General features: G+C 62.1%; 45 protein-coding genes and 1 pseudogene (1 of these 46 only partly in view). 21 read left to right on the forward strand and 25 right to left on the reverse strand.

Going from position 1 to position 49108, the window contains the following annotated elements:
- The 6 genes from V9L20_RS19930 to V9L20_RS19955 all read left to right on the forward strand — a co-directional run.
- On the forward strand, window positions 1-469 hold the 3' portion of the coding sequence (locus V9L20_RS19930) for a branched-chain amino acid ABC transporter permease (protein WP_337297893.1). The gene continues 392 nt to the left of window position 1, outside the view; 469 of the gene's 861 nt are visible here — the last part of the coding sequence; the start codon falls outside the window, past its left edge; its stop codon occupies window positions 467-469.
- Complete coding sequence (locus V9L20_RS19935) at window positions 466-1431, forward strand: branched-chain amino acid ABC transporter permease (protein WP_337297894.1); 966 nt, start codon at window positions 466-468, stop codon at window positions 1429-1431. Before V9L20_RS19930 ends, V9L20_RS19935 begins: the two co-directional genes overlap by 4 nt.
- Window positions 1428-2201, forward strand: a complete 774-nt coding sequence (locus V9L20_RS19940; protein WP_337297895.1) for an ABC transporter ATP-binding protein — start codon at window positions 1428-1430, stop codon at window positions 2199-2201. Before V9L20_RS19935 ends, V9L20_RS19940 begins: the two co-directional genes overlap by 4 nt.
- Window positions 2194-2904: an ABC transporter ATP-binding protein gene (locus V9L20_RS19945; RefSeq protein ID WP_337297896.1), complete on the forward strand. Its 711-nt coding sequence runs from the start codon at window positions 2194-2196 to the stop codon at window positions 2902-2904. The genes V9L20_RS19940 and V9L20_RS19945 overlap by 8 nt, the downstream gene beginning before the upstream one ends.
- A 110-nt stretch (window positions 2905-3014) precedes the next feature.
- Window positions 3015-4766, forward strand: coding sequence for an amidohydrolase (locus V9L20_RS19950; protein WP_337297897.1), 1752 nt, complete (start codon window positions 3015-3017; stop codon window positions 4764-4766).
- A 66-nt stretch (window positions 4767-4832) separates the two neighbouring features.
- Window positions 4833-5198: a 5-carboxymethyl-2-hydroxymuconate Delta-isomerase gene (locus V9L20_RS19955; protein WP_337297898.1), complete on the forward strand. Its 366-nt coding sequence runs from the start codon at window positions 4833-4835 to the stop codon at window positions 5196-5198.
- Between the two features lie 389 nt (window positions 5199-5587).
- Here the strand turns inward: V9L20_RS19955 and V9L20_RS19960 are convergent, their stop codons facing one another.
- From V9L20_RS19960 to V9L20_RS19995, 8 genes are all read right to left on the reverse strand, one after another.
- Window positions 5588-6505 carry a nuclear transport factor 2 family protein gene (locus tag V9L20_RS19960; protein WP_337297899.1) on the reverse strand — a complete coding sequence of 306 codons (918 nt, stop codon included), beginning with the start codon at window positions 6503-6505 and terminating at the stop codon, window positions 5588-5590.
- Between the two features lie 240 nt (window positions 6506-6745).
- Window positions 6746-8416 carry a 3-(methylthio)propionyl-CoA ligase gene (locus V9L20_RS19965; protein ID WP_337297900.1) on the reverse strand — a complete coding sequence of 557 codons (1671 nt, stop codon included), beginning with the start codon at window positions 8414-8416 and terminating at the stop codon, window positions 6746-6748.
- Window positions 8417-8494: 78 nt separating this feature from the next.
- Window positions 8495-9037, reverse strand: a complete 543-nt coding sequence (locus tag V9L20_RS19970) for a 4-hydroxylaminobenzoate lyase (protein ID WP_443098609.1) — start codon at window positions 9035-9037, stop codon at window positions 8495-8497.
- 54 nt (window positions 9038-9091) lie between these two features.
- Window positions 9092-10531 carry an amidase gene (locus tag V9L20_RS19975; RefSeq protein WP_337297902.1) on the reverse strand — a complete coding sequence of 480 codons (1440 nt, stop codon included), beginning with the start codon at window positions 10529-10531 and terminating at the stop codon, window positions 9092-9094.
- A complete protein-coding gene (locus tag V9L20_RS19980) occupies window positions 10528-11250 on the reverse strand; it encodes an ABC transporter permease (protein ID WP_337297903.1) in 723 nt (240 codons plus the stop codon). The genes V9L20_RS19975 and V9L20_RS19980 overlap by 4 nt, the downstream gene beginning before the upstream one ends.
- A 104-nt stretch (window positions 11251-11354) precedes the next feature.
- Complete coding sequence (locus V9L20_RS19985) at window positions 11355-12326, reverse strand: ABC transporter substrate-binding protein (protein ID WP_337297904.1); 972 nt, start codon at window positions 12324-12326, stop codon at window positions 11355-11357.
- Between the two features lie 56 nt (window positions 12327-12382).
- Window positions 12383-13141 carry an ABC transporter permease gene (locus tag V9L20_RS19990; protein WP_337297905.1) on the reverse strand — a complete coding sequence of 253 codons (759 nt, stop codon included), beginning with the start codon at window positions 13139-13141 and terminating at the stop codon, window positions 12383-12385.
- Window positions 13134-13934, reverse strand: a complete 801-nt coding sequence (locus V9L20_RS19995) for an ABC transporter ATP-binding protein (protein ID WP_337297906.1) — start codon at window positions 13932-13934, stop codon at window positions 13134-13136. The genes V9L20_RS19990 and V9L20_RS19995 overlap by 8 nt, the downstream gene beginning before the upstream one ends.
- Window positions 13935-14086: 152 nt before the next feature.
- Between V9L20_RS19995 and V9L20_RS20000 the strand changes: the two genes are divergently transcribed.
- Window positions 14087-15142 carry a LysR family transcriptional regulator gene (locus V9L20_RS20000; protein WP_337297907.1) on the forward strand — a complete coding sequence of 352 codons (1056 nt, stop codon included), beginning with the start codon at window positions 14087-14089 and terminating at the stop codon, window positions 15140-15142.
- 7 nt (window positions 15143-15149) lie between these two features.
- Here V9L20_RS20000 and V9L20_RS20005 read toward each other — a convergent pair.
- Window positions 15150-15475, reverse strand: a pseudogene (locus tag V9L20_RS20005) (DUF3363 domain-containing protein); the annotation flags it as partial.
- A 345-nt stretch (window positions 15476-15820) separates the two neighbouring features.
- Here V9L20_RS20005 and V9L20_RS20010 point away from each other — a divergent pair.
- Window positions 15821-16249, forward strand: a complete 429-nt coding sequence (locus V9L20_RS20010) for a hypothetical protein (RefSeq protein WP_337297908.1) — start codon at window positions 15821-15823, stop codon at window positions 16247-16249.
- A gap of 172 nt (window positions 16250-16421) precedes the next feature.
- Window positions 16422-16844, forward strand: a complete 423-nt coding sequence (locus V9L20_RS20015) for a hypothetical protein (protein ID WP_337297909.1) — start codon at window positions 16422-16424, stop codon at window positions 16842-16844.
- A 452-nt stretch (window positions 16845-17296) separates the two neighbouring features.
- Here V9L20_RS20015 and V9L20_RS20020 read toward each other — a convergent pair whose 3' ends face one another.
- Entirely contained in the window at window positions 17297-21313 is a 4017-nt protein-coding gene (locus V9L20_RS20020; protein ID WP_337297910.1) for an autotransporter outer membrane beta-barrel domain-containing protein, read from the reverse strand.
- 548 nt (window positions 21314-21861) lie between these two features.
- Entirely contained in the window at window positions 21862-22257 is a 396-nt protein-coding gene (gene arr / locus V9L20_RS20025) for an NAD(+)--rifampin ADP-ribosyltransferase (RefSeq protein ID WP_337297911.1), read from the reverse strand.
- Window positions 22258-22542: 285 nt separating this feature from the next.
- Here arr and V9L20_RS20030 point away from each other — a divergent pair, with 285 nt between their 5' ends.
- The 3 genes from V9L20_RS20030 (at window position 22543) to V9L20_RS20040 (ending at window position 24799) form a co-directional block, all read left to right on the forward strand.
- On the forward strand, window positions 22543-22878 hold the full coding sequence (locus V9L20_RS20030) for an SMI1/KNR4 family protein (protein WP_337297912.1): 336 nt from the start codon (window positions 22543-22545) through the stop codon (window positions 22876-22878).
- A gap of 573 nt (window positions 22879-23451) precedes the next feature.
- Window positions 23452-24072 (forward strand): T6SS immunity protein Tdi1 domain-containing protein, encoded by a 621-nt coding sequence (locus V9L20_RS20035; protein WP_337297913.1) that lies wholly within the window; start codon window positions 23452-23454, stop codon window positions 24070-24072.
- A gap of 160 nt (window positions 24073-24232) precedes the next feature.
- Complete coding sequence (locus tag V9L20_RS20040; RefSeq protein ID WP_337297914.1) at window positions 24233-24799, forward strand: RDD family protein; 567 nt, start codon at window positions 24233-24235, stop codon at window positions 24797-24799.
- Between the two features lie 186 nt (window positions 24800-24985).
- On the opposite strand, the gene ggt is transcribed toward V9L20_RS20040, so the two are convergent.
- Window positions 24986-26617, reverse strand: a complete 1632-nt coding sequence (gene ggt, locus V9L20_RS20045; RefSeq protein WP_337297915.1) for a gamma-glutamyltransferase — start codon at window positions 26615-26617, stop codon at window positions 24986-24988.
- Between the two features lie 23 nt (window positions 26618-26640).
- Entirely contained in the window at window positions 26641-27645 is a 1005-nt protein-coding gene (locus tag V9L20_RS20050) for a Bug family tripartite tricarboxylate transporter substrate binding protein (RefSeq protein ID WP_337297916.1), read from the reverse strand.
- A gap of 102 nt (window positions 27646-27747) precedes the next feature.
- Here V9L20_RS20050 and V9L20_RS20055 point away from each other — a divergent pair, with 102 nt between their 5' ends.
- From V9L20_RS20055 to V9L20_RS20075, 5 genes are all read left to right on the forward strand, one after another.
- Window positions 27748-28716, forward strand: a complete 969-nt coding sequence (locus V9L20_RS20055; protein WP_337297917.1) for a LysR family transcriptional regulator — start codon at window positions 27748-27750, stop codon at window positions 28714-28716.
- Window positions 28717-29073: 357 nt separating this feature from the next.
- Window positions 29074-29616 (forward strand): M24 family metallopeptidase, encoded by a 543-nt coding sequence (locus tag V9L20_RS27340; RefSeq protein ID WP_443098611.1) that lies wholly within the window; start codon window positions 29074-29076, stop codon window positions 29614-29616.
- A 7-nt stretch (window positions 29617-29623) separates the two neighbouring features.
- Window positions 29624-30130, forward strand: coding sequence for a GAF domain-containing protein (locus tag V9L20_RS20065; protein WP_337297919.1), 507 nt, complete (start codon window positions 29624-29626; stop codon window positions 30128-30130).
- A complete protein-coding gene (locus tag V9L20_RS20070; RefSeq protein ID WP_337297920.1) occupies window positions 30127-31116 on the forward strand; it encodes a tripartite tricarboxylate transporter substrate binding protein in 990 nt (329 codons plus the stop codon). Before V9L20_RS20065 ends, V9L20_RS20070 begins: the two co-directional genes overlap by 4 nt.
- Before the next feature lie 42 nt (window positions 31117-31158).
- Window positions 31159-32040, forward strand: coding sequence for an alpha/beta fold hydrolase (locus V9L20_RS20075; protein WP_337297921.1), 882 nt, complete (start codon window positions 31159-31161; stop codon window positions 32038-32040).
- Window positions 32041-32499: 459 nt separating this feature from the next.
- On the opposite strand, the gene V9L20_RS20080 is transcribed toward V9L20_RS20075, so the two are convergent.
- Window positions 32500-33315 carry a hypothetical protein gene (locus tag V9L20_RS20080; protein ID WP_337297922.1) on the reverse strand — a complete coding sequence of 272 codons (816 nt, stop codon included), beginning with the start codon at window positions 33313-33315 and terminating at the stop codon, window positions 32500-32502.
- Between the two features lie 187 nt (window positions 33316-33502).
- Here V9L20_RS20080 and V9L20_RS20085 point away from each other — a divergent pair, with 187 nt between their 5' ends.
- Together V9L20_RS20085 and V9L20_RS20090 are read left to right on the forward strand one after the other, a co-directional pair.
- The gene (locus V9L20_RS20085) at window positions 33503-33868 is read left to right on the forward strand and encodes a hypothetical protein (protein WP_337297923.1); all 366 of its coding nucleotides are present in this window, start codon (window positions 33503-33505) and stop codon (window positions 33866-33868) included.
- 187 nt (window positions 33869-34055) lie between these two features.
- Window positions 34056-34649 carry a hypothetical protein gene (locus V9L20_RS20090; RefSeq protein ID WP_337297924.1) on the forward strand — a complete coding sequence of 198 codons (594 nt, stop codon included), beginning with the start codon at window positions 34056-34058 and terminating at the stop codon, window positions 34647-34649.
- 35 nt (window positions 34650-34684) lie between these two features.
- On the opposite strand, the gene V9L20_RS20095 is transcribed toward V9L20_RS20090, so the two are convergent.
- The 11 genes from V9L20_RS20095 to V9L20_RS20145 form a co-directional block, all read right to left on the reverse strand.
- Window positions 34685-35362, reverse strand: coding sequence for a tetratricopeptide repeat protein (locus V9L20_RS20095; protein ID WP_337297925.1), 678 nt, complete (start codon window positions 35360-35362; stop codon window positions 34685-34687).
- Window positions 35363-35566: 204 nt separating this feature from the next.
- Window positions 35567-36589, reverse strand: coding sequence for a serine hydrolase domain-containing protein (locus tag V9L20_RS20100; protein ID WP_337297926.1), 1023 nt, complete (start codon window positions 36587-36589; stop codon window positions 35567-35569).
- Window positions 36590-36621: 32 nt separating this feature from the next.
- On the reverse strand, window positions 36622-37770 hold the full coding sequence (locus V9L20_RS20105) for a serine hydrolase domain-containing protein (protein ID WP_337297927.1): 1149 nt from the start codon (window positions 37768-37770) through the stop codon (window positions 36622-36624).
- Between the two features lie 219 nt (window positions 37771-37989).
- Complete coding sequence (locus V9L20_RS20110; protein ID WP_258505368.1) at window positions 37990-38241, reverse strand: hypothetical protein; 252 nt, start codon at window positions 38239-38241, stop codon at window positions 37990-37992.
- A gap of 110 nt (window positions 38242-38351) precedes the next feature.
- Window positions 38352-39083 carry a hypothetical protein gene (locus V9L20_RS20115; RefSeq protein WP_337297928.1) on the reverse strand — a complete coding sequence of 244 codons (732 nt, stop codon included), beginning with the start codon at window positions 39081-39083 and terminating at the stop codon, window positions 38352-38354.
- A 208-nt stretch (window positions 39084-39291) separates the two neighbouring features.
- A complete protein-coding gene (locus V9L20_RS20120; RefSeq protein ID WP_337297929.1) occupies window positions 39292-39813 on the reverse strand; it encodes a hypothetical protein in 522 nt (173 codons plus the stop codon).
- A 4-nt stretch (window positions 39814-39817) separates the two neighbouring features.
- Complete coding sequence (locus tag V9L20_RS20125) at window positions 39818-40936, reverse strand: hypothetical protein (RefSeq protein WP_337297930.1); 1119 nt, start codon at window positions 40934-40936, stop codon at window positions 39818-39820.
- 9 nt (window positions 40937-40945) lie between these two features.
- A complete protein-coding gene (locus tag V9L20_RS20130) occupies window positions 40946-43606 on the reverse strand; it encodes a T6SS effector BTH_I2691 family protein (RefSeq protein ID WP_337297931.1) in 2661 nt (886 codons plus the stop codon).
- A gap of 13 nt (window positions 43607-43619) precedes the next feature.
- Window positions 43620-44702, reverse strand: a complete 1083-nt coding sequence (locus tag V9L20_RS20135; RefSeq protein ID WP_337297932.1) for a DUF4123 domain-containing protein — start codon at window positions 44700-44702, stop codon at window positions 43620-43622.
- A gap of 4 nt (window positions 44703-44706) precedes the next feature.
- The gene (locus V9L20_RS20140) at window positions 44707-47085 is read right to left on the reverse strand and encodes a type VI secretion system Vgr family protein (protein ID WP_337297933.1); all 2379 of its coding nucleotides are present in this window, start codon (window positions 47083-47085) and stop codon (window positions 44707-44709) included.
- A gap of 294 nt (window positions 47086-47379) precedes the next feature.
- On the reverse strand, window positions 47380-47676 hold the full coding sequence (locus tag V9L20_RS20145) for a hypothetical protein (protein WP_337297934.1): 297 nt from the start codon (window positions 47674-47676) through the stop codon (window positions 47380-47382).
- A gap of 182 nt (window positions 47677-47858) precedes the next feature.
- Here V9L20_RS20145 and V9L20_RS20150 point away from each other — a divergent pair, with 182 nt between their 5' ends.
- Window positions 47859-48242 (forward strand): nuclear transport factor 2 family protein, encoded by a 384-nt coding sequence (locus V9L20_RS20150; RefSeq protein WP_337297935.1) that lies wholly within the window; start codon window positions 47859-47861, stop codon window positions 48240-48242.
- 101 nt (window positions 48243-48343) lie between these two features.
- The gene (locus tag V9L20_RS20155; protein ID WP_337297936.1) at window positions 48344-48775 is read left to right on the forward strand and encodes a hypothetical protein; all 432 of its coding nucleotides are present in this window, start codon (window positions 48344-48346) and stop codon (window positions 48773-48775) included.
- Window positions 48776-49108 lie beyond the last annotated feature (333 nt).

Below are 49108 nucleotides of genomic sequence, written 5' to 3' on the forward strand. Positions count from 1 at the left end.
GGGGCTGAAGCTGAGCCGCTACCGGTTGTTCCTGATCGTGGCCGGCGTGCTGGTACTGGCGGTGCTGTTGCTGGCCATGGGCCGCACGCGCTACGGCGCCATGGTGCGCGCCGCGGTGGACAACCAGCGCGTGGCCGGCGGCACCGGCATCCATGTGCAGCGCCTGTTCTTCCTGACCTTCTCGCTGGGCTGCGGCCTGGCCGGCCTGGGCGGCGCGCTGAGCCTCGGCATGCTGGGCCTGGAGCCCTCGTTCCCGCTCAAGTACATGGTGTACTTTTTGATCGTGGTCTGCGTGGGCGGGGCCGGCACCATCACCGGGCCCTTCATCGCCGCGCTGCTGGTCGGCATCGTCGACGTGGCCGGCAAGTACTACCTGCCCGAGGCCGGCGCCTTCCTGATCTACGTGTTCATGATCGGCATGCTGCTGCTGCGGCCCAACGGCATCGTCCCGAAGAAGGGCCTCGCATGAAACCCATCACCTTGTCGCCGGGCCAGCTGCGTATGGCCGAGATCGCTTTCTGGCTGGCGCTGGCCTCCAGCTTCTTGCTCGCGCCCAACCACCTCACGCTGCTCTCGCAGATCCTGATCTTCGGCCTGTTCGCGGTGGCGCTGGACATGGCGCTGGGCTATGCCGGCATCCTGACGGTCGGCCACGCGGCCTTCTTCGGGGCCGGCGCCTACACGGCCGGCCTGTTGGCCAAGCACGGCTGGGGCGAGCCGTTCAGCGGCCTGCTGGCCGCGCTGGTGGTGGCCGGCGCGCTGGGCTATGCGCTGAGCTATCTCATCGTGCGCGGTGCCGACCTCACGCGGCTGATGATCACCATCGGCGTGTGCATGCTGCTGGCCGAGCTGGCCAACCGGCTCTCGGGGATCACCGGCGGCAGCGACGGCCTGCAGGGCATGGAAGTCAAGCCGGTGCTGGGCATCTTCGAGTTCGACCTGTTTGGCAAGACCGCCTTCGGCTATGCCTTCGTCATCGTGCTGGCGATGTTCCTGCTGGTGCGGCTGGTGCTGCGCTCGCCGTTCGGCCTGGCGCTGCGCGGCATCCACGACAACCGCAAGCGCATGCTCGCCATCGGCACGCCGGTGGAGTCGCGGCTGCGCATGGCCTACGGCTTCTCGGCAGCCGTGGCCGGTGTGGCCGGCGCGCTGCTGGCGCAGACCACGCAGTTCGTGGGCATCGAATCCATCGGCTTCAACCGCTCGGCCGAGATCCTGATCATCCTGGTGCTGGGTGGCACGGGCCGGCTGTACGGCGGCCTGGTCGGCGCCATCGTCTACATGCTGGTGCACGACTGGTTCGCCGACCTGAACCCCGAGTACTGGATGTTCTGGCTCGGCATCTTCCTCATCGCGGCCGTCATGCTGGGCCGCGGCGGCATCATGGGCGCGCTGTCGCGCCGCATCCGCACGCAGGAGCACATGCGATGACCGCCTTGCAAACGCGTGGCCTGGGCATCAGCTTCGGCGCCTTCCACGCCGTGGCCGACGTGAACCTCACGCTGGAACCCGGCGCACGCCAGGCGCTGATCGGCCCCAACGGCGCGGGCAAGACCACGTTGATCAACCTGCTCACGGGCATCTACAAGCCGAGTGCCGGCAGCATCCGGATGAATGGCGAAGACATCACGTCCTGGCCCGCCGACCGGCGCGCACGCCAGGGCCTGGCGCGCACCTTCCAGATCAACACGCTGTTCGCCAGCCTCACGCCGCTGCTCTCGGTGGTGCTGGCCATCCACGAGCGCGAGGGCCAGGGCGCCACCTGGTGGCGCCCGTTCAGCCGCAGCACGGCCGCGTTCGACGAAGCCCACGCGCTGCTGCAGCGCCTGCGCCTGGACGCGCTGGCCAACACGCCCGTGGCCGAACTGGCCTACGGCAAGCAGCGGCTGCTGGAGATCGCGCTGGCGCTGGCCGCGCGCCCGCGCATCCTGCTGCTGGACGAGCCGGCCGCGGGCGTGCCCGTGGACGAGAGCGGCGAGCTGTTCGACGTGATCGCCGAACTGCCCGACGACATCAGTGTGCTGTTCATCGAGCACGACATGAACCTGGTGTTCCGCTTCGCGCGGCGCATCTCGGTGCTGGTGGCTGGGCGCATCCTGACCGAGGGCACGCCCGCCGAAATCGGCCGTGACCCGCGCGTGCGCGAGGTCTATTTGGGCAAGACCCACGTCAACATCCGCAAGGAGGTCACCCATGTCTGAACTGCTGGCCTTCGACGGCGTGACGGCCGGCTACGGCAACGCCGTGGTACTGCACCGCCTGGGCTTCAGCATGCGGGCGGGCGAGAGCCTGGCCATCCTGGGGCGCAACGGCGTCGGCAAGACCACCACGCTGGAGACACTGATGGGCAACACCCGCGTGACGGGCGGCGCCATCCGCTGGCGCGGGCAAGACATCACGCGCCTGCCGGCCCACCAGCGCGTGCGCGCCGGCCTGGGCTGGGTGCCGCAGGAGCGCGAGGTGTTCCCCTCGCTGACCGTGGAGGAGAACCTCACGGTCGTGGCCCGGCCGGGCGCCTGGAACATCCAGCGTGTCTACGGCCTGTTCCCGCGGCTGCGCGAGCGCCGCGCCAACTACGGCAACCAGCTCTCGGGCGGCGAGCAGCAAATGCTGGCCATTGCCCGCGCGCTCATGACGAATCCGCTGCTGCTGCTGCTCGACGAGCCCATGGAGGGCTTGGCGCCCATCATCGTCGAGGAGCTCGCATCAGCCATTCGGCAGCTCTGCGAGAGCGAGGGGCTCGCCTCCATAGTGGTCGAGCAGCACCCCGTGCTCGCGCTGGAAATGACCCACCGAGCCATCGTGCTGGAGCGCGGAACGGTGGTGCATGCCGGGCCCAGCGCCGAGCTGGCCGCAGACCAGCCGCGACTCGACCAGTTGCTGGGCGTGGGCATGCCCGCCTGAGCACGGCAAGACCGCAGCGCCCATCGCAACACTTTCACATTCGCGACGGGATTTCGGGCCCAACAGGCTATTCAGGGCAGGACCAACTCATCAACAAAGGCACAGCCAACATGACTACGAACGCATTGCCCAAACCCAGCCGCTCGGCAGACGTCGCCAGCTCCCCTGTTCGCCAACTTGCGGTAACAGCGCTTGCGGTCGCTGCGGGACTCTTAGCCACAGGGTGCGCGCATCACACCGCCACCGAGCCTGACGTCGTCTACGTAAACGGCAAGATCGTCACGGTCGACAAAAACTTTTCCATTGCGCAGGCTGTCGCGATCAAGAATGGCGCCTTCGTTGCTGTCGGCAGCGATGAGCGCATTCGGCGACTGCTCGCCCCGCGGACCAAGGTGGTCGATCTGCAGGGACGGACCGCCGTGCCTGGTCTGATGGATGCGCATACTCACATGGACGGCGCCGGTACCGTCGAGACGACTGCTCAGGTGATCAAGGCACGCACGGTTGCCGAAGCGCAGGCCATCATCGGCGACTTCATCCGTACCAAGACCATTCCTGCAGGCCAGTGGGTGCAGTCGAGTCGGTGGCATCCGCCGTCACAGCTCAAGGAGCAGCGCTACCTGACTCGCGAGGAACTTGATGCGGTGGCGCCGGATCATCCGGTCTATGTGCAGACGGTCGGCCACTTCGCGATGGCCAACAGCAAGGCGTTAGCCGCTGCCGGCATCACTCGGGACACACCCGATCCTGTGGGCGGGAAGATCCACCGCGACGCCAGCGGCGAGCCCAACGGCGTCGTCGAGTCGGCGGCGCTCCAGCTCGTCGAGAAAGTCATCCCGTCACCGACCTTCGAACAGCGCGTAGCGCAGAACATCGCGGGCCAGCGCGTGTACAACCGATCCGGCATCACCAGCACCGTGGTCGCAGGCCTAAACGAAGACCAGATCAAGGCCTATTACGCCGTGGCCGAACGCGGCCAGTCCACCGTCCGAGCAGGCATGTTCTGGCGATTCCCGGTGGACGCCGTGCAGGCCTTCGAGGCCAAGCTGAAATCCGCACCGTTCAAGGACGGCCAGGGCGACGACTGGGCGCGGTTGGCAGGCATCAAGCTGGTGTCCGACGGCGGCATGACGCTCAAGTCGGCCTACATCCGTGGCAGCTATGCCCACGAGCCCGGGAACCACGGGATGGTGGCCGTCGACCCCGACACCTACGTGCGCATGGTGCGGGTAGCCAACAGGAATGGATGGCGGGTCCACACACACGCGGTGGGTGACGCAGCCGTGGACCTTACTTTGAAGGCATATGCATCCGCTGATACGGACAGCTCCATCGCAGGCCGGCGCTTCAGCGTTGTGCATGGCAGCCTGGTGGCAGCCGACCAGATAGAGACGGCCCGCAGCCTTGATGTGCGCATAGATGCCCAGAACGCGTTCATGTGGGACAAAGCGGGAACCGTCGAGCGCTACATGGGTCCGCTGCTCGCCCATCGTGCGGTTCCCACACGACGCCTGCTCGACGTTCTGGGAATGGAACGCACCTCGGCCGGCACGGACAACGAAGTCAACCTGCTCAACCCCTTCATCGGCATGTACCTCATGGTGACGCGCAAGGATCCGCGCGGAATCGTCTACGGCGCAGACCAGAAGATCTCCCGGGAAGAGGCACTTCGCCTGTATACGAACGCCGGTCCTTACCTGACCTTCGAGGAAAAGCGCAAGGGCTCAATCGAGGTCGGCAAGCTGGCCGACATGGTGGTCCTATCGGCGGACTATCTCAGCGTGCCCGAGGAAAAGATCAAAGACATCGTCGCGATAGAAACGATCGTCGGAGGCAGGCCCGTGTATCGCGCTGCCCCCTGACCTCCTCACTTGCCAGCACGATCCCTCTGAAGCTTGAGCAACCTTTCGAGAACTCTTCAATCCCTCATGCCACATATCGTCATTGAGTACACGCCCAACTTGAACGGCTTGCCGATGGAGGCCATGCTGGCGGCCGTGACGCGGCGGCTGGCAGACAGCGCGCAAGTCGCCGACGAAGCTGACCTGAAGGCCCGGGTGATTTGCGTCGAGTCGTTTCGTGTCGGATTGACCGAATCCGCGCGGGGATTCATTCATGTCACCTTGCGGATTCTGGCCGGCCGCGACGAGAAGGCCAAGAAGGATTTCAGCGAACGCATCGCTGAAGGAATGCTCGAGCACATGCCACCTCTTCCTCCAGGCCTGCAGGCGCATCTGAGTGTCGAAGTCGTCGACATGGACCGCGGCAGCTACCGCAAAGTCAGGCTGTCCTGACGTTCGCCCGGAAGATCAAAACTGGAGCAGGCCGCTTCCAATCGCCCGGATGAACAAGGAAAAGCGATGAAGAAGAAGTCAGTGCAACCCGAAAAACCGATCTGCCCGTGGTTCTGAAAGATCCATTTTCCGGGGGAACGTCAACGCGTCCTTGAACACAACAATGATGCGTCCATGGAACCGCGTCAACTCGAACTTCGGATCGCCCCGTCTGAAATGCTCAGGAACTTGCGCGTCTCGGGGAGCAACGCGTAGTTCTCGAGGCTGGTCGTGTCGACCCGCCACTGCACGTGGAAGTGCGGCGGGCCCACGCCTCCTGCGGGTCCCGCCGCAGTCGATGGCGTATCAGCGGCGTCCGACGCGATGAATGTCAGCAGGGGACATTCTTCTTATGGGCCGGACTGCAGACTTTTGGGAACATCACCGGGCCGGACGGCCGGCGCGCCAGCAGAAAAATCAAACGCCTGGCTGATAAGCAGGGTGTCCTCGTAGAGTTGAAGATGTGTAATCTTGCCATCGCGCACCTTCAAGTGGAGGGCAACGGGCGTTGTGAAGGACTTGTTGTTACGCTTGATGACGTGCGAGAAAGTGCCCACGATCATTACGTTCTCGCCGTCGGCAAGAATGTCACTGACGCTCGCCGAGCTTTTGCCTTCCACGTAGTAGGGCCACATCACTGCGAAGAAATCAGGGGCTTGGCTTCCGAGTTTGCGCTGGCCGGCCCACGGCAACTCGCTCGATCCCGGCACGAACCATTCGACCTTATCGGAAAACAGATCCCGAATGCCGTCCAAGTTTTGACCGTCTAAACACTCCAACAGCTTCATCGCAACCCTCTTGGGGCTTTCTGAATCCGGATTTTCAACTGGCTCAACCAGAAGGCGCTCCAGCCGAACGCTGGCGATCTGCCAACGCCCGGAAACTTTCCTATAGCTTTCGTGATAGATGCCCCAGCCTTGAAGGATTTTGAGAGGGCTACCGCTAGGAAACAAAAGCCTATCGGCAACGGCCCACGTGCCCCGAGCGTTCTGTTCGTCCGAAAGCTCGATTTCCGGCGCATGCACCTGATGCACTGAGACCAACGGCCCCATCAATTTCTGCAAGGCTTCGATGAATTCACGCGCTGACGTGAATTTCTGCGTGTCGTCAGCGCCACCCGGTGCGCCTGAAATCTCAATAACTGCATCTTCCAGAAAATTGCCCTGCAACTCGTCCCATTTCTTCTGATCAATCAGACGGCAATAGCGCGCTTTCAACTGCTTGATCTCTTCAATGTCGTTGAGTTGCTCTATGGTTCTGCTGGACATGACTTCCTTTCTGCATGTATCTGATGGACTCCCCGTCTTCCGCTCTTTCTTGGCTTGCCGCTGTGATCGCGGCATCGGCGTAGGCAATTCGACCCGCCGATCCATCAAAAGCACGAGGCTCTGCGAAACGACAGGAACGCTGCGACGCCGCGGATTTGATGCCGCTACGAGCCTTAGTTTTCGGCTGCCCCACTACTGGCCACGGGGAAACAGCGCGGCGCCGGCCGAAACGGGAAAGACTCATGCCCACTTGTTCGCGGCGGACTCCATGATCGGCAGCTCATAGTCTTTCAACTGCTCGCGCAGGCGCGTCTTGAGCATCTTGCCGGTGGCTCCCAGCGGAATCGCCTCGACGAAAATCACATCGTCCGGAATCTGCCACTTGGCAGTCCTGCCTTCGTAGAACTTCAGGACTTCCTCGCGCGTCACTTCCGCACCAAGCTTCTTCACCACGACCACGATCGGCCTCTCATCCCATTTCGGATGCTTCATTCCTATGCAAGCCGCCATGGCAATGGACGGATGCGCCATGGCGATGTTCTCGATCTCGATAGAGCTGATCCACTCGCCGCCGGACTTGATCACGTCCTTGCTGCGGTCGGTGATCTGCATGTAGCCGTCAGGGTCGATGGTGGCCACGTCGCCGGTTGGAAACCACCCCACGCCGTGCTCGTCGTTGACGAGCGGGTTGCCGCCCTCGTCTTTGAAGTACTCCTTCACCACCCACGGCCCCTTGACCAGCAAGTCGCCAAAGGCCTTGCCGTCCCAGGGCAGCTCCTTGCCGTCATCGCCGACGATTTTCATGTCCACGCCGAAGACGGCCCGGCCTTGCTTGAGACGGATCTTCATCTGCGCGTCCTTCGACAGGCGCAGATGCTTGTTCTTGAGCGCGCACAGCGTTCCTAGCGGACTCATCTCGGTCATGCCCCAGGCGTGCAGCACGTCGACGCCATAGTCGTCTTGGAAGGTGGTGATCATGGCCGGCGGGCAGGCCGAGCCACCGATGACGGTGCGGCTCAGCTTGCCGAACTTCAGCCCGCCCGGCTTCATGTGATTCAGCAGCATCTGCCACACGGTGGGCACGCCGGCGGCGAAAGTCACACCTTCGGCTTCGATGAGCTCGTAGACCGACTTGCCGTCCAACGCAGGACCCGGGAGCACGAGTTTGCAGCCCACCAACGCGGCCGAATATGGAATACCCCACGCGTTGACGTGGAACATCGGCACGACCGGCAAGACCGCGTCGCGCGCGGACAGATTCATTGCGTCCGGGAGCGCTGCGGCGTAAGCGTGCAACACGGTGGATCGGTGGCTGTACAGCGCGGCCTTCGGGTTGCCCGTGGTGCCGCTCGTGTAGCACATGCTCGATGCAGTGTTTTCGTCGAACACCGGCCACACATAGTCTGCGGACTGCGCGCCGACCCAGGCCTCGTAGCTTTGCAAGTTGGGAATTCCTGAATCCCTGGGCAGCCTGTCGGCGTCGCAAAGGGCGATCCAATGTTTGACCGCAGGGCACTTCGAGTGCACAGCCTGCACGATGGGCAGGAAGGTGGTTTCGAAACACATCACCTCGTCTTCGGCGTGATTCACGATCCAGGCAATCTGATCCGGGTGCAACCGCGGATTGACGGCGTGCAGAATGCGGCCGGAGCAACTTACACCGTAGTAAAGCTCAACGTGCCGATAACCGTTCCAAGCCAGCGTCGCCACCCGGCCGCCGGGTGGCAGGCCCGATCCGTCAAGCGCGCGGGCCAGTTGCCGTGCACGCCTCCCCACTTCCGCCCATGTATATCGATGGACATCGCCTTCCACGCGGCGAGACACCAGCTCGACATCGCTATGGTGTCGCTCAGCGAACTCGAGAAGCATCGAAATAAGCAGCCCCTGGCTCTGCATCAGTCCCAACGTCATTGTCTTGTCTCTTTTCTCGCAGGTTCCTATGGAGTTCAGCGCGCCATTGCCTGCTACATGGCTGGCAAACCGAGACGCTCAGGCCGTCGGCGGCAGAATGTCGTAGGAAATTCGGCCAGCTGGCAAAAAGAAGAGCGCGATCAGTGCGCCGCCCTTGACCTCCGGATAGTGGTGGCTGCCAGGTGGCGGGGCGGTCCACCCCTCGTGGCACCACCCGGTAGGGCCCGCGATGGCAGCTTGCGGAGTCAGCGGAACAACCATATTGAACTCGCCATAGGGGTGCGAGTGATACTGGCCGCGCAAGGAGCCTTCAGGGTTGTTCTGTGTATTCCCCGAACTGTCCATGTACACCGCCGTGATGCTGAAATAGCCCGTCGAGGCGTCGGGCTCATGAATGCGGCTGCGGCGGTACTTGGGTCCGTCCACCTCGATGTTCGCAGCCCAACCCTCAGCCACGCCCCGCTTGATCAGCGCGGCAAGTTGGTCATAGATCTGCGTGCCCGGTCCATGTTCCGAGTTCAGCCACCGCTCGGTATCCGCGTTGGCGGTCATATTTCGGATCTCATGCAGAAGCGGCACGCTGGTCGCGATAAGTTGATCTCTTGCGTCGTCCATCACCATCCATCCTGTCTCTGAGCTCTCTTGCGAACCAAATAGAAGCATGCGCTAACACGCTCAAGTGCGGCGTTCAACGTAGGGCTCCAGGGGCAGTCGATGGAACCACGGATGAGCCTTTTCGAGTTGCGCCGCAAGCGAGAAAAGCGTTTCCTCCGCACCGAACCTTCCCGTAAAAAGCGCTCCGATCGGCATGCCGTCCACGGTCCAGTAAAGTGGAACGGACATCGACGGCTGCCCGGTCATGTTGTAGAGCAACGTGTAAGCGATATAGCGCTCAATACGCTCTGCCGCTTCTGGCGAGGCATCTAAAGAGTTGAGAGAGCCCACTGGCGGCGCCCCTGCTTGCAGCGAAGGGGACAGCACAACGTCATAGCGCCGCATGAACTGCGTGGTTTGCCTATGCAGCGTGAACATGACTTCACGTGCCCATAGCACTTCATGCCCTCGCACATTCAACCCTTGTTCATAAAGCTTCCAGGTGGCGGGCTCAAAGTCATCCGGACCCGCTTCGCGTCCAAGCAGTCGCTGCAAACCTGTAATCGCGCCAGTCATCGTCGACGACAGAAGAACGTTGCGCGCGCGCCGATACTGCTCTCGATCCAGCTCCGCATCCGCGTACTCAACCTCGTGCCCCAACGCTTCGCACTTCTTCGCCGCGTCTTCAGCCGCGGACCTGCATGCGTCCGTCAACGTTCCGTCCGACATGCCTTTCATGCTGACTGCAATGCGCAGTCGGCCCGGATCACGCCCAGTAGCGGCCAATGCGTTGATGGGGAACGGCACGCCGTATAACGCGCCCGGTTCTGCTCCTGAAGCTGCATCAAGCAATGCCGCACTGTCCCGAACCGACCGCGTGATCGCATGTAGCGTGGCTATCCCGCCTCCTCCTTCGAACCTCGCAGGCCCTAGCGGTACGCGACCTCGCGTCGGCTTCAGGCCGAACAGGCCGGTCAAGGAGGCCGGGATTCGAATGGAGCCTCCTGCATCTGTAGCATTCGCGGCCGGAACGATCCCCGCAGCGATGGCCACAGCCGATCCCCCGCTGGATCCACCCGGGCTCAGCGCGAGGTTCCAGGGGTTGAGCGTCTGCCCCCACAGCCTGGTTTCGGCCGAAGGCGCGCTGCCCATCTCCGGGCTGTGGGTCTTCCCGAAAGTGACCAACCCAGCCTGCCGATACCGCGTCGCAATCGTGCTATCCGAGGACGCTACACGCTCCTTGAGGAAGCAGCTTCCATTTGTGGTCACGGTTCCCTGCATTTCAATGAAGAGATCCTTGACCAGGAATGGGACACCGGTGAGCGGGCCTTCCGGCAACCCATGCTTGATCGCCTCTCTGGCCATGTCGTAGTGCTTCAAGACAATCGCGTTGAGTTGCGGATTGACGGCATCCGCGCGCGAAATGGCGGTCTCCAGCAACTCCGCGGCAGATACCTCGCGCCTTCGCACGAGTTCGGCCAGCGACAGCGCGTCGTGCTTCATGTATTCCTCGTGCTTCAACGTGACCTCCAGAACAGAACTCGACCCTCGACGGCCACGAATATTCGATTCAATGCGTAGCCCACCACCGCCAACAGGGCCACCGCCGCGTACATGACGTCGGCACGCATCGCATACTGCATCGACATGAGGAAGTAGCCCACGCCGCTGGCACCGGAAATCATTTCCGCAATCACTGCGACGGTCAGGGCGATCGAAATCGATATCCTCATCCCAGCCATGATCGATGGCAGCGCAGCAGGCAGAAGCATGCGACGAAGCGTGACAGAACGACCGAGACGAAAGGTTCGGGCGGTGTCGAGCAAAGTGAAATCCGTACCCTTGACGCCCGCATACGCATTGACAAAGACCGGAAAGAAGCTAGCGAGCGAGATGACTGTGACTTTCAGTGCCTCTTCGACGCCGAGCAGCAGAATGAGCGGTGGCAGGATGGCGGGTCCAGGCATCGTGCGCAGCACTTCGATCGGGGGTCTGATCAGACGATCCGCCAGTGGGCTGCGTCCCAATAGAACCCCCAGTGCCACCGCAAGCACCGATCCCATCGCGAAGCCCAAGATGACACGGTAGAGCGTGGCCAGCATCGCAAACAATAACTCTCCAGAGCTCATCGCGCCAATCAATGCCTTTGCAATCTGCGTGACGGGGGGCCAGTTTTCGCTGACGATCCAACCCCACCGCGCAGAGATCTCCCAGAGCACGAGCAGTGACGCAATCAGCATGAAACCCGTCGCCCGCGTCCGCGTCCAGTCAGACCGCCCTCGCTTCGTACGCCTGGCCGTCGGTGCGGCCGCCGAATCCGGACGACTCATCGTCGACGCCGCGTTCACTTGGTTTGCGCCGGATCGATCATCGACGACAGATCGACGCTGGACTTGAGCAAGCCCGCATCCACCATCAACGCCATCGTCTTGGCATATTCCTCCGGATAGACACGTTCCGGCATCACCATCTGCGGCAGCGTAGCGACGACCTCCGGCGCCAGTTTGGTCACTGTCGATATCAGCTTCTGCGTCTCCGGGGCCTTGAAGTTCGCGTTGACATACTGCACTCCTTTGCGCAGGGCTCGGCCGAACTTGCGAGTTGCCTCTTGATTCTTCTGGAAGAAGTCTTCTGTCGCCACGAAGTGGCCGATATCGGCCGTCGGCTGCACCTCGGTGTACGGATCGGCTGCACGCACCACGTCACCCTCCTTCATAGCGAAATCGGCGAAGGGGGAGATGGTGAAGATGCCGTCTACCTGCTTGTTCCTCAATGCATCGCCCATCTGCGGGAACGGCACTTCTTTGAACATTACTTTGGAAGGATCCCCGCCTGTCTTCTTGACCCAAGACCGCGCAAACAGCCATATGACACCGTTGCGTGTGTTCACAGCGATTGACTTTCCCTCGAAGTCCTTCCCGGACTTGATGCCGTCTGCTTTGCGCGTGAGCAATCCGGTGACGGGTTTGACGTTAGGGTCATTCTTCGTGCCCGCAGCAATGACCCGGAGCTTGAAACCTTGCTGCTGCGCTAGAAGCGTCGAAACGACATTGCTGAACGTGATGTCATACGCACCTCCCATCAGGCCAGGAATCGCCGCCGCGCCACCCTGCGAAGGGGTGGCCTGAACCACAACCCCCTCCTCCTTGAAGTACCCCTTCTCCATCGCCATGAACATGGGCACCGCGTCGAGAGTTGGCAGGTAAGTGACGCGAAGGTGAGTCTGCGCCACCGCGTTTGCGCAGAACCATGCGCCGATCGCTATCCCCGCCATCATGCGAAGCCCCTGCGAGAGCGCGCGTGCATAGCATTTCATAGAACCTCCAATATTGACGATGAAGAAGGAAGATGCTTACGCTTTGTTCGTTCAAACTAGCGCGAATGCCAGGGTGTCAAGCGCTTCTCGACCCACTCGAATGCGCTATTCAGCGACAGCCCGACTACGGCTAGAACAAGGATCCAGCTATACATCTCTTTGACTTGAAAGGAGCGCTGCAAGTCCAGAACCTGGAATCCGACCCCGCTGTCTGCCTCCAGCATCTCCGCAAGTATCACAAGCACCAAGCCTAGCCCCAGGCTCACGCGCATGCCGGCAAGGATGAGGGGCAAGGCAGCTGGAAGAATGATCTTGCTGGTGAGGCTGAAGGATGAGAGCCCCAGCGTTCTTGCCGTGTCGAGAAGCACACGATCCACGCCCCGAACGCCCTGCATCGTATTGATGAGCACGGGAAAGAAGGCCGCAAGCGAAACCATCGTGATCTTCATTCCCGAGCCGGGCCCGAGGAACAAGAAAAAGATCGGAATTAGAGCGGGCTTTGGCAGCGGCCGAATCGCCTCTATCAGCGGCTCCAGAAGACAGTACGCTCTCTCGCTCCGCCCCACGAGCAACCCAACCAGAACACCCGCCACACAAGCCACCGCGTATCCGACGCACAGCAACCACAGCGTCTGCACGAGCGGCCCCCAAAATTCTCCCGTCACCAACAACGTTGCTGCGACGGGTGCGATCGCGCTTGGCGCCGGCAGCAGCACCGGATTCACCCATCGCAGCGTGCTGGCACACTGCCACATTGCAAGGATCACGGTGAATGAAATCACCGACATGAGAATCCGAACCGTCCAGCTACGCATGAACACTATCCGCCTGTCCGTGCGTGTTCAGCAGGCGACCAAGAAGCTCATGTCGAACACGTAGAAATTCAGGCTGTTCACGAGTGGAAATGGGGTCGCGGGGACGATCGAGCACAGGGGCCAGAACTAGCTCAAGCACAGCCGGGCGTTTTGACAACAGCGCGATGCGATCAGCCATGAAGACCGCCTCATCGACATCGTGGGTCACCATCACTACCGTGAGTTGCTGCTGCTTCCACAGCTCCAATACCAACGCCTGCAACTCCAATCGCGTCAACGCGTCCACGGCGCTGAACGGCTCGTCGAGCAGCAGCACTCGCGGTTCCGCCGCTAGCGCGCGAGCGATCGCAACTCGCTGTTGCATCCCTCCCGACAGTTGCCACGGGTAATGGCCCGCGAACGACGACAGTCCCACGCGTTCGAGGTAGTGTTGACAGCGCTCGCGTCTTTGCGCCTTTGTCACCTCCCTTCGCTCTTCCAGCGGCAGGGCGACGTTCTGCTCAACCGTGCGCCAAGGTAAAAGGGATTTGGTGTACTGCTGAAACAAATAGACCATTCGCTCAGGCGGCTCTTGAACCGCTCGGCCCTCGAACTTCACTTCTCCCCGGTCCGCGCTCGCCAACCCCGCAACGATCTGTAGCAACGTCGACTTGCCGCTTCCTGAGGGGCCGAGAAGCGCCAGGAACTCCGCTTCTCGAACCTCCAACGTCACGTCCTTCAGCGCGACGAACTCCTCGCCATTCGAAGCCGGGAAGCCCTTCCCAACGTTCCGGATTTCTATCAGAGCGCTCATGTGATCCTGTTTTCAGTTGGGTTCCGCTGAGCGCGATTTTTGTCTTCGCCATGAGTAAGCGGAAGCGCAAGTTTTTCACAACCGTTATGCACGTTATGCAATATGGTGCCGTCTGACGGATACTTCGCGTACACCTCTGACTCTCTCATACCGTGAAAAAGGTTCAGCAACACGTCGACCTCAACCTCCTCCGCGTATTTGATGCGGTGTTCGAGGAGAGAAACCTCTTGCGCGCAAGCAAGCGCCTGAACCTCAGTCAATCCGCCATCAGCCACGCACTGGGCCGCCTTCGTGATGCACTGGGGGATGAGTTGTTTATTCGAACTGCGCGCGGGATGGAGCCGACGGCACGCGCGCTTGCGCTTTCCGCCCCCCTTCAATCTGCACTACGCAACGTCTACGACGCGCTGGGAGGACAGCCGTTCGACTGCGCAGTGTCGGAACGCCAGTTTGTTATCGCGGCAAATGACTACGTAACTTCCGTCCTCATCACCGAACTCTCCCGAGAGCTTGCACTGTCTGCCCCAGGCATCAACATCGTCATTCGCCCTTCCACACGCCTCGACCTAGCGGAGCAGATCGATGTGGGGAAAATTGACTTGGCGCTGGGCGTCTTCGCGAGCGTTCCTGGACGCTTGCAGTCCCAGTCCGTTTGGCTTCAGCACGACGTACTCATCATGCGCAGCGGCCATCCACTGTGCAAGCAGAAGTTGGATGTCTTGTCGCTTTCGAACTACCCCCTCATCATCGTGTCGCTGGGGGGCGCGGAGGAAGGAGCAGTGGACGGATACATTGTGGAGCGCGGCCTCGCTCGTCAGTCCGAGATGTTTGATCGCGGATCACTCGAGGCCGCGCTGCACGCGAAATCACTGAAGCCTCGATATCGATTTGCCGTCCCCCACTCCCTTGCGATACCGGGGCTGCTCGCGGAGAGCGACATGCTATCTATCCTGCCCGCGCCCCTTGCCGCTGCATTCGCGACGCGCGGCAGCAAGCTCACCGTCAAGCCACTCCCCTATACCTCACCCACCGCCGCGCTTCGTGCTCTCTGGCACCGCCGAAACGAGCACGATCCCGCGCATATTTGGCTGCGAAAGCGTGTGTTTCATTTGGGGGAACGACTGGCTGCTCCATGGAGCACGAGATCACGGACGTCTTCTGCCCAGTCGCAGAATCGCGTTGGATTCAGCAAAGACGCCTCGCAGTGACTTCATCTCATAGCCCTCTCCGCCGGCCCAGTTCCCACGACACCCCGTTGCGATATACCGTAGCAGCGATCTGTTGCGCGCCAACCGCTGCTCGATCACCGGCTTCCAGGGCACCAGGCTGAACCCTCTGCCGCGATCAAGCATGGCGTAGCGCCCGCTGGTGAGCACGACGCTGCGCCGTTAGATGCCTACCACGCGCTGCCCTTCTGCCACCGGGCGGTGCTCCAAACCGGTTTCAGCAGCAACGTCTTTGGCGGCCCGCGCGACGTCCCAACTGCGCAGCGTCACCAGCAGGTTGCGCGCAAGCATCACGCGCCGACCGCGACGGTCGGCGAACCATGCATGCTGTGAGCCAAAGGAAGCCGTGAAAGTTGTAATTCAAAACGGCGCAGACCACTGCCTAGCCCGCAGTGAAGCAGAGGCAGTCATTCGACATCTTCCACCCTCATGGGGAACGGCTGTTGGCACTGTGCTTCTTGCCAGAGGCGACAACTTGCGGACTTCGATTCATCTCAAGGAGAAAACGGTGTGCCTCTACTCTCCGCGGGGCCCTCTATCGCCAGAAGATAAGCGCGTCGCTGTCTCCCTTCTCCTTCAAGCTCTGGCCGAGGCGAGTGGTTGTGAGCTGCCGAGCGGCCTTGAACTACGGTGTCATATGGCGATTTCGAACGCCCCTGGATGAACACTGACGGCCAAGTGAATACCATCTTCAAACTCTCACTGCGCATAGTGGTGTGGACCCTCTGGCCGATCCTGACCACGGCTGCCGCAGCACAACCGACCGTCTCGACCGAGCGCTCTGACGCGGTAGCGGCCGCCTGCCTCTCGTCCGCCAAACAAACCCTCGCCGATCCCGACCTTCAACCCATTCTCAGGACAGCAATGGCCACCCCGGAAGGCGTTTGCAGCTGTACAGACGCGATGATGAAGGCGGACCAACTGCTTCAACTGGCGCTTTCAAACGATGACGAGGCCTCATCGAAAGTCATGCCCCGAAAAGACTGGGGCATCTATGTTCGCGGCAAATTTTCCGCGTACCTCATGCAGTGTCTCGGCGAGACGATCGGCAGAGCCACCGACAAGTTGTACTCGGAGCGCCGCCGATGATGGTGTCGACCCAGGTAACGCTTGAGTGACGGCTCGGAGCAACGCCTAGTACTGCCATGAGCTTGAAAAACCAGAGAGGCGACAGGCTACAGTCGGGCCAGGAGCAGTCGTTCGCAGAGCGGGGAAGATTTCCACTTCTCTTGATTTGTTTTTCTATGTATGGGACTTCGATATGAACCGCAATGGGTCATTGATTGTTCTCTTGACCGCGCTATTGAGTTGTCCCGGCTCCATCGCGCAGACTGCGGATGAGAGACTTGCGATCGACCTCTCGTACTGTTCGGTAGTGGCCATGTTCATCTCTAGTGTTCCAGACGGCGCTGATCCAGCCAATAAGGAATCAATTGCTGGCTGGAAGAAGAAGTCTTTGATCTATAACGGCGGCGCTGTAGCACTTACCAGCCGTGAGTATGCGAGCACTCAAACTGACGAAGCTATCGCTCGATTTCAAGCTGAGACTGGTCGATCCGATCGTGGAGGCACCACGCAAGAAAAATTCAGATTGTGGATGAATGCCATTGATGCTTGCGATGCAAGTCTGAAGGTCAACCGAGATCGATTACTTGAGATCGCACGACAGAGGAAGCAGCAGTGATGGTGGTGAACGGCCAAGCAGCTCGGCATTCTTGTTGAGCGGCCGCTTCTCGCTGAGTGGTAGGACCGCTACGGGCCCCAGCACGACGGAGCCTCGACCGGCTACAGTCGGCCAAGACCGGCCATTCCCACCGACCTCCCACTTTTCACGAGAGCACAACTTTATGAAGAGCCGCATCATGTACATTGAAGCGACGTCGTCGGGTGGTCTGACAGGACCAGCTCGCATCGGCCGACTTACCTGCTCGAAGTCCGGGGCGACGCTGTACTACGTAGGCTTGGCTTTTTCGTTGCCTCAAGGGGAACGGATTCAAGTCGAATTACTTCGACGTTGAGACAGGCGAGCACTACTGGATCTGCGGGCCCCCGAAGAGACGGCAAGGATGCTCTGTACGCCACGTACAGCACATCTGCATGAAGGCCAGGCGGCTGTGGTCGCCCAACTGCAGAGCCTCACCACTTCACCCGAACACCCAGCGATCCATTGATCGAGCTCTTCATCCTGGCGTTGCCGCCGCTCGCCCAGAGCTTGCCGACTTCGCCGTAGAGGCTGGTCGACTGGCCCAGTGCGAGCGTGAAACCGCCCGCGAGTTCGGTGCTCGTGCCGCCGGTCGGCGCGGAGATGTCGGTGGTGGTCGCGCCGTTCACGAAGCGGGCGATGTCCGCGCCGCTGGACGTCCGGTAGACGTTGAAGCGGCCGTAGGGCTGCAGCATGCCGACGCCCGTCGCGATCTCGCCCTTGACCCGCACGCCCGCGCGGGCGATCCAGCCGCTGTCGGCCTGAGGCTGGACGACGGCGCCGACGATGGCGGAGTTGTTCAGATCCATGTGCTGATGGATCAGCTGCAGCTGCGGCTCGACGCGCCAGCCGCCGCCGCCCAGCGCGAAGGACTGCCCCACCTCGATGGAGCTCAGCAGGCTGTTGCCCTTGCCGCTCACGCCCAGGCTCGCCAGAGGCTCGACCGAGTAGCGATGGCGGCCCGACTGCACCACGACATCGGCGTAAAAACCGCTATCGCTGGTGTAGGTGCCGTAGACGCCCAGGTACTGGCTGCGCAGGTCGTTGCGGCCCACGGCCAGGTTCAGGATGCCGCTGGCGAAGCCGCGCACGCTGGCGTCGCCATCGAGCTGGCCGACGTAGAGGCCCGCGCGCCAGTTGGGCATGGCCAGCAGGTCGGTACCGGCCTGGATGCCGGTGAGGCGGCCCTTGCTGGTGGGCGATACCGCACCGCCTTGCTGGATGTCGACGTCGGTGGACAGAACGCGGCCCCAGGCGCGGCGATCTGAGCCGGTCGGAGTGGTCGTGGTGCCCTTCACATCGTCGTCGCCCACGCGCTTGCGCAGGTCGCCGAGCATCGCGAGGCTTCCCTGGCGCAGCTGACCGGGGAGCGCGGAATAGAGCGAGGCTTCGGCGCGGTAGGTGATCACCGGCGTGGGAGCCGCGGGTGATGCGATCGTGCTCGACCGCAGGTACCAGCTCTCGCCGGCGCCGTTCGCGTCGGCCGCGTAGAGGCGGTATTCGTAGGCGCCGGCATCCACGTGGCCGTTGGCCAGGCTGAACGCGTCCTTGGTGGTCTGGGCCGTCGTGGTAGCACCGTTGCTCGTGGTGACCACCTCGATGCCGTTGCCGCTGGTGAGCGCCCCCAGGCCGCCGAGGTTGGCGATCTGCACCGTGGTCCGGCCGCTTGCGGATGCCGTAGCGCCGTCGAGCACCAGGCGGTCGGACGGTCCCGTGCCGTTGAGCACGGTGCCGAGCCTGAGCACGCCGTTGTTCCCGACGTACGCGCCCGTGACCGTGAGCGTGGTGCCCGCGGTTGCGCCCACGAGCGAGAGGGTACCGCTGTTGGCCAGCGAGGCCACTGTCTGGCTGAAGCCTGCGAGGTCCAGCGTGGCGCCCGAGGCCACGCTGTGGGCGGAGGCCGCGCTGAAGGTGTTGGCGGCGCCCGCCCTGAGCGTGCCCTGCGCGATGTTGGTGGCGCCGGTGTAGTTGTTGGCGCCGGACAGCGTCAGCGTGCCCGTGCCTTCCTTGGTGATGAAGCCGCCGCCGCTGATCGCCCCGCTCAGGGTCGCGTTGAAGGCACCGGTGTCGATGACCGGATCGTTGTTGCCCGTGAGCTGGATCGCGTTGGCGATCGTCAGCCCGTCGGCGCTGAAGCCCAGGGTGGTGCCATCGTCCATCGCGAGCGCGCCGGTGCCCAGCGCCTGGCTATGGCCGAGGTTGAGCCGGCCCTGCTTGAGCGCGGTGCCGCCCGTGTAGGTGTTCGCGCCCGAGAGCGTGAGCGTGCCTGTGCCCACCTTCACCAGCGAGCCGCCGGTGCCCGAAATCACGCCCGAGACTTCGGTGTCGCCGTTGAGTCCGCCCGTACTCAGCGTCTTGGCGCCGAGGATCACATCCCCCGCGCCGGACAGCGAGCCGATGGAGATTCCCGCCGCCGTCAGCGAACGGATGCGCAGGCGTCCGCCCGCGTTGTTGACCACGGTGGCCTGATCGGCGGTCGCGCGGCCGAAGATGTCGATCAGGCCGCCGCTTTCGTTGATGAAGGTCGCCTGGCCCGCACTGGCGTCGTCCAGCAGATTGATCTGGCCGCCGGCGAAGTTGGTGATGCGCGCGCTGCCGGCCGTGGCGTTGGACACGATGTTCGTCAGTCCGCCGCGATTTTCGATGACGGCGTTGCCGGCGGAGGCGTTGTCCCTGAACTCGGCCGACGCATCCCTGTTCATCACGAGGCGGGCATTCCCGGCCGAGCTGCTGCCGCCGAACTGCACGAAGCCGGCGTTGTCCGTCGGCAGGGGCCCGCGCTCGGCGGCGGTGATCGTCAATCCGCCCGCGTCGGCATTGCCGCCAAAAAGCAGCGAGGCGTTGCCGGCCACCGACACCGGCCCGGTGCCGAGCGCGCCGGTCGCCAGCGCCTGCAGGCTGCCCGCTGCCACCGAGGTGCCGCCCGTGTGCGCATTGGCCGCGCCCAGCACCAGCGTGCCTTGGCCGGTCTTCAGGAGCGCTCCGTCGCCCGAGACTTCACCGTTCAGCGTCAGCGTACGGACCAGGTTCACATCGAAGGTGCCACCTCCCGGGCCCAGTGCGACCGTGCGGGTGGCGGTGGTGTCGCCGGTGACGTTCAGCGCGCCGCCGTCGAGCGTGAGCCCACCGCTCGAATTGCCGAGCGCACGATCGTCGGCGATGGAGAGCGCGCCGCCACGCACGGACCAGGGCGTCAGGCCGGTGTTGATGCCGGTCAGCGTCCAGGTGCTGGCACCGGTCTTTTCGTAGCGCGCGAAGCCGCTGTAGGTGCCGGCGTCGAGCGAAGTGGTCCCGTTGGTCGTGTCGCCCGCCAGCCTCAGCACGTTGCCGGTGCCGGAAACCACCCTCAGCAGGCCGGTGATCGTCGAGCCGGCACGCAGTTCGAGCCGGTTGTCGTTGCCGGTGATCCGTACCGCGTCGCCGCGCGTGGCACCGTCGCCGCCCATGCCGGCCGTCAGCGTCCCCGTGTTGACGATGGTGTTCGAGTCGCCCCGAACGCGCAGCGCGGCACCACCCACGCCGAAACGCACGGCGATGCCGCCGGCACCGCCCGCGCCCCCCGTCAGCGAGCCGGTGTTGGAAACCGAGTTGTTGCTGGACTCCAGCGCGAGGCCCGCGCCGCCCTCGCCGCCGAATGACGACGTCCCGGTGAACCCGCCGCTGACGGTGCCGATGCCTCCGGCACCGCCGACGGACGCGCCGCTGTTGGCGACGGTCGCGCCGCCGCCTTGCAGCACGATGCCGTCGCCGCCACCACCGCCGCCGCCGGCCCATTGGCCAACACCACCCGCGCCGCCGTTGCCGCCGATCGTCTGCCCCACATTGTTCAGGTTGACGCCGGCCGCCGTGGACTGCAGGCCCGCGCCGCCACCGCCACCGCCGCCGGCCAGCCGCGCGACGCTGCCGGCACCGCCATTGCCGCCCCGCAGGATGGTGCTGCCGGACACGGTGATGCCCGTGTCGGATGTGTACACGGCAGCACCGCCGCCACCGCCGGCGCCACCGCCGTAGACCGGATCCCCATCGGGCGTGCCGTCGGTTCCCGAGCCCCCCGTGACCGAGCCGGCCACGCTGGTCGCCCCCACGGCACCGCCCGTTCCGCCAAGCCCGCCCCCGCCGATGCCGCCATCGCCCCCCGTGCCGCCTGACGGAGCCAGGCCGTTGGTCTCGGGGAACTCGCCGAGGCGGCCGCCGCCGCCGCCGCTGCCGTTGCCTGCGCCGCCCTGGCCGCCTGTGCCGCCAAGGCCGACGAAGGTCTCGCCGCCCGCAGCCTGAGCCCAGGCACCGCCGGACACGGCGACCAGCGTGAGCAGGCACGCGGCCGCCGCGAGCCGCTTCGCTTTGCGGCTTCCTTCGACTGTCGAGCGCCGCGCAGGCGATGCAGCAAGCTCCGACACGGCCTGCCAGACACCCAACACGCCGTTCCACACAACGCGATAAGTACGGTTCATTCCGACGATCCTCGACAAATGCGCAAAAACGGGCGCAATGTAACATTTGCAACAGACGATTCAACTACCCGAAAGTAGTAATAGACATCGCCGCCGTTTCTGCTGCGGGAGATCGTTTGCCCCTAAGACGCCAAGGCCAACCTGCTGCCCCTGCCCAAACTCCTCTTCAAAGCAAGGGCGTCGCCTACCCGGCGGACTTCGACGTGGTGGGCGCTGCCAGCTATATCTGCGCCTGTCGCAGCGTGCACTTCCGCGCTCGGCACCAGCAGGTACCGAGCGGCTGCTATTTGCCGATGTCTATGTCTGCAAAGGGCCAAGGCTGTGTAGAAACATGCCGTATTGCCACGTCGAAGGCGGCTGGCTCGCCAAACTCATCCAGTGCTCTGGTGCTCAGAACTCGCATTTCGCGGCTTCGTGACGCTCCTTGTGCACACGTCAGAAGACACACAGGGACTCATTCCCCCGCCATCCACTCACATGCGTTGCAGGATGATGGCGAGCAGTGCGCGCACACGGTGGCTGTGCAGGCTCTTCCAGTCACGTTGGACTTAGTTGATGATTTCCCCCATGCCCTCCTGCACACGGCGCCGCAGTTCCCGAATGAACTCGGCATCGAAGGTCTCCCAGGAATCGATCTCACCGATGACTTTCAACGGATGCCGACTTCTGTATGAGCGCGTCGGATTTCCAGGAAACTTCTTGTCCGTCACGTTGGGATCGTTCTCGAATTCGCCGGTCGGCTCGACGACATAGACCCGTGGCTTGCCGGGGCCCTTCGCAATCTCAGCGGCCAAGCCGGCGCCCTTGCTCGGCGCTGTAAAGTAGATGTGATTCATCACGAGGCCGTCCTTGTAGTTGGACGTGAATCCCGCGGTGAGCAGATCGCCCACGCGCAGATCCGCCTTCGTGCCGTGAAAGAACGGTCCCGAGTCCAACACTGTCATAGAGGAACGCAGGTCTCTTTCACCGAGGGCGTCGGCCTACGCCCCGCTTCGATCCATCGGCACGCACCCCGGCACCGCCTCATCGCAGGTGCGGCGGCCGCAGATCGCGGCATCCGCGTGCCGAACGCTGTCTGCGGAACGACACTCATCTTTCGTCAACGCGCCATTGCGCTTTCGTCGGCCAGCGCGGCGGGTCGCCCGATCGGCGCTGCGGCCAGGCGTGGCACGGCGGGCACGTGCAGAATGCGACCAACAGCCGGATCCGGCCATAACCAGACACCCACGATGACCAGTCACCTGCCTGCTGCCTACCGAGCATTCATCAACGCGAACGGCGTGTTCGAGGGCTTCGTCGTCATGGATGACGAGGAGCAGTACATCATCCTTTGGGCCGAGGACGAGGTGACTACCGCCAACGTTGAGATGGAAGTTGGCGCATACGCTCCGGGCTTCGTGGCGTTCGCCGGGAATGGTGGTGGTGAAATCTACGCCTTCGACGAGGCCGGCGCCGTCTTCATGCTGCCGATGATTGGAATGGCACCAGACGTTGCCATCAAAGTAGCTGATGACTTTCCCGGGCTTGTCCGAGGCTTCCAGCGTGGGGCTGCCCTCGGGACCTGACGCTTGCCCCACCGGCTACAGTCGGCCAAAAGCGGAATTCGCCATGAGCATCCAATTTTCTCAGGAGTGCCCGACAGACGTCTCTCCTTGGCTACAGTTGGCGATCCTGTCGAACCAAATGCATCGGTGAAAGATCTAGCATAAGAGAGCAGATGTTTTTGTTCGGCATCTCAGTCCTCGGGATTTGCATTGTGCTTTTTCTGGTGTTCGTGAGCTACTTCATCAAGCGGGTTGCGCCGGAGGAGCCCGCCGCTGCTGTCAAGCGGCAGCTGGACGCCGCCTCGGTCGTGCGTTCAGTCCTGGAGGCGTACAACAGAACGGGCCAAAACCTCTGTCGACCTGCCCATTGTGTAAACAGCCCATTGAACTGAGGGTCAAGACCTCGGAAAGCTTGGTGCGACTAAGCTGTTTCTGTGGAGCGTGCGATGGCACCTATCACGTAGCTGACTCCAAGTTACCGCAGTAGTTCAAGCGCAGTTCATGTTTCGGCCAGAACCGGTCACTCAGCGATGAACCAGAATCTACCCGGAAGCGGACGGTGGCCGCGTCACACACCGAGTTCAAGGACTTCCAGTGTTCGAAATCTTTAGGGATGCGTTCCAGCGAGACAAGCGCAAAGACCTCACTTCCGTGGGAACCGCTCCGAGGTCGGGGAACTTGGAGGTGGACCAGCTGTTGGAGCAGTACGGGGGAAGCTCTTTCGACCAGGGCATATATCGCGTCATTTCAGCTGGCGCCGTAGCGCGTTGGGCCAAGCGGGCGACCAACGCGTTTCCTGGTTTCGCAGGCCGAGTCACACCGTTCGGAGCCGATTGGCTGGGCCGACTGTTTGCGCTGGACTCAGGTCGTCGCGTCGACGGCAGACCGGCAGTCGTGATGCTGGAGCCGGGAACGGGGCAAGCGCTTGAAGTGCCCTGTCATCTCGTTGCGTTCCATGACGCCGAACTCGTCGAGCACAGGGAAGAGGCGCTGGCCGAAAGCTTCTACAAGCAATGGCGATTAGCGGGCGGTGCTGCGCCTCACATCAGCCAATGTGTCGGTTACAAGCGGCCTCTCTTCCTGGGAGGCTCTGACACAACGGACAACCTTGAACTCGTGAACCTTGAGGTGTACTGGGAGATTTCGACGCAGTTGCTCGACCAGACTCGAAATTTGCCCATCGGCACCCGCGTGAACGACATCAACATTCGTTGAGAATGCTGCCGCCCGTCCAGAGATGGCGCTATCAGCCAAAAGCGGCCTGTCGGCCTCGGCCCTTGAAAGCGCGTGCGCGCTGACCGAGTCTTAGATAACAATCGACTAAGTGCCGTCTTTTGGCGTCGGCATATAAGAATCCGAATTGACAGAGGGAAACATGGACGCCGCATATCTCAGGCAATACTACGACCGCCTTGAAACCGACGAGTTGATCCGTCTTCGCTCGACTGACCTGACGCCTGAGGCCAAGGTCGTGCTCGAAGCTGAATTGGCGTCGCGGGATGTTGCGCACTCTTTTTCTACAGTGCCTGCCAGCGCCTCTGCGCTGCGCCCGCTCGACCAGTCATTGCTGGCTCCGCTGTGGAGGCGATTTGTAGCTGCGACACTCGACTATGCCGGACTCTTCTTCGTGCTGTTCGGTGTGAACTTCCCAATATATCTGTACACCCCGAAGACCTTCTCTGATTTGGTTGGATACGCATCCATCGGGGTAGCCTTGGCATACTTGTTTTTCAAGGATGGCCTGAACGGTCAAAGCTTCGGGAAGCGACTCCTCAAGATCAAGGTTTTGGAGAGGGCTACAGGTGACTCATGCAGCCTGCCTCGCTCTCTAGTCCGCAACGCGTTTAATGGACTGGGCTTCATTGATTGGCTATTTGCCCTCGGCCGTGAAAACAGACGCCTCGGCGACCATGCTGCAGGCACATACGTTGTGAACGCCTAAAACACCTGTCGTCGGTGCGGAACAATTCGATGTTCTAGATGGGCTACTTTGGGAGGCCGGACACGGCCAGGACCGGACGTTCCCGAAGCGCGTGCGCACTGACCACGCGACGGAACAACAATCGGCCAGGCATCAGCGGCTTTTCAGTTCCCTCCAGCGCGTCGATAGCAATTCGCACCGAACCGGTCAGCGCGCAGGATCCATGCGCAGCCGGTACGCCACGCCATCGCGGCCAGGGTCGGCGCCGCCATGCAGGCCATCGGCCTGCACCTGCACGCCGTGCACCCAGCCGATGGTGTAGTTGTACGGGTTGCGGCCGATGGCGTAGCCCTGTGCTTCCAACGTGCGAGTGGTGGATCGGGGAACGCGGTTGCACACGTCGATGGCGTTGCTGGTGGAAGAGAAGCGCGGTGCCGACACGGCAGCTTGCATCTCCATGCCGTGGTCGATCACGTTGACCAGCACCTGCAGCACGCCCATCGCGATCTGCGTGCCACCGGGCGCGCCGAGCACCACGTCGAGCTCGCCGTCCTTGAAGGTCATCGTGGGGCATGACGAAGTGAAGCGGCTCTTGCCCGGCTGGATGCTGCCGGCGCGGCCCGGCCGCGGGTCGAACACGCCCATGCAGCCGTTGTACAGAAAGCCCATGCCGGGGGTGATGACGCCCGAGGGCATGGCCAGCGAGTGGGTCAGGGAGACGGCGTTGCCGTCGGCGTCCACCACACTCAGGTGGGTGGTGTCGCGCGGCACGGCCGCACCGGGGTTCACGCGCTCCACGTTGAAGCGATGGCCGGTGCGGATTTGCTCGGCCACGTCGCGGGCCATGTCCTTGGACAGCAAGTGGTCCAGCGGCACGTCGAAGAACTTCGGGTCGCCGATGCAGCGGTCCTTGTCGATCGTGGCCTTCTTCATGGCCTCGCACACCGTGCGCAGGTAGGCGGGACTGTTGTGCTCCAGGCTCGCCAGATCGAAGTGCTCGAGGATGTTGAGCATCTCCAGCAGCATGGCGCCGCCGCCCGGTGGCTGGTTGGTCGTGATGGTGCGGTCGCGGTAGCGGCCCACCAGCGGCGCGTTGCGCTGCACCTCGTAGCGGGCCAGGTCCTCGCGCGTGATCAACGCGCCCAGGGACTGCAGGTGCGCCACCATCTTGTGCGCCAGCTCGCCCTCGTAGAACGGGCGCGCGCCTTCCTCGGCAATCTGACGCAACACGGCGGCCATGCCTTCGTTGCGCAGCGGCGCACCGATGGGCTTGGGGCGCCCGTCGGGGCGGCAGTACAGCTGGCGGCTGTCTTCGCAGTACTGCAGCCGCTCCAGGTTGCCGACGCGGCCCATGGTGGGCTCGTCGGTCCAGAATGCGTGCATGCCCGGGCGCACGAAGTAGCCGTCCGCGGCCCAGCGGATGGCGGGCTCCACCACTTGCCGCCACGGCAGACGGCCGTGCGCTTGGTGCATGGCTTCCAGGCCCTTGAGCGTGGCGGGCGTGCCGATGGACTGGGGGCCGATGTCGTTGACGCGGCCCTTGAGGATGAAACCGAAACCGTCCTTGGTCTCGCCCTCCAGCAGGTGCTCCCACATGTCTTCCCTGGCCGCCAGTGGCGCGGGCGAGTGGAAGTCGAAATACTCGTGCACCTGCGCGCCCGGCAGGTACACGGCGGCGGTGCCAAAACCTGCGATGCCGCACATCAGCGGATCGACCACGGTCTGCGCCAGCGCGGTGGCCACGGCGGCGTCCACCGCGTTGCCGCCTGCGCGCAGGATGTCGATGCCGGATTCAGCGGCCTCCGGCTGCGGGCAGACCACCATTGCTTCTTTTTTCATGACTTGTGTTGCGCGTCGCCGGCTTACTTGGCGCTGAGGTTCAGCGCCCCGAGCGTGGGCCCCCAGGCCTTGGCATCGCGCGCCGCCGTCTCCATGACGAGCGCGGAGGGCCCTGACATGGCAATCACGCCCATGCTCTTGAGCTTTGCCTGCACCTCGGGGCTGTTGTGGAAAGCCGCCGTCGCCTTATTGAGCTTTTCCACGATCTCGGGCGGCGTGCCGGCGCGTGACACCACGGCGCTCCAGCCCATGTTGTCGAAGCCCTTCACGCCCAGCTCGCCAAGCGTGGGCACGTCGGGCAGCTCAGGGGTGCGCTGCGGCGACAACACGGCCAGTGGATTGAGCTTGTGGTTCTTGATGTGGGGCAGCGCCGTGCCATACACCGGTGACATTACTTCGGTCTGCCCACCGATGGTGGCCAGGATGCCGTCCGCCTCGCCCTTGTAAGGGATGTGGGTCATCGAAATGCCCAGGGCATTGCTCACCAGCTCGACCGCCAGGTGGGTGGAGTTGCCCAGGCCGGCGGACGCGAAGTTCAGCTTGCCCGGCGCCGCCTTGGCTTTTTCCGTAAGGTCCTTGAGCGTCTTGATGCCCGTGGCCGGGTTGGCCGACAGCACGAAGGGCACCGTGGTCAGCATGGTCACGCCCACGAAGTCCTTCTCCGGGTTGTAGGGCAGCGGCTTGTAGGTGAACTGGTTGAGCACCATCAGCGACACGCTGCCCAGCAGCAGCGTGTAGCCATCGGCCGGCGCGTTCAGCGCCGTCTGCGCGGCAATGATGCCGCCCGCGCCGGGCTTGTTCTCCACCACGATGGTGGTGCCGATGGCCTTGCCTGCGTGATCGGCCCACAGGCGTGCGATCGTGTCGCTGCTGCCGCCCGGGGCCTGCGATACGACCAGACGCACTGGCCGGCTGGGGTAGGAGGCTTGCGCGTACGCGGTTGTGGCGGTGGTGGCCGCAGTGATCGCGGCGGCCGCGACCGCGACACCCATCAGGATCTTGGAGACGTTCGTGATTGCTTCAGGCACAGGAATTCCTCTGAGGTCTGGCATAAAAAGATGAAGTAATTTTCATGACAACCCTGTCATCTACCTAGTGAAAATGCAAAATGGAGTCATGAAGGTTTACTCATGATCGAGCGTGCAGAAGGCCTCTCCTGGGCGCGAGGCATCAAGGTGCGGCATCTGGAATCCTTCCTGGTGCTGGACGAGGCGGGCACCCTGACCGAGGCGGCGGCGCGGCTGCACATGACGCAATCTGCCATGTCGCACTGGCTGGCCGAGCTTGAGCGCGTGGCAGGCACGCCGCTGGTGGTGCGCGGGCGCAAGGTGCAGTTGACGCCTGCGGGGCATCTGCTCAAACGGCTGGCCATCACCGTGCTGGGAGATGTCGTCCGCACCGGCCGCGAGATGCATGCGGTGGCTGCGGGACTCGTGCCGCGGCTGAACGTGGGCAGCGTCTGGGCGGGCATCGCCGGCGGCCTGCCCGAAGCTGTGACCGCGTTCCAGCAGCGCCATGCCGATGTGGCAGTGTCTATTCACGAGGGGTTGTTCGACGATCTGCTCAAGGGCCTGGACACGCGTGCCATGGACGCCGTGATCGGCGTTCTGGATGCAAGGGCGCACCAGCCGCAGCTCGCGCACCACGTGCTCTTCGACGACCACGTGAGCATCGTCATCGGCCAAGGCAGCAAGCACTGGGACAGCGAGCAGCCGCCGTGCTTTGCCGACGTGCTGCGGGAGCAATGGGTGATGCCGCCCCTTGGCACGCTCACTCGCATCCAGATGGATGCCTACCTCATCGAGCAACAAGCATCGTGGCTGGTGCCCAAGGCAGAAACCGCCTCGCTGGCCATGATGCAGGCACTGCTCCAAAAGGGCGACTATGTCGGCGTGTGTGCGGAATCCATGGCCGATCACCTGGCCTCACTGGGGCTGCTAAAGAAGATCGCCATTGATTCGCACATCCGCTTCGGGCCGATCACCGTGGTTTGGAACCGGGAACACATCTCGGCCACTCTCATGGATTTCATCGACTGCCTGAAGGCGCATGCGCGGAGCTTGCCTGCCGCGCCAGTTCAGGCGCCGCCCAACGCTTAGCGACGGCCGGTGCGGTCTGATCGGTGCGGCGTACTCGCGGGTCCAGTTTGGGAACGACGTGCGGTTCGGTTCGCCCGACTTGGATAGTTCTGCCAACAAGATCGCGACCGACTAGCTTTGCTCCGCCAGGTGCCGCTTTGCCATTGAGATCCAAAGATCAAGCACTGGCTCGTTGGGATCAGAAATGTTCAAGGTGTCGTAGAGCGCCATCCCTCGCAGCACGCAAAAATTGAGCCTCAAGAACGTCGAAGCCTTTTCGAGGTCGCCGTCCAACCCCGCGATGCGCCGGAACATGTCATCACGCGCGACCGTCCACGTCGCGCCGAGCCCCACTCGATCCCTCGCATCGATGATCGCCTGGGCGCGGGGCCGCATGTGGCGATGGTGTTGACGCGGGTCAATGGGTACGCGGCCGAGTGTGAACGCACGTTCTTCACTACCAGCCCGACGCAGGAGGAGCGCGAGCGTTTCGCGACCATGGTTCGCGCCCGAGAGGTCGCTTTCAAGATGATTCGCCCCGGCGTAGCTTGCGCAGAAATCGACGCCTCGGTCAATGCGTTCTTGAACGCTGAGGGCTTTGGAGATTTTTGGACTCGGCTGCATCGATGCGGGCACGGCTTCGGGCTGGGCAACCATGAGCCGCCGTGGATCGCTGTTGGCAGTAGTCACGTCTTGGCCGAGAACACGCTGGTGTCCGTCGAGCCGGGAATCTATGCCAGCGGCGTTGGAGGCTATCGCCATTCCGATACCGTTCTGGTAACGCGCGATGGCTACCGCTGCCTCACGCAAGTCCCCACCGGGATCGAGGCACTGGTCGTTGGCAAGAAGAACTTCCGTCATCGAATTGCGAGCTACCTGACACGGCGCACCTTGGGTCTGTCGGCTGCAAGCTCCTCCTGAGCCTCCCATGGTCGATCCCAAGCGATTGGTTGCTGATCTGCATGTGGCGGCACCTCCCAAGACGTCCGGATGGCAGACTGCGACAAGCGCCTTGGACCTGGCGCTGCGGCGTTATCCCGGCCACAGGCTGTTCACCATCCTGGCCATCGATTGGGCCCGCAACGAGAACCAGCGGATCTACTCCAGTGCGCCCGAGAGCTACCCCTGTGGGGGAGCCAAGCCGCTTGTTCCGACCAGCGAGTTCTACCAAGAGGTAATCCTTGGAGGCCGTGCTCGGATCTGCCCTGACCGCGAGGCATGCCGGCGTGCGTTTCCAGACTACCCGCTGATCGCATCGCTCGGATGCGAATGCGCCGTCAACGTACCGGTTCGACGAGGAGGCGCCACCATCGGCTCTCTGAATCTGCTCCACATTGGCGGCTGGTACGACCCCGAAATGCTTCCCCCGCTGATGCTGTTCGCGGATTACGCGTCAGCCCTCCTCGTTCGTCACCCTTTTGGAGTGCAAGCATGAAGATCTCTCGCCGACACGCCGCATCTGTGACCATCGCCGCACTTGGCCTGCTGCCGCTCGCGGCCCGGGCGCAAGCCAATGACGCAGCCGTCTATCCAACGAAACCGATCACGATCGTCTATCCGTATGCCACTGGCAGTGCTTCGGACACTTTGGCTCGCCAGGTCGCCGATGTAATCTCAAAGTCGCTGGGTCAACCCGTCATCGTTGATCCCAAACCGGGCGCAGGGGGATCCACCGCTTTGGAAATGGTCACGCGGGCACCTGCCGACGGCTACACGCTGGTGCTGTCCGCCAGCGGCACCATGGCCGTCAATCCGCACATTTACAACCTTAAGTACAAGCCTGTCGAAGACCTCGCCTCGATAACTATCCTGGCCGAGATTCCGTTTATCGTCGTCATCAACAGTTCGTTTCCTGCGCAGAACTTGAAGGAGTTCATCGCCTACGCGAAAGCCAATCCTGGCAAGGTGAGCTTCGCCAACGCCGGCATCGGAACTCAGGCTCATCTGACACAGGTGATGTTCATGAAGGCGGCGGGAATCACGGCCAACATCGTTCCGTACAAGGGCGGCGTGCCGGCCAGCACCGATCTCTTGGGAGGGCATGTTGACGCCATGATCGACAACGCAGCCGCTCAAGTGGCGAACGTTCAAGCTGGCAAGGTCCGCGCGTTGTTCGTCACGACCCAGGAACGCAATGCCTCGCTGCCGCGCGTGCCAACTGCAGACGAAGCTGGACTGCCAGGCTTCGTGACCTCTGGATGGTTCGGCCTTGCCGCCCCCAGAGGCACTTCCCAGGCCATCATCGACAAACTCAACGCAGTGATTGTCAAGGGCATGTCCCAGCCAGAAATGCGCAGGAAGATGATCGAAGCAGGCTGGATGCCTCTAGGCGATTCACCGAGCGATGCGACAACCCGCGCTCGGGGCGATCTCGCGCGCTTCGGGGCGCTGGTCCAGCAGATCGAATTGAAGAAAGAATGACCCGCGCATGTCGTGCGAGCTCGGCTTTTTAGGAGCGTATCAATGACCACCAATGCTCAACTCTCTCGGCGCGCTTGGATGAGAACAGCGGGAGTTCTCTCTGTATCTACGCTCGCGGCAAGCGGAACAAGCAGTGCAGCACAGCTTTCGACGTCCAAGCTTTTTTATACCGATGTGGGCTCCGGGCAAAACGTCATGTTCCTGCACGGTTGGGCTTGCGACTCGCATGACTGGAGTTGGCAGCTCCCTGTATTCGAGTCGAAGTACCGAGTTGTTTGTGTCGATTTGCGAGGTCACGGGCGGTCAGCCGCGCCTGAAACGGGATACACGCCGCAAGAGTTGGCCTCAGATGTTGAAGCGCTGATCGAAAACAAGTATGCGGGTCAGAAGTTCGTGCTTGTGGGTCACTCAATGGGAGGTCAAATCGCCGCGATTCTCGGCGCCAGGCGACCCGACCTGGTCAAGGCGATCGTGTCGGTCGATGGGACCTTGGGCGTACCAGCAGGGGCGCAGCCAACGTACGAGAAGCTAAATTCGGACATCCAGGCTGGGGTCCCTGGGGAGGTAGTCCCCGCCGTTTTCAGCGGGCTCTACTCGTCAGAGTCTGAGCGAGCGGTAATCCGCTGGCACACGCGACGCATCCAAGGCATGCCGGCTCATGTGCTTCGCCAGTCCATAGGCCCGCTATTTCTGGGACCCGACCAGGTTGCCATGGGGCCGACGAGCGAAGCGTTGTGCCGCAGTCTGACGATGCCCGTCTACTCCATGCACCGGTCCCAGGCGCGTGTGGACACGGTGGCTCCTTGGTTCAAGGCGCCGAAATCAATAACTGCGTTGTGGCAGGGCTCAGGCCATTGGATCATGCTTGACCGAAAGGATGCGTTTAATGCGGCAGTTACCGCTTGGATAGATGCCTTGTATTGACACACACCCACTCATGCGATCTGCGCAAGACGGGCTCGTGTAAGCCGGGCGAGCAACCGCTCTTCAAGGCATGAAGCGGCAACGGTCGGCTCTGCGCCTAGTGCGGGACTCTGGGCACGTGAAAATTGCAGAGCGCCTAAGCGCGCAATAGCGCAGCGGTGCTGCGAAAGTGAGGCGGCAGGATCGGGTTTGCGTGCCCAAGAAGCTCTTCGGCGGATTCTCGTTTGATGACAGTAGATCTGGCTTCATTCGCGCTTTTCCTGGTTGCTACAGCCTGATTGGACGATTGCAGTGGCACGGATCCCAATCGCGCACTTAGGCAAAAGCGCGCCGTGTGGCTCCGACCGGCTCAACCACTTCGCGCATCGAGCGACCGCTTTCGAGAAGATCGGACGGCGGCTCAGGGCCCGAAGCGGCTATACGCCTCGCTCCAAAGCTGACCTTCACTTTTGCGGCCGTTCAATGCTCCGGCATCGGACCGTAGTCGACCAGTTTGTAGCCAATTTCCCTGGCACCGAACGACCGGTGCAACCGTCGAAAAAGCGATTTTTCTCGTAGGGTCGAGGCTGGCTCGGAAAAGTCAACGGAGAAAATCGGTCGCGGCCACGACGCATGCTCCATGCGACTCATCGTCAATAGCTCGTCGGACAGTGCGAAACGACGTTTTGTTGTTTTGACGCCTGCGGCGGAGGTTTCTTCGCCTTCCCAAGACGAAAGCTGTCTGACTTCTGCGGCGTCACCGAAGGCAGCAAACACGTCCCCTTCGTTGTGTGCGGAGAATGTGAACTGCACGTAGCGTCGCTTCTTCGAATTCGGTACCAGACCTTCCGCATTCACCGCCGCGTCAGAGATGACGTCGGCCAGCCATTCGGCGAAGAGTTGCTTCGGCGCTTGCGTAGCCAGCTCAAGGTCGAACAGCACAAGTCGCTCGCCGGCGCTTGAAGGCACCACGGCCCACGTCCGCTCCGCCTGATCCAGCGCAAAGGGAAACGCATCCTCTGCTATCTCCCCGAAGATTTCCAGCAATCCATCCCTTGCCTGACGACATTCCCGTGCCTTCTCGAACGGCTGCAGGTCAATGCCTTTCCCAGCATAAGTGAGGTCCTGAACCAGCCCAACTTCGCGGTAGTAGTCCCGGAGCAATGGCGGCGCTTCAAGTCCAACTTCCGCCTCCATCGCACGAACTTCGGATTCCGTCAGGCCCTCGAGGTAGACGCTCCCTCTGGCGCCCCCCAATGAACGCAGCGCTGTTTGAACATGAGTTGAGTGTTGCATCTGGTTGAAGGGCTGGTCAGTTCAAGAATCGGCGATGTGCCGTCAACGGCTGGTTCTGGCCGACTGTAGCCTGTCGCGCCGCCGTTGTGAACGGGTCCTCTGCTGCCATGAACCCAGTCGTCACGACTGTCCGGTTCGCAGCAAAGCGAGCCTTCGAAGCGCCAAGCGCGCGCCTAAACTAGAGGCGATGACCTCATCAGTTTTTTCCGCCACCCGCACCGTGCTCCTCTCAAATCAGAGGTTCGCGGCGCTGCTCGATTTCGCCGTCACAGTCGGCAACTCGACGGCGGCCAATGCGGAAGAATTTGAGTTCGTGGCGCGCTTGGCGAGCAGTACCTGTGATATGTACCTTGGCTTCGATTTGTCGATCGAAGACTGCTTTCCGGCAGCTACTCAGCAAGACTTCTGGAGAAGAGTGTTCCTAGAGGTGGCAGCGCAGATCCGGAACGGCGCAATAGGCAACACGGATCCTCCAACGGATTGGCGCTCCAAGGCTGCTGATGACGCAGAGGCAATTGCTGGGATATTGACGACTCGACCCCTCTTAGCCTAAAGCGGTAATAGCCGTTGAATCGGCGACTGACCGGTTGTGGCCGACTGTAGCCGGTCGCGGCCTTGGAGCTTCGAGGGCGCTTTGGAGAAAGGGCCTCCGCTTCGAACCCGAATGGCTCCTCAGCCTTCAGATACAGTTGGACAGCATCCCTTCGCCGACCTCTCCAACCCTCACCCCCGGACATCACATGCAAGCGCTTGAAGTTCGACGCAATGGTCTGCCTGTTGTGAGGGCTGGAGCCGCAGACTCGTTGCTTGTTTCATTGCATCTGACCACCTTGGTCGATGGCGAGCACCCGGCCACCCTGCGCATCGGCGGGATGCGGGACCGTGGGAACGAGCGCCAGTCCCATACGCTGTGGATTGAAGAGATGGTCCTGGCCGAGGGTGACGAATTGCGCCTGACGCTTGTGAGTGTTGATGAAGCGACCTTGCCGACAGAAGATGTCGCCGCCGATTCGGAGGAGCACCTCGCAGAGCAGGCCGACTACGAGAAGGAACTGGCCGCAAATCCCCCTCAGCCGACGAAGCTGGAGCGCCGGCGCCCGAACGCGTCATTGCAGTTATCTGTCGGTGCAGAACCGTTCATTGTTGCCGGCTTCGGGAGCGACGGTGAGCTCCTTTCATTGGGTGCCACTTGGAACAGTTGGAGTCCGGAGGGTTTTCACCTCAATCTTTCGAGTTGCTCATGCGAGCAAGCGATTGCAAGAAAAGGAGGAAAAAACTGGTTCAAAGGCCGCGTGAGCCAGGGTGAGACAGTCGTTGTTCGCATCTGCGGATAAGGCGCTTCGCATCCCGCGACGGCCTGGTCCAATGGTTATAGGGCTGTCTCTTCCAGGCGCTGCGCGATAGCTTCATGCACCGCAGCTTTTTCTGGATCGACTGGATAGCCGTGGCTCCCACGGCGATAAAAGGTCGCAAGATATCTGTGGCCCGATGCCAAGCCACCCTCTGCAGATGAGGCGATCCACTTGGCTCCCGCAAGGTTGACTGCGGGATCATCATCCAGGATGAGCCGAGCTCCAACGAGGCACTGACTGAGCGGATCGCCAGCTTGCGCAGGTGCCAACAAAAGTTCGATCGCGTCCGACTCATTCTTCGGGACGGATTCGGTATGCCCGCTCATCATCAGCATTCCCAGCAAGGCCATTGCGGGAAGGTTTCCCTCCTGAACGAGATCGCGAAGCATCGCTACGCCTCGTTGTGGCTCGCTTTCCACTTGCCTACCGCTTATCAAGTGCGCCGCCAGCGCCGATTTCGCGTCTTGCGATCCACCGTTTGCAGCGACCTCGCACCACTCGAAGGCCATCTTCTCATCCTTCTGTCCGGTAAGGCCGACCGAGAAGACTACGGAAAGCACGCATTGAGCAACGACGTTGCCTTCTTCGGCTGACCGTAGACACATTGCTTGCGCGTCGGCAGATTGCTCGGGCAGAGAGAAGCCTTGCGCGCGCAAATACGAGGCTGCATGCTCTCGCGACATCGCATTCTTCATAGTTGCGGCCTTGTAATTAAATCGCACCAAACAATGCGATCTCGTTTGTGCGACTCATAGGTGTGCTTCACCAAAATTGGGAGCTGGTTTCGGATGTCTGCGTTTGGCCGACTGTAGCCGGTCACACTGCCGTCGCGAAGGGGGCCCAAAGCGGACTGACGACCTGCTCCGAAGCGGCCATTCGTCCTCCTGCGCCCAGAGGGACTATTTCCGGAACGCGCGCAGCACAAGATTGTTTAAAACGACGTCAACTTGTCCCTTCGACCTTGCTTGACCTTGCGAACTGTCCGAAGTGAGTACAGCGACAACACCCGAAGTCCGATCGACGTAAATGCGCTGACCATCGTCCGCGCCGGCGATGAACTCCGGCGAGGGACTACCGGTCGACGCAACCCACCATAGATAGCCGTAGCCCAGGTTCAGCGGCGCGCCACCGCTGCTCTGTTGTCGAGTTGCTGCTTCAGCGTAGGCGGACGACATCAGCGCCTTGCCGCTCCACACACCGCCTTGCAGATAGAGTTGTCCGAGCTTTGCCATGTCGCGGGCGGTCAGCTGCAGTCCGCTGTAGCCGAGTTCACCTCCGCCAGGGCCGTCGATGCGCCACAGGAAACGCTCAATCTGCAGCGGCCTGAAAAGATGCTCGCGCGCGAAGCTGGACATGCTTCTGCCCGTGGTGCGGACCAGCACTCTCGCCGCGATATGCGCAGTGCCGGGATTGAAGCTAAATGCGGCACCAGGATCGCTGACCAAGCGCCTTTGGAGTGCGAAGTCCAGGGGGAACGCCCACCTACCGATCTGTTTGACCGCCGTATCGAACCCGGCGGTCAAGGTTAGGACGTGCTCGAGGGTTATGGTTGTTGCTCTCGGATCGACACCGACACCGAACGCATTGGGGAAAAAGTCCCAGAGCGGCTGCTTGACGCTCTTGATATGCCCCTTCTGAAGAGCGATGCCGACCAATGTCGAGACGACGCTCGCGGTCGCGAAGCGCGCATCATGCAAAGTTGTTGCGCTAAGGCCCTCGCGATAGAACTCGAAAGCGAGTCGACCGTGCCTGAGGACAACGACGCTCCGGATACTTGGGTATTCCAGCGACAGCTTGCGCCGCATCTGATCGAGCGCTGCCGGATCCCTGCCGTCATTCGGCGGTACGGATCGTTCCCCGCCGCTGCTTTCGAAGTTGAGCTGCGCGACGGCCGCGCCCGGGGAAAGCAGCAGAGCCGCCATCAGCATGCGTCTTGGAACATGCGCGCTGACAGTCACTTGGCCGGGCTCGGTTTGGCAACGAGAGGGAAGATGGTCTCCCGGATGAGTTTCATCGCGTGTCCCCGTGCCTGGCTGCCCTCGGTGGTCGCCGCGGTGATGGCAATCACCAGATCTAGAGGTGGGTGGACCCACACAAGCTGTCCACCGAAGCCGCTTGCGAAAAATGTCCGACGTCCACCGGTAGAGGGTGTGAGCCACCACATATAGCCGTATGGTCGTTGGCTGTCGGAGGTTTGCCGCCGCACAGCTTCGCTCGCATATGCCTTCGAAACGATCTGTCGATCGTTCCACCTGCCCTCCTGAAGCATCAGTTGGCCGATCTTGGCCATGTCGCGGGTGCGCAGGCTCAAGCCGCTCGATCCATAGTTGTGGCCGTTTGGCCCCTTCTGCCAAGTGAACGCGTCGATGCCCAGCGGTGCGAAGAGATCTTGCTGCGCGAAGTCGGCGGCGCCGCGGACCGTAGCATTCTCCACGGCGATCGCAAGCAGGTTCGCGGCGAGGTTGTCGTAGAGAAACTCCACGCCCGGCTGTGCCTTCATCGGCCGATTCGCAAGTTGCTTCGCACTGTCTGAATCGGCTCTGCTCAATCGGCCCGGCACGACATACCCGGCCGTCATGGTGAGCAAGTGCTTGACAGTCGGTTGCCGATCGGGCTCGCGAGCAGTCGTGGTACCTGCGGGCAGCAGGGCTGCGACAGGTTGATCGAGCGAGCTTATGGCACCTTGATCCACAGCGATGCCCACCAGCAGCGAAAGGATACTCTTGGTCACTGACTCTGTGTTGCGGAGAGTGTCCTGGTTCGTTCCAGATTTGTAGTACTCGAAGAGGACTTGGCCCCCACGAACAACGACCACGCTTTCGACATCGGTGAACGTTTCGACGATCGTCTGGGGAAGATCGGCGAATGCGCGCTGCTGGTGCGCGAGGTCATTGTTCGATGGCGCGGCCGGCGCGCTGACCGGTGCTGCGGCGACCTGTGCGCCCGGCAACCAGGCGGCAAGAAGAAGGAGGGCCACGAGAGCATGCGAGATCGGGCCCTTTCGGCGGGTCGGAACGAGCATGCCGGCGCTGGTCTTGTCACGCGTGAGCGCCGACCTGCCGAGAGCTGTTGGTACGAGGGCTGAGCGAAGGACCGCGTTCATACGTCTTCTTGAGAGTAGGACGATGCAATTGTCCGCGCTGCACCTTAAGGCCGGCCAAAGATGAGACCTAGGGGCGAGGGGACCAACGTGAAACTGCGTTGACGATTGCCTCGGTGTACTTTGGTTGGATGCTGACCCATTCTGAGCCATTGCCGCCGGAAAGCTAGCCGGGCCAAACGAAGTTCCGGTTTTGGCCGCATTCTGTCCTTGCTGGCGAGGTCAGGAAAAGACGAATGTCAGAACCGCGAACATGGCCAAGATGAATATGAAAGCCAGCCCGTCGAAAAGCATGACGCTACGGGCGACAAGGCGAGGCAGGCGCGCGGCGAACGTTCGCAATCGATCTGCGGACGGATGGCCGCGAGGATACATCGCCGCTACGACCAAGCAGCCAATGAGGACCAGTGCGCCGAGCGACAGTGCCACGGCCGCGAAGGCCAGCAGAAACCCAAACGCAGGAAAGTTGTTCATCAGTTGGTGCACCCTGAGTGCTTGCGAAGGTCCGATCTGGCCGAGTGCGGGCTCTGCCTTAACGGACTCGAAGTCGCCTCGAGATCGAGAGCAAGGACGCAGCTAGCGCACTAGACATCGAGCGCTCGCTGCCTGCGGATTTGACGTTTCTCCTCAGCACTAGGCGGCTTGTAGGCGTCGGAACGGCGTCGCCGGAGGGACTTTATCGCGGCAGATCTTGCGCGCATCGCACCAGGATCGGTCACCGTCTGGGCTTCTGCCCACTCCAATGAAGCTTCGATGGGCGCCCCTCTCAACGCGCACAGGCAAAGCGTCTGCTGATATGCCGTCCCGGAGGCGGAGAATGTTCTGATCACGAGCTCTTGCAGTTTTTTCTGTTGTTCTTGCGGCGGCACCAACCCGTCATCGAAGCTCGTCAATCCGCTCAACGCGCCCAGCGCTCGCCAGAACGGATCATCTGGATCGTCCGATAGAGCGGTGGTCGACATGCAGTAGTCCAACAACACCGTTACGCTAGATTCAGCGCGAACTTCACTTAAAACCGCAATGGCAAATGTTGCGAGCGCTCGATCGGCGAGCAAATGCTTCAGTGAAGCGATGCCGCCGCGGCCGTAGCCGACGCAGACTGCAGCCCACCGCGCGAGCGGCGTTACTCTTTTTCCGTCTGCCAGCACGCCGTCCTGGTGCCATCCATGCTGCTTGCAGAGCCGCTCAATCTCATCAGCACCGTCCGCGCCGTAAGCAACTGAGAACCGAATCAAGTCTTCCGGATGAACCGTGCCACCGTAGGACGGTGGGCCGGATCCCTTGGCGGCCTTGCGGGCAAGATCATTGAATTTCATGGGAATTCGGCGGGCGTGCTTGCAGCGATTATGTCGTTCGCCAGCTGCCATCTAGGCCAACGTGGCGAAAGTCTGCTTTTGGCCGTAACGAGCCGTTGAGGTCGAAACATCGAAACGTTCAACCATACAGGTGACGCCGCCGCCGGCCAGGTGCGTCAATGACCAAGACCCCGATACCTGGGCGCAATTCCTACACCGGCAATCCCGTTTAGCCCACGCCACGGCATCGCCACGAGCATTGAATCTTGGCTTCTTGCCGAAATGATGAAAAGGAGCAGGCATGGCCTCGGAACTCGTCCTCAATCGCGATGCGCAGCGACTTGGAGCCAAGAGTCTTCTCGTCGGTCGGAAATGCGAACAGGCACTGCTGGTTCACGGCGACCGCGGCGAACTCCTCGCCGCCCAAGTTCTCCTTGAGCATCTCGTAGAAGTTGCCAAGCATCAGCGCGCCGGCCGGCGCCATCCAGTTTCCACGAGCCATCCCGATGTTCGTTCCATCGATGAGGGTTGCCCCGCCGAGTTGAAATTCCTCTGCTTGAAAGGCTTTTGCCAGGTTGTTCGCAGCCACCTCGAAGGCGTCTTCCGCTGTTGGGAAGCAGACGAACGACTCTGAATGGTGAATCGCTGAGCTGACCGGATGCTCCGCGAATGGAGCCACTCCACCTTCGTGAGCCGGCGCGCGAAACTCGCAGTAGCTCGCCACTTTTCCCGCGAGTCGTGCGACACGCAAGCAGTCACTCCTCGCGTGACGTCGCTTCTTGCTGAGCCTCGGCCGTTCCCCAATGCTGCAAGAACTCGATCTCATCGGCCTTACTCAACTTGCCTTGCGCCCGGTACACAAGTGCCGTCATTACAGCGCCTGCTTGCACCGGTCGGTCTTCAGGCTCGCCAACGCCTGAATCGCTTTTCCATTTCTTCGGGAACGTCGGCCACGAGCAGGTGGCTTGGCTCATCATATGGAAGCCTGTTTCCATGAACCCCGGCTTCTGCTCCAGACCGTACTGGCGCGCGTCGGGCTTGCCGCAATAAGTGGTGTAGTCCGGGTGCAGGTAGCGGGCAATGCCCTTGTAGGTGGCAGACGCATCGGCCGGAACGTGATCCACCGAAGGGCCAACCTCCATGTATTGGCGGATGTACTCCCAGAGATAGGCTGCATCTTGCGGACCCGGCAGACCGGGTCCGACAAAAACACAGTCTTCTCCTTGCGCACTCGGATCATTGGGGTCGAATGGCGGGTGATAGAGCGCAAGCGCCTTGATGGTCTGCTTGGCGCTGGCGCTGGTACCTTCCGGCTCGAACAGCGCCACCATCCGCTCCCAGTTCAACACCACATTGCCGCCGCAGTAGTCCGGGCGCAGCACGTACACCTTGCGGGTGAGCCGATTGAAGCGAACACGACCCCGCGCATAAGTGAAGAAACAGGTGCGCATGCCCATGTAGTGGAACCAGGCGAAGATCATGAAGGCACTGGCCAACGCAAGTGGAAAAAGGAGGAACCAGCCTAGCCACAGATCCGTTGACGAAACGCGATCACTGACGACGAAGAAGAAAATGATCTGGTCGAAAAGCAACGGATGAACTGCCAATCCGTACCACATCCAAATAAGCACGAGGGCGGGCAACAGAACAAAGAGATTGCCCATGCCAGCACGCCATTGCAAATCCCACCCCGGATTGCATAGTTCCAAGTATGCGTCGTTCTGGGCATAAGCGGCTCGGCCCGGCATTGCGATCCCGCGCGCGCCGGAACGCTGCGCCGGCCAGTGCTTCTGGCCTTCCAGGTTGATGTGGGCACGGCCTTTTTGAGGAGTGCGGCGCCAGGCAAGCCAATAACTATTTTCGCGAACAAACATGAAGGGTTCTCAAGCGGGTTGCAATTCGGCTTGCACGTTGCTCAGCTCCTGCAGCGTCTCTTGAAGGTCGTTGTGAATGGGTTTCTGGCCTTTACGCTCCTTGTTCAAAGGAATGTCACGTAGCCAAGTAATCCACTTCTCCTCGCTCAGAAAGAGGATCGCGATGGTTGCGCCTATGACCAACACGGCGCCTACCAGGCCGAGCACAACGGCGGCGGTAGCCCAGGCTGCGCTGCCGACGCCAAGGACTGCTGCGCCGGTGCCGACAATGGTGAACACCGTTCCAGCGGCACTTGCAACTTGAGCCGCATACAAGGCATTGTTTCCCCTCTCTCTCGACTTCCAAGCATCCATCGCATCCAGCACCGCCGACACCGCCGCAGCCGGTCCCAAGAACTTGAAGGCCGTCAGTCGCAAGCTCTTCAAGTGGACAGCCTTGACCGAGTCCAGCCCTTGCTGCATGGCTTTGTATTTGTAGATCTCCGCACCTTTGACCCCTTTGAAAATCGTGTCCTCATAGGCCTTGGCTCGCCAGTCGTACAGGCTGCCGATGCCCTGCAGGGTCTGCCCCATCAGATCAAAGCCGCTGCGTACATCGAGCTTCGTGCCAAATTGGCTGCCTTTGATGATGGCGCTCGCCACGTCGAAGAATCCGCCCAGCATGGCTGAACGCGTGCCAGGTGCGGCCCGGCGAGCGCGCTGCAATGCCTTCGCCTTCTCTGCGCGGCCGGCAGGGTCGGCGATACCCTGCAATTTCTTGGCTCGAAGCTCGATGCGTTTGGTGTTTTCAGCGACGTCACTCTTGAGCTGTGCGATTTCATTTTGCACCGTGCTGCCCATCGTGCTCATGCCGGCAAGTGCCATGTGCTGGGTCAACCGAGCGCCTAGGGCCGAGACCGGCAAATCATTGATACCGGTCATCGCGCGCGCGCTCAAGAGTGAGAACACCTGGCCCACCCAGGCTGATTTGCGCAACAAGGCGGGCGCGTCGGGCTCCTTCGCTTGCTCGATGAAGGCCAACGCCTTGTCACCCAGCGCCAAACGACCTGCGACGAGCTTGAGGGTATTGGCCAGTCCATCCGCCAATGCAGTTTCGGGATCAGGGGCCGGCAGCGGTTTCGGGGCACTGTCGATTTCTTTGTACGTGGCCTTGAGAGAGGCGTTGTTGAAACACAGCATGCGAGACAGCGCGTGATCCTGCCACAGATCGATCTTCTTCAACCACGTTCCTCCCCATGTGTGGCTTTCCAGATTCCCCATGCACTGCGCCAATTGCAAGCTCAAACTGGCACCACCACCCGGCGTGTCGATCTTGTTGTCCTTGCTGCTGTAGCGGTCCATTGCCGCCCTGGTTTCCGCGCTGACGAGCCAGTTGCCTTGGTCCATCCCGAGTCTGTCGCGCAAGGCGGAAAGGCGCTCGTATGCGGGCTTGTGCGTGCGCTCCAAGAAGGCTTCGGCGGCAGCGGCATCGAACAGTTCCGTGAACTTTCCTTCGATCTCCTTCGCAGAGTTATCCAACTCCTTCTTCCTGTTGTACTCACGGTTCGCGTTGCGCGCAGCAAGTGCCGCCGCGCGCTCACGCGGATCATGCGGCAGCGGCGCATGGAACATCTTGGATTGTTCGTATCCCTGTTCCACGGCGCGCGCGGCGCCTTTCTTGATCAGATCGCGCAGGCCTTGCGCGCCAATAGCCGTTTGGAAGACCCATTCGTTCGTGACACCTGCAGCGAATCCGGCCGCCTGATGCACCTGCCAATGGGTGTAGGCGACATGGACTTCGGATTGCAGATTCGCGAGTTCCTGGCAGATGCCGATGGCATCACTGCAGGCCACCACCGCTCCCTTGTGGGTTTGCAGGAACTCGGTCATTTTTCTCAGCCGCTTGCCATGGGCCTTGTCGTAAGTCGGCCCAGTGCGTTCGCGCTTCCAGATCTCCGTTTCCTCGACACCCATGAGCGCTGCGTTCGGATTGCTTGAGGGCACGTACCTCTCGATCTCTTCGACATAGTTCCCCCAACCCCGCTCCTGCGCATTGCTGCCCATCAAGCCGTACATGAGGGGCTCGCACGCATCGCGAACCGCCTCGCTGCTCAACGCGCTGAACTCCACCACCTGTCCATTCAACTGCCCCGGTTGCAGGGTGTCCTTCTGGCTCGTGCTTCCACCCGCCCATCCTGCAACGTCGAAGCCCTGCATGTACTTGCCCAGGTTCGGTTCGATCTCCTTCTTCAGGTGCTCGTAGTCGAGCGGGTCGGGGTGGAACAAGTAATCCAGTTTGGTGACGTTCTTCGCGTCGCGCACCCACACCATCGAGCTGTTGGCCCCGCGAAACTCCATTTCGCAGGCCGGATTGGATTGCGCGGCCTGTGGCAATCCGACGGGAAACTCCCCCAGGTAGCCATGCGGGTGCACGATGTAACCCTGCCATTCGGGTGCGACGCCTTTGCGTTCGATGCGCAGGTAGAGATAGCCTGCACGCAGCAGGCGCATGTTGTACAGCGCCGTCTGCATGGCGACGCCGGCCGGCTGGGCCTGCAGTTGGCCTTTGGGTTCGAGTGTTTTGAGGGCGCTCATCCCTTGAGCCTGCGCGCTGAACGCGGCTGCATAGCGGACAAACAGGATGGGCAGGCCTTTGCGGTCGCAGTTCTTGCAAGGTGTGGCGCAGGGCATCGGGTCGCTTTTCTTATCGTTCCTGTTTCGCAAACTGGGCTTCGGCGTACAGGGTGCCGAAACGCGCGTCCGGCTGCCCACGCAACAGCTCCAGGATTCGGGCGAGCAGTTCGGCGCCACGCGACGACTGCCAGAAGGCTTCGCGGTATCCACCCGGGGCCGCTGCTCGCCAGGTGATGTCCACGAAATCTTCCAGGTTGTCGTCGCTCAGGCCCAGCCGCTGTCCTTGGGCCAGCAGTCGGCTCATTGCTGCGCCGTCGGGTTGCCGGTCGGCCGGCACGTCCTCGCCTGCGAAGCGTGCCCAGATGCGATGGCCCGAAGGCGTGGAATGCGCGGCCTGCCATTGCGCCAGGTCGAAGCGCAGGCGGCCGACGGCCGACGATGGCGGCAGCGCTCCGGCGCCATCGAGACTGGCGAACGCCTGGAACCACTCGGGCTCGCGCGCTGTCGGCAGGATGTCCTGCTGGGTCAAGTCGGTCAGTGACCACGGTCGCCAAGGCTGTTCGATCGCCCACCAGCGTCTCACGGGGCCGAGCCACTGCTGGCGCTGTACCGCAGACAGAACAGGCCATGCCCGCTGCATCACACGGGGGTCCTGATACCGGAAGAGGCGCGCGCTGCCATCGACGGGGGACAACTGATCGCCCAGGTCGGCCCAGTGAGCAGCAATGGCGACTGCGATTGATTCGCTGAACAAGATGCCGCAAAGAGGTTGCCGGATTTGCCGTTGCTCGGCCTGCAGCCAGGCTTGTGCAAGCCATTCGGGAAGATCGTTGCCGACCAGGCGTGCAAGTGTCGGATCGCCGGACGCGTCGGCCCAGCCCTGCGGCAATTGCAACAGGCAAGGGGCGTCGTCCTCGCGGTGCTCGAAATGGCGATCCGGCACGGCCACGCGTTCCTCGGCCACGTCGGGGTAGCGTTCCTCCACCGCCGCGGTCAGCGCATTGGCATGCCAGTTCTCGAGCACGACGTAGGCCCGCAAAGGGCGTCCACCGACAGCGGCCTGCACCTGTGCCGAAGCTTTGAAGGCCGATCGCAGTTGCCGAACGAGTGCCACGCAGCGTGGGTCTGGCGCTAAGTTGTCAACGAACGTCATCGAGTTAGCGCGCCAGCGAGCCCGCGCCTTCGTTCGAAGCACCGGTTTCCCTGAGCTTGCAGTCCGATTCGCTATGCGGCTTGACCGGCAGGCTCGCCGGTCCCACGAGGCTGTGCGAGGCTGCGTGCTCGCGCCAGATGCCGTTCGTGCCATGCTCGATGCCGGTGGCGTTCCAGCGCGTATAGCTCGATCCGCCGTTGATGAGCACCTCGTCCCGGGCGGTGATCGTGATCCGGTTCGCCTCCATCTTGATGTTCATCTTGGCGAGCACATTGACGCTCGCCTTCAGCGCCCTGATATCGATGTCGGAACTGCCGGCCGTGAGTCTCATGCCCGCTTTGTGAGCAACCATCCGGACGGCTTCTTTCGCGCTGACGAGCAGGCTCTTGCCGGCGCCGATGCTGGTGTGCGCGCCGCTGGTGAGCGCCGTGTGTTCGCCGCTCACGATATGGGTGCCAGCCGAGGCGGTGGCCTGGATGCCTGCAGGGCTCGCCAGCGTCAGATGCGGCTCCTGGAATTCCGGAAACAAGCCATCGGCCGGGTGGCCGCCCTCGCCCTTGATTTCGCCGTTCTGTTCCTTGAGTGCATCGGTCACTGCATCCTGATCGCCGCGCTCGTGGGCCGCGGCCTGCTGCGCCGCCTGGCTCAATCCCTCGTGCAGATCGCGAGCCTCGGTGAGACGGGCGACGGTCTCCCGCATGTCAGTGGTGTGCGCCTGGGCGTTCGGGCGGGCCTCGGTGGTCACCAGCAGGCCGTTCCCGGCACGCACTGCGCCATGACCGTCGGTGCGCAGCTCGAAGCCCTGGCCGCGCAGGTCCTTGCGGCCGGCCGTGTCCTCGATGCGCGCCATATGGCCCAGGCTCAGACTTGAGCTCTGGTGATCGCTCTTGAGCTGCGCCTGGATCCTCCCTTCCGAGTCATCGAGCACCAGGTGGTTGCTGCGCCCGCCGCCCAGCTCCCGGCTGCGGATGCCTGAGAGGTGCTTCTGTTCGGGCAGCTGCCACGCAGGCATCTGGTCGGCGTTGTACACGCGTCCAGTGACGATCGGGTGATCGGGGTCGCCGTTGAGGAAATCGACGATGACCTCCTGGCCGACGCGGGGCAAGGCCGCGCCGCCGAACGTGGCGCCGGCCCAGGCCGTGGACACGCGCACCCAGCAGCTGGAGTGCTCGTTGCGCTCTCCCAGCCGGTCCCAATGGAACTGCACCTTGACGCGGCCGTACTGATCGGTCCAGATCTCCTCACCGGCCGGGCCGACCACGACAGCCGTCTGCGGACCGTGCGTGCGCGGCTTGGGCGTGGCGCGGGCTGGGCGCCACGCCAGGCTGGTGGGCTGGACCTCGAACGCGAAGCGCTGCACCGACCCTTCAGTGCGCCCGACGCCTTCGCTGGCTTCGACGTTCTCCCGCAGGTGGTAGCTCACGCCGAGCAGCAGGTACTGCTGGTTCTGGTCGAGCCGCGGGTGGTGGGTCAGCCGCATCGTGTAGCCGGGTGCCAGCTCCCGCAAGTTGGAGCGCCCTCGGGCGCGGCTGCGCTCGCTCAGCTGCTCTTCGTTGCGAATGCGTGCGTAGACCTCGCCGTCTTCGTGCCGGGTGTAGTCGCCGGGCCATTCGTACTGCTCGTAGGCATCATGGTCATGGCCAGCCGGCATCTGCCGACGGCTGGACAGGTCGGCCCGGGGGTGCTCGAAATCAAAATGGTCGCGGTAGTGATGGCCCGAACGAATCTCGTCGGCCTGCTCCCACTCGGTGATGCGCTCGCTCGGCTCGAGGCCGCCGGTCATGCCGGCCTTCTCGTGCGGGTGGTAGCGCACGGTCTCGCCGCCGGGCAAGGGGCCGTGGGAGCTGGCGACGTCATCGGCAAAGACCAGCACATGCTGCTCGGCCTCGTGCCGGAAGAAGAAGTAGATGCCCTCGTGTTCGCAAAGGCGCGAGACAAACGCGAAGTCGTCTTCACCGTACTGAACGCAGTAGTTCCAGGCCCGGTAGCTGCGGCTGAGTTTCAACTCGAGCGGATGGCCGTAGCTGCCAAGGACCGCCTCCAGGATCTCGGGAACGGTCTGGTCCTGGAAGATGCGAAAGTCGCTGCGCCGTGTGGCGAGCCACAGCCAGGGGCGCAGGCGCATTTTGTAGAAGGGCTGGCGGGCATCTTCCTGTGCCAGGCCGAATCGGGTGACCAGGCCGCAGAGGTGCCGGATGCCGGATTCGGTTCGCACGGTGACCGTGGCGGTCTTGCCGAGTAGCGCCTTCGGATCGAGGGCATTCGTGCTGCCCAGCAGGTCGAGGTCGAACGCATAGGCCTGGCTGAGCGCTTCGCGACCCACCAGGCGGTGGAACTTCAGCGCGTCGCCCAGCGGCGTCTGGATCGTGACTCGCCGCTTCATTGCAGCAATTGATGCGCGCGCGAAGGCGCACGCAGACCGGTGAGGATGGACATGAGGCTCCCTGAAGAGGCTGGCCGCTCAGAGTGAGGGCAGGCTTTTGCGGGGAATTATGTAAGCTCTTGTACTCTTGGCGTAAGTACACGAAAGTTGCAGCCACGGGAAATATTTCCCATTGACATTAGCGAAAAGGGCTTGGGTAGTAGAGCGCTCGCGAAGCCGAGGTGGACACGAGAATGACCGCTCCTGGCCGGTGGTCGTCATAACGAGGCCGCTATCTGCCCCGGAGGAGAGTTCTCAGTCCTCTTTGGCAGGCGGCGCCCGCTCGATCGTCCACTGCTCTTCAGGACTCGCGCGAGTGGCCTGAAATCCAAGCGCAAGGTCGGCGAGTTGAGCTATTGCAGGGTCGATTTCTAGGACATGGCCTAGACCCGCAAGCGCAACATCTTCCAACTCCTCGCTCACTCCGTCCAGGAACTGCCATCCGTGATCATCTTCGTCATGTGACACCAGCAGGATCGGCCTACTGCGGGTTAAGACACTTTTCGAGAAGACCGTTGCGCAGTTTCGAGGCTGATCGAATGGCCATTCCATGATGTCGCTTTGTATCTCCTGGTGGGTCTGTGGTCGCGCTAAATGACTGCTGCTGGCCAACTGTAGCCGGCCGTGGGCGAATGCTGACCAAACATCGTGCTACCGGTGCGCTTGGGCATTCCAGTGCTACGCCGACTCACCTGAGCAACAATCCCCAAGTCGCACCAGATTGGGGGTGAAGTATGAATGTCACTGTTGCAAACCTGCAGGCCTTCGCCGCTGCTTGGAACAGCCACGATGTTGAATCGCTCATGAGCTTCATGACGGACGACTGTGTGTTCGAAGCGTCCGCCGGCCCCGAGGTTTGCGGAACCTCGTACATCGGCAGAGAGGCCGTTCAGGCCGGCTTCTCCGACGCCTGGAAGACTTTTCCCGACGCGCGGTGGCTTTACCCTCATCACTTCATTTGCGGCGACCGCGGGGTGTCCGAATGGACATTCACCGGAACGCGGGCGGACGGCTCGCGCGTCGAGGTCAACGGTTGCGACGTGTTCACTTTCCGGGAGGGAAAGATTGCGGTCAAGAACTCGTACCGCAAGAATCGCCCGTCACTTCCGGCGAGATAGGCGCACCTTCAACCCTTGCCGGCCGAGTATCCATCGAAGTTGCCTCAAAATTCGAGCAACACCACGCAGGTCCTCCACCGGGCACCTTCTTGGAGAGGCTCATGGACAAACGATGGTGCACCGCTTGCGGCTGTGAGTTCCTCCCTCGTGCTCAGGCGCCCCACCAACGCTACTGCGCAGAGCCTGAGTGCCAGCGCGAACGACGACGGCTTTGGCAGCAAACAAAACGGCGAAGCGATCCCGACTACCTCCAGAACCAGGTGCAGGCCCAGCGCGCGTGGTCGAAACGAAATTCCGCCTACTGGTCGGCGTATCGGGAGAATCACCCCGAATACGCAGCCCGCAACCGCATCAATCAACGCGGTCGCAACGCCAAGCGCTCCACCGCCGGTATTGCAAAGATGGATGCGTCGAATGGCATGCCATTCTTCGATGATGGCCTCTACGAACTGCGTCCGCTGGAGGGCCTCGGATTTGCAAAGATGGTCGCGTGGAGGGTTCAGATCACTGTGCTTGCTCGCCAGCACCTCTGACCGTGCCAAATTTCGGTGATTGCAAAGAGAGGACTTGATCGATCCCCGAGCGCAGGACTGGTACCTTGCCGGTGTGCGAGCACCCGGTGTCGCCAGGCGTTCGCAGCGAAGAATTCGCTTGAACGGACTGGATGGGTACTCGCATGGACCAGAACCACATCGGGGTTGGCGCGGACACAAGTACACCCTTGTTTCGCGCCGCGGAATACGTTCGGATGTCGACGGAGCACCAGCAGTACTCCACGCTCAATCAGAACTGTTGAATTCCACCGATCTCTGACCCGAGATTTCCATCGAATACTGACCCACCCGCTTTGTGAGCCCGAGGGCTTC

The sequence above is a fragment of the Variovorax sp. CCNWLW225 genome, assembly GCF_037204045.1.
Taxonomy (GTDB): Bacteria; Pseudomonadota; Gammaproteobacteria; order Burkholderiales; family Burkholderiaceae_C; genus Variovorax.

Excerpts from the sequence above, each read along its gene's own strand:
- V9L20_RS19980 (WP_337297903.1), bottom strand. The coding sequence starts at position 11,250 with ATGCTGATTGCGTCACTGCTCGTGCTCTGGGAGATCTCTGCGCGGTGG.
- V9L20_RS20055 (WP_337297917.1), top strand. The coding sequence starts at position 27,748 with ATGATCGAGCGTGCAGAAGGCCTCTCCTGGGCGCGAGGCATCAAGGTG.
- V9L20_RS20040 (WP_337297914.1), top strand. The coding sequence starts at position 24,233 with ATGGACGCCGCATATCTCAGGCAATACTACGACCGCCTTGAAACCGAC.
- V9L20_RS20155 (WP_337297936.1), top strand. The coding sequence starts at position 48,344 with ATGGACAAACGATGGTGCACCGCTTGCGGCTGTGAGTTCCTCCCTCGT.
- V9L20_RS19950 (WP_337297897.1), top strand. The coding sequence starts at position 3,015 with ATGACTACGAACGCATTGCCCAAACCCAGCCGCTCGGCAGACGTCGCC.
- ggt (WP_337297915.1), bottom strand. The coding sequence starts at position 26,617 with ATGAAAAAAGAAGCAATGGTGGTCTGCCCGCAGCCGGAGGCCGCTGAA.
- V9L20_RS20115 (WP_337297928.1), bottom strand. The coding sequence starts at position 39,083 with ATGAAATTCAATGATCTTGCCCGCAAGGCCGCCAAGGGATCCGGCCCA.
- V9L20_RS20100 (WP_337297926.1), bottom strand. The coding sequence starts at position 36,589 with ATGGCGGCTCTGCTGCTTTCCCCGGGCGCGGCCGTCGCGCAGCTCAAC.
- V9L20_RS20090 (WP_337297924.1), top strand. The coding sequence starts at position 34,056 with ATGCAAGCGCTTGAAGTTCGACGCAATGGTCTGCCTGTTGTGAGGGCT.
- V9L20_RS20070 (WP_337297920.1), top strand. The coding sequence starts at position 30,127 with ATGAAGATCTCTCGCCGACACGCCGCATCTGTGACCATCGCCGCACTT.
- V9L20_RS20110 (WP_258505368.1), bottom strand. The coding sequence starts at position 38,241 with ATGAACAACTTTCCTGCGTTTGGGTTTCTGCTGGCCTTCGCGGCCGTG.
- V9L20_RS19935 (WP_337297894.1), top strand. The coding sequence starts at position 466 with ATGAAACCCATCACCTTGTCGCCGGGCCAGCTGCGTATGGCCGAGATC.
- V9L20_RS19970 (WP_443098609.1), bottom strand. The coding sequence starts at position 9,037 with ATGGTGATGGACGACGCAAGAGATCAACTTATCGCGACCAGCGTGCCG.
- V9L20_RS20150 (WP_337297935.1), top strand. The coding sequence starts at position 47,859 with ATGAATGTCACTGTTGCAAACCTGCAGGCCTTCGCCGCTGCTTGGAAC.
- V9L20_RS19960 (WP_337297899.1), bottom strand. The coding sequence starts at position 6,505 with ATGTCCAGCAGAACCATAGAGCAACTCAACGACATTGAAGAGATCAAG.
- V9L20_RS20135 (WP_337297932.1), bottom strand. The coding sequence starts at position 44,702 with ATGACGTTCGTTGACAACTTAGCGCCAGACCCACGCTGCGTGGCACTC.
- V9L20_RS20015 (WP_337297909.1), top strand. The coding sequence starts at position 16,422 with ATGAACCGCAATGGGTCATTGATTGTTCTCTTGACCGCGCTATTGAGT.
- V9L20_RS20095 (WP_337297925.1), bottom strand. The coding sequence starts at position 35,362 with ATGAAGAATGCGATGTCGCGAGAGCATGCAGCCTCGTATTTGCGCGCG.
- V9L20_RS20145 (WP_337297934.1), bottom strand. The coding sequence starts at position 47,676 with ATGGAATGGCCATTCGATCAGCCTCGAAACTGCGCAACGGTCTTCTCG.
- arr (WP_337297911.1), bottom strand. The coding sequence starts at position 22,257 with ATGACAGTGTTGGACTCGGGACCGTTCTTTCACGGCACGAAGGCGGAT.
- V9L20_RS20130 (WP_337297931.1), bottom strand. The coding sequence starts at position 43,606 with ATGCCCTGCGCCACACCTTGCAAGAACTGCGACCGCAAAGGCCTGCCC.
- V9L20_RS20105 (WP_337297927.1), bottom strand. The coding sequence starts at position 37,770 with ATGAACGCGGTCCTTCGCTCAGCCCTCGTACCAACAGCTCTCGGCAGG.
- V9L20_RS20075 (WP_337297921.1), top strand. The coding sequence starts at position 31,159 with ATGACCACCAATGCTCAACTCTCTCGGCGCGCTTGGATGAGAACAGCG.
- V9L20_RS20080 (WP_337297922.1), bottom strand. The coding sequence starts at position 33,315 with ATGCAACACTCAACTCATGTTCAAACAGCGCTGCGTTCATTGGGGGGC.
- V9L20_RS19945 (WP_337297896.1), top strand. The coding sequence starts at position 2,194 with ATGTCTGAACTGCTGGCCTTCGACGGCGTGACGGCCGGCTACGGCAAC.
- V9L20_RS19940 (WP_337297895.1), top strand. The coding sequence starts at position 1,428 with ATGACCGCCTTGCAAACGCGTGGCCTGGGCATCAGCTTCGGCGCCTTC.
- V9L20_RS19995 (WP_337297906.1), bottom strand. The coding sequence starts at position 13,934 with ATGAGCGCTCTGATAGAAATCCGGAACGTTGGGAAGGGCTTCCCGGCT.
- V9L20_RS20030 (WP_337297912.1), top strand. The coding sequence starts at position 22,543 with ATGACCAGTCACCTGCCTGCTGCCTACCGAGCATTCATCAACGCGAAC.
- V9L20_RS20085 (WP_337297923.1), top strand. The coding sequence starts at position 33,503 with ATGACCTCATCAGTTTTTTCCGCCACCCGCACCGTGCTCCTCTCAAAT.
- V9L20_RS19990 (WP_337297905.1), bottom strand. The coding sequence starts at position 13,141 with ATGCGTAGCTGGACGGTTCGGATTCTCATGTCGGTGATTTCATTCACC.
- V9L20_RS20010 (WP_337297908.1), top strand. The coding sequence starts at position 15,821 with ATGAACACTGACGGCCAAGTGAATACCATCTTCAAACTCTCACTGCGC.
- V9L20_RS20020 (WP_337297910.1), bottom strand. The coding sequence starts at position 21,313 with ATGAACCGTACTTATCGCGTTGTGTGGAACGGCGTGTTGGGTGTCTGG.
- V9L20_RS20065 (WP_337297919.1), top strand. The coding sequence starts at position 29,624 with ATGGTCGATCCCAAGCGATTGGTTGCTGATCTGCATGTGGCGGCACCT.
- V9L20_RS20140 (WP_337297933.1), bottom strand. The coding sequence starts at position 47,085 with ATGAAGCGGCGAGTCACGATCCAGACGCCGCTGGGCGACGCGCTGAAG.
- V9L20_RS19965 (WP_337297900.1), bottom strand. The coding sequence starts at position 8,416 with ATGACGTTGGGACTGATGCAGAGCCAGGGGCTGCTTATTTCGATGCTT.
- V9L20_RS19985 (WP_337297904.1), bottom strand. The coding sequence starts at position 12,326 with ATGAAATGCTATGCACGCGCGCTCTCGCAGGGGCTTCGCATGATGGCG.
- V9L20_RS19955 (WP_337297898.1), top strand. The coding sequence starts at position 4,833 with ATGCCACATATCGTCATTGAGTACACGCCCAACTTGAACGGCTTGCCG.
- V9L20_RS20125 (WP_337297930.1), bottom strand. The coding sequence starts at position 40,936 with ATGTTTGTTCGCGAAAATAGTTATTGGCTTGCCTGGCGCCGCACTCCT.